Raw genomic sequence first — 57,671 nt, forward strand, 5'->3', positions numbered from 1 at the left:
ATGATATCCTCCTTCACTGCACTTGACGCTCGAGATTCCACCGCGGCAAGGGCGGGGTCCATACCATTGGCCCCCGACTTGCAAGGATTGGCTTTGGCAGTATGCTCGGATCGCCTGCGCTCATATGTCCGGCCTATTTTCGGGTCTTGCGAGCACCGGCCAAGATGGGCTTCGCGGACAGTGAGATCCAAACACGAGAGCGGCATTTTCTGCCGGTAAACCGAGCGGAGCATTTCACTGACCGGCTTGCGCCGAACGTACCACCTCTTCCTGTCCTGCAAGTTCCGCCCCGAGCGTCAGACCTGCGGTGCTGACGCCAAACTTGGCATTTCGTTCATGCCTATATTCTCGAAGTACGACGACGCTATCGCGAACGCGGTCAGCCCATTCCTGACGCTGGGTGGCGTGAAAGGAAAGTCCAACAAGGTCCGGCAAACGGGGCGCTCGGCAGGCGATTCCGTAATATCGCGGCGTGGCGGGGCCGATGGACAAGGAGTAAATGTGTTCGCCAACAATGCAGATCCTGCTCAGCACGTTTCCGTAACTGCGCAAGGTCTGTTCCGCATGACTATGCCGGTCGCGGGGGTACCCTTTCGACCGCGCCTGGCTTACAAAGCCCTCGTTAAGATGGGGCTCGCGCTGCTGCCCGACGACGAGGCAAAGCACTACACCAAGCTTCGTGCCTGGCTGCTCGATGTGGACGACAAGGTCGATTTTCCCAATCTTGGCATGGGCATGTCATTCGCTTCCGTCGGTAACGCACCGCCGATTGTCGTAGGCGCACTGCTTCGTCGGACAAATCCAGGCTCTGACTCATATGTGGAACGGCCCGGGCTGCAAGAGATTTCTCTGGTTGAACAAGGGATGACGGTGCGGTCATATGTTCGGCCTGTAAACGCGGCGCCTGGCCGCTGGCCACGATGATATCCGCGGAAGCAATCGCCCAATCAATTTCTCGCGCTCGAAGCGCAGTGAGTCAGGCGGTCTGATCGCTACCGGGAATGTGGTCATTCGGGGTTCATCCAGATTGCACCTTGCCTCCTCGGCAGCTTTCTTCTTCCGCCGGAGAGCTCTTAAGATTAGGTTTTCAGCATTGCAGCCGGCGCCTGATAGATGCCGCCTCTGACCAGCAAGGCCCAGATGGTGCGCGCGATCTTATTGGCGAGCGCCACCGAGACGACCTTGACCGGCCGTCTTTGCAGCATGGTCCGAATCCAGAGCGGGACTTTCAAGCCTCGTTTAGCCAGCTTGATGATCGAGGTCGCACCAACGATCAAGAGCGTCCGTAGTTGCCGATTTCCACGCTTTGATATCGCCCCGAGCTTTTCTTTCCCGCCGCTCGACCGTGCCCTCGGTGTTAACCCCGTCCAAGCCGCAAAATCTCGTGCAGTCGCAAAACCGCGAGCATCCGAGACCGATGTCCGAACGGTAGCGGCGATGAGAGGACCGACGCCCGGAATGCTCATCAGGCGCCTGGCATCGGGGTCCTTTCTGACGGCAACCAAAATCTCTCTGTCGAGCTTCTCTATGCGGGTTGTAAGAAGCTCAATCTGTTCAGCGAACTGGATCAGGGCAAAGCGGGCGGCGCCGGGGATCCTATTGTCTTTTTCGTCCCGGAGAAGCACCAGGAGTTTTGCGATGCTTGCCATGCCTGTGCCGGCGATAATGCCCAATTCGGCCATATGAGCACGCAGGGCATTTGCAGTCTGGCTGCGCTGCCTCATCAGCATCTCTCGCGTTCGCAAAATCATGCTGGCTGCTTGTTGTTCGGCAGTCTTCACCGGTACGAATCGCATTGTCGGGCGGGTGACCGCCTCACAAATGGCTTCAGCATCCGCCACGTCGGTCTTGTTTCGTTTGACGTAAGGCTTCACGTAGGCTGGCGGCATCATGCGGACAGCGTGGCCCAGCGCCGCGATCTCGCGTGCCCAGTGATGGGCACTCGCACAGGCCTCCATACCTACCAAGCAAGTTGGAAGGCTCCGAAAGAAGGGCAGAACCTGCGATCGCCGCAATGTGCGACGAACCAAGACTTTCCCGCTTTCGGCGATGCCGTGAACTTGAAAGATTGACTTGGCCAAATCCAAACCCACCGTGATAATTTTCTCCATGGAACGGTCCTTCCTTTGTGGCGACTCTCTACGCGACCACGTTAGGCACTTTTGATGCCGGTTCGAAGGGCCGTTCCACACCATCACTTTTGATGCAGTTCGAGGGATCTCTGGCGCATTGATTGGAGGAGAATCAGCGCCATGCAGCAAGCACTCCACCGCTCCAGTCTGGTGCCGCGTGGGTTTGTTGTAGAGAGTGCGTGCTACGAGGGTGACAAGGCCGTCATCACGGTCCGGGCGTCCGGAAGTGTCGGCTTGTGTCCATCATGCGGGACAGTTTCGCGGCGTATCCATAGCCGGTATCGGCGCCGCGTGACCGATCTGCCGCGCTCGGGGCGGATCGTCCAGCTCCTGGTAATCGCACGCCGCTTCCGCTGCGATGCCGTCCTATGCGGGCGCCAAATCTTCACCGAGCGCTTCGCCGAAGGGGTACTGGCGCCATCGGCGCGACGCACGGCAAGGTTGGACTCTATCGTCCATCACCTCGGTCTGGCGCTTGGCGGTCGACCGGCGGCAGGCTTCGCAAAACGGCTGATGCTGCCAGTGAGTAAAAAACGCTGCTGCACGTGGTCCGACGCCGTAGTCGTCCGCCGGCCGCCCCGCTCAGGATTGTCGGCATTGATGATTCGGCTTGGCGGCGCAATCACCGATACGCCAGCAACATCTGTAACCTGAAACGGCGCCGGGTCGTCAGCCTGCTGCCGGATCGGGAGCGTGCGACCGCCCAAGCCTGGCTCGCTGCGCATCCCACGATAGCGATCGTCGCCCGCGATCGTGGCGGAGGGTATGGCGAAGCGGCAGCCAAAGCCTTGCCGCACGCGGTACAGGTCGCGGATCGTTGGCATCTGATGGAGAACGCCAGCCGAAGAGGAACGAATCGCGGAAAGCTCGTCGTGGATTGATCCACGGGGGCAGGTGATGAAGACGCCGGATGACGTGGCGGAGATGTTGCGCCTGAGGGCGTGCGGGTGGGGTCTGAATCCTGGGTGACGTAGATGGCATTCAATCTTCCGTCGGCCTAGACCAAGCCGGCCCCGAGGGTAATTAGCCGTCAGTTCTTTAAAGCTCTGAACACCGCAGCTCGGGGAGCACACAGGACATTCACCGCTCCGCTGTCGCCGCCGCTAGCATCCTTGCCGGTTAAGACTCGACGGCGTTCTCAACGTCGAACCAAGCATCGGGCCAAGGCGCGTCAGCTTCTCGTAAGCTAGCGCCCCCAATAAGAGATCGCTACAATTGATAGCGCGCAAAGTCGCGCAACGAGTGGCAACAGTTTTGGAGAGCAACATGGTGCTGTGGAGTCCCCGGCTCCTCCGATCAAGGTGGAGAGCTGGCTGCGCGGAGAGCTCCTCACGAGCTTCCAGCCCGGGAAGGTGTACCGGCGGCGAGTGGCAACTAATTTGACGATCTGACGGTTTACACGAAGAATGCTAAACGACTCCTCCGTCATCAAAATGCACGTGCGCACAGCCATGGGGGCGGCCGGACCAAGGCGGCTATCGCCATGCGTCTGAAGACAGGTGAAGATGAATGTTGTCAATCGGCGCTTTTGATTGCAGCTTGTGGTCAAGCTGCCGTTCTTTCTCTCCAGGGACACGCCGGTAGCGATTGCTCCGTCGGAGCTGGTCGGGGTTGCGGAACGATGTGCTTTTCAAAGCCAGGCGGCCCTGTTCAGCGCGAGCTCCGCCCTGCTCAGAACCGTCGGGTAGAGTGATCCTTTGTGCGGCTCTTCCGACTACTAAAGTGCATGTTTTCCGTTCACGGAAAGGCCCCAATGGGCAAGGCCGAATTCCATTCGACAACGTGATTCGCCTCTATCCATGCCTTACCACTCGCTTGTCCCCCCCGAGCTTTCGATTGTCCAGATCCTTTCCGAGGCCGATAAAGTGATCCTCCTGGCTCGGCCGAAGTCAGCTGTCTCAAGCTGTCCCTGTTGTGGCTGTCAGACCGGCCGCGTGCACAGCCATTACGTGCGCCGCTTAGCTGATCTGCCGTGGCAGGATCGGTTTGTTGAGATCCGTCTTCACGCACGGCGTTTTCGATGCGCTAACTGGCAATGCGCACGACAGATTTTTACAGAGCGGTTGCCGCAAATGGCGCGACCGAAAGCGAGGCGAACCTTGCGTCTCTGCGACAGGCAATTGGCGATCGGATTCGCGATCGGCGGGAAGCCGGGTGCAAACCTTTCTCGCAAACTTGGTATGCCTGCCAGCGGCGACACACTGCTACGGATGATCCGCGCGGTCGAGTTCAAGCCGCCAGAGCCGCTGCGCGTGATCGGCATTGATGACTGGGCCTGGCGCAAGCGCCAACGCTACGGAACCATCATCTGCGACCTTGAACGCAACCGCGTCATCGATCTCTTGCCGGACCGAAACGCCAATACGGTCGCACGTTGGCTAAAACACCGGCCAGGCATCGAAGTGATTGCCCGCGATCGTGCCGGCGTTTATTCCGAGGGTGCCCGTCGTGGCGCTCCCGACGCAATGCAAGTCGCTGACCGTTTTCATCTTCTTCAAAACCTGAGCGACGCGCTGCATTCGGCAATTAGCCGTCATCGCAACGCCCTCGGTGTCGCTGTAAAGGCCATGACTGCCGAGGTGGTCCATGGAGATAAAACTAAGCCCGAATCGCGGCCCAAAGAGGCTCCCACAAAACTTGATCAGCTGCGTCGCAAGCGGCGGAGTGATCGCCGTTCACATTATGCCAAAATCCTCGACTTGCGCGCCAACAGCTTGTCGCCGCGCGAGATCGCGCCGAAGATCGGAATGAGCGTGAGGACGGTCGAGCGCTGGCTTGCCGCGGGTGGTGAGCCGGAGCACCGGAGGCCGCGCGCCCACTCAGTCCTCGTTGGTCCTTTTAAAGATTATCTAGAAAAGCGCTGGGACGAAGGTGAACGCCGCGCGTCGCAACTATGGGCCGAAATCAGGCTCAAGGGTTTTGAAGGCAGCAAAGCGACCATCTACCGATGGACTGCTGTGCGAAAGCTACATGCCACGTCAAATCTGCAGTGGCGAGCGCCCTCCCGCCGTGATTGTGCACGGCTCCTAATGGGAGAGCTTACATTGCTCGATGAGCAAACGAAGCGGTTCCTTCACCATCTTCAGGAGGTTGCGCCGGAGCTTTCGGACGCCGCCAGGCTTGCCCGACGATTCGTGGCAGTTATACGGGGACAAGATGATGCGAGTCTCCAGCAATGGATTGAGGATGCTTCAAACAGCGAACTGGCTGCCCTGGCAGGAGGTATTGCCAGGGACATTTCGGCTGTTCGGGCAGCGATCAAGCAACCCTGGAGTACCAGCCCCGTGGAAGGACATATCAACCGCCTCAAGACAATCAAGCGCCAGATGTACGGTCGTTCGGGATTTGCACTGCTCAGAAATAGAGTGCTGGCAACGGACTGACAATGCACAGTCGCCTAGGTGTTTTGTCCCAGATTTTGATGGTGCATCCTTATCGCACGACTGCAAATCCTGGACTTCCCAGCCAGAACGATTCAAACTCAATCCGCTCCAGAAAATGCCGGGACTAAACACCTAGGACGACACTCCAAGAGGAGAGCTGCACCAAATATGCGGAAGATCCACACCTGGATGATGCGTACGTCGGCCCCGTTCTCCAGCAGATGGGGCGCGAATGGCCGAACGTATGCACTGTCACCGACTTGCTCAAGCCGGCCGCAGCACAGGCTGAGCGACAGGCGGCGTGCAGCACATTTGGGACGAGCGGACGCTCGTCGTCGCGACCGGGAAATAGCCATGATTTTCCGCAGATTCCTCAAAAGCTGCGGCGATACGTAACGGTCTGTGCCGCCCTTGCCGTGCTCGCCCGGATCAACATCCGTTGGCTGCCAATGTCGACAACCTTCAAGAGGACCACTCCCGATACGCGCAAGCCTGCGGCATAGACAGCGGTCAACGCGGTACGGCTCTTAAGGCTCGGGTATAGCGCGACAATCTGGATGAGAAGTGCGCGATATTTCGCCGCGAAGGTCACGCCGCCTTTGCCGTCAGGGACCGGCACGAACTTGGTGCCGAGAACGTCTTTGACATCTGCCTTCGGTGCCGCCCGTACCAGGATTTCCTTCGCGAGCAGCAGCGTGCCGGCGTAGAAGTTGCGCACGGCCGAAAGCGCCCGCTTCGCGTCGTTGTGCTCATAGTCCTCGATCCCGAGCTGAATGGACTGAATGGCATTGTCAAATAGCGTAATCATGGCCAAGCGGCCCCTTACATCGTCACGAACTCAATATTGCAAGCAATGGGCGCGGCTACGGGACTTGAACCCATATCCCCCTGCCTCTAGGTTGGTGTTGCGAAGACCCCTAGATCGAAAGCAGGCGCTCTATCCTTTGAGAGGCCGATGCCGCCTCCAGCTTCTTGCGCTTGAGGCGTGCCTGCTCGGCGGCCTTGGTGAACTCCGGCTCGATGGACTTGAGCTTTTTCACCAGCCCGTCGAGTGAGAAGGCGTTACTGGTCTGTAGCTTCTTGCCGAGGTATCGCGCAACGCGCTTCAGGTATCCCTTCTTTTCAAGCTGCGTCAGAACCCGCTGGACCTGCCGGGGGCTTTTGCCGATGCGGGTGGCGATGGTCTCTTTTGCCAAGAACGGATAATCGTCCGCGTCCCACCAGTGCATGAGAAGCTGCGCCGTGATATTGAACTGCAGCGGCGACAGCTTGAGCTTTGCCTGCGCGCGCAGCAGCAGGTTCGGCATCTGCACGCTACCTCCCCTTGCCCAAAGGCCTCGAACTAGGCATAGAAACTGGCATCATCTCGCGCCACCGATAGGCACGGCGTGAGGTGCTGGTACGGTTGGAAAGGGGGAGGTCAGTCCGTCCCAGCACGCCTACGAGCCTCTCTACTTTTCCTGATTAGCTTACTTTTGTAAGTTAACACCTCAGCGGGCGAAATCAGGTTTTCCTCGAGAATTTGCCGTCGAAAAACCACGAAGACTGATCATTGATCGCGGGATGCTTTCGCGGTGCCTGCTGCCCTTTTTACTTGGTCCGGTTCTTTTCGGCCGCGATGCGGACCTTAGGCCAATCCTCTCCGAACGTAACGAACGAGAGCGACTGCTCCTTCGTCAACTCCTCCACAGGGAGGATCAGATTTTCGCGGGTGTTTCGCCCAACGATGAACCCCGACAATGCTCCGGATTTCGATATGACCGGGGCGCCGACACTTTGCTTGTTCGCAAATGGACGGCCACGAGAGGTGGCGAGGCCGCAATACGGGAGGAGGAGATCCTCTTCCTTCCCATCTTTGATCCGCACCTTGAAGAGCTCCCCGGTCAAGCGGCCGAGCTTGTTGTTTTTGGCTCTGGTCAACTGATTACGACGAGAACCCGAGGCGGTCGGAAGAACTTCTTCCGCATTGACGCGTCTAACCCGGAAATTCGGCCGATCCCACAGATTGTTGCGGAAGTCACGGACCGTAACCATCTTCTCCGACGACTGGACGGGATCGTTAAAAAGCGGAGATGCCTCGAGCTGGACCGCCTGGAAACCGATGTCGGGAGACTTGGCACCCAGCACTTCAACGACCGGTACGAAGTGCCCCATCCGTACGTTAGAACGCCCCGACCCACGGACCAACTCGCAAAGGCCGGAATGAACCTTGCCGAGCCGGGAATGCGGCGTCATGAGTGCGAATACCGCCGGTCCTTTTCGGACCAAAGCGGACAGCATCATCTTGGCGTCCCTCTTGCCGTCGATCCGAACCTTCACCAGCGTGCCTATCCGCAAGGCATTCGAGCTCACGCTCGATGGTTCGCGCAGACCCCTCAGCTCAGTCTTCATAATCGATGCCTCTCGTAGTGTCGGGCTCGCCCAGCTCCACCAGAACAGGCCCAACCATCAACGGAAATAGATCGAAGCTTTCGGCTCGTTTAGTATCAGCTGGAGGTAAATTTACTTTGATGGGCTCGCCCTCAATGTTCATCCGCGTGAGGCGAACGTTCGAGAAATCCAGATCGTAAGCCCGGGAAATCGAATCGAGCGAACGCTCGAGCGAATCCACGAGCACTTTCATGCTGATGGCCGCCTTCCCTACTCCTTTACGCGTCCACCCGTATTTCGCGGAGTCGTACCCGGGCAGTATGGCCGCATCGAGATGCTCGAAGGACAGCTCCCCAAGACGGGCCAGATCGGCGTCATCGAGGATACGTACCGCAGCCGGCGGGGCACCGTGCCGCACCATCACTTTCGCGAACCGCGTCGTCGGCGGCTCTATGCATTCGGAACCGCCGGCGTCCGGCACCATGGTCGCGCGGTTATCGACGGTCCGGAGGCTGCCCTTCACGTGGGTCACGCAAGCGGACGGACCATTGCTGAAATGGGAAAGGAGAAGCTTGTTGATGGGCGCGGCCGAAAAAGAATAGGCACTATTGCTCTCGTGCAATAGCGTGACGGCAGGCGCCGGACTGCGCTTTATGAAAGGCCTGATCTCCTCCGCATCTTCGTCTTCGAGATGTACTGCCGAGTAGAACGGGCATAGATCGTGGCTGTCCTTTGTCCCGGGGACGACGCGCGCCCGCCGCTCGTCTTCGATCGCCTTGACATCCGCCTTCATCGGCTTTTTCGATAGCCGGGCCGCCAGAATGTGCGCCGCCTTCGTCACGTCCTTGCCGAGTATCGGGGAAAGCGCGTCGATGAGGCCGCCGTCGCCCGATCCGCTAACCATGATCTCCCCACCGCTCTCGATGATCGACGAGGGCGACCAGTAGGGAGGAGTCTGCAGATTCCCGAACTGCCTTTCGGCTGCGAAGCCCGTGGCGAGGACGCAGATATCGGCCTTCAATACCGTCCTCTTGGCGTCCGCGAGCGTGATCTCGATCGGAGTCGCTGTACGATCGATATGGTCCACTTCCGCGTGAATGAATGCGACGTGCTTGGCGAATCCCTCTTCCCATTCCTTCTTCATGGCCTCGACGACTTCGGTGACCGGCGCCTGTGCCCAGTTCATGAACGGCAATTCGGTGGCAGGTGTTGGTTCCTGGAATGGCCAGAAGATAATGTTAGGATGGAGCTCGCGATGCGTCGCGTTCCGGTAGTGGCTGAAGTCGACTATCTCCTTGTCAACGATGGTGACGCCGGCTCCCAGGCTGCGGAAGGCGGCTGCGATGGTTCTGCCGGCCACGCCTGCCCCGACGATGCACACGCTGCGATGACCGGGGGCAAGATGTCGATCGGTAATCTCCGCCGCCAGCGCAAGCGCCCGTAACTGCTGCGAATAGAAGTTTTGCTGCGGCAGATACGGATTAAAGACGAAGAGATGGTCGGTAAGTCTGCACGCCTCGTAAACGTGCGCGCTGCGTTCTGGGTCGATCGGCATGCTTCTTCGATGGTGGCAGTCGTACCGCCGCCCAGGCAAGCGACGATCGATGAAATGAAGTTTTGCAATAGCTAGACAATGACTATCACGGCACAGGTGCATGCCGCGTCCGCAGGAATAGCGAAGGCCGTCTCCGTCCCCGAAGACACGCGCCCACCCCCGTTCGATTGGCCCGTGACAAGATAGCAACAACTGCCAGTTGCGTAAAGCGGTTTGTTAGTTTCGAGAGCTAAAACAAGGCCGAAGCAATACACACGACGGATAGGGTGCGTGGAGTAAATGTCTCCTCGCATCTCGCCTTATTTCCAATGGCCGAGCGGGCGCGCGCCGCGCGACTTGATGTAGTCGAGTGACCTCGTTGAAGCGGGCCTCGAATGCGCGCAAAACCATGGGACCCAGCGGCGCGCGGCCGCCATCTCGACGCTGATCTTGTCGGAGAACTATTTAGAGCTTTGTGGCCGATAGGATGGTCTCGGCCTCGTTGCCGTCGAACCCCTTGTCGGGCTGCTGGGGCGACTTGCGGACCCGGACCTTGACGCCGGCGGCCGGATTTTCGGCGAGATCTCGCTGATCATCGCCGTACTGCAGGATCGCGCGGGTGCCCGCCGTCCTATCAGACGGACGTTGTATATCGATGGTTGTCCGGAAGAGACGGAAAAACCCTTTCAGATCAAAAGGGCAGCTGATTTTCGGAGTTTTCGAGGGTTCTGGCGGAGAGGAAGGTGATTCTAATCTCCATCGTGCTCGTGGCGAGAACGCCTCTTACACCAACTATACCAACGGCACTAAGGGGCTGACCGCCGACCAAGGACGTGCGGTAATGGAAACGATGCGAGTTGAAAATTGCGAGGAAGACCCAATGATCGCTTCCTTGGACTGAAAGAAGACCAACTGCAATTCGCGCGTTGGACCTCTTCAATGTGATCGTGGTCGAGTAGCTCAGCCATTTGGCTTTCGCCCTCACAGATCCGGGCAGGCGGATTTCCCGCACCCGGCTCTTCCCGAGTAACCCGCGTCATATCCGCGCCTGCGCCCAAGTGCGAGTGATGCGTGGAACGGGCAGATGGAAGCGAGCCGTCAGAGTCTCGAACTCCGACCAGCCCATGCGCCGACTTTTCTGGCTGCGCCGTCTCAGACAGCGCATCCACGTCCGACGCACTTCGCGGTAGAAGCCGTTGAGCGCTGGATAATTGTGCGGCCTGCCGTAGTAGCCGTAGTGTCCACGCAGAACAGCGGCGAACCACTTGTGCTGCGTGGCCAGTGACTCGTGCATGAGCCGCCAGGCGTCCTGGCGCAACGCCGTCAGCTTGCGCGTCAGGCGTTTCCCTTCCGTCTTGTGCTTCACGATGAACCGGCCGTCCCGGGTCCGCCCGCAGTAGTGGGTGAAGCCGAGGAAGGCGAGGGTCTCGGGTCGCCGCTCGCCGCGCCGCTGACGCGAGAGGGCCGCGAACCGGCCGAACTCGATCAGCCGCGTCTTGCCCTCATGAAGCATCAGGCCAAAGCTGGCCAGCCGCACCTTGAGGGCCAAGAGCATCTCCTGCGCATCCGCCTTGCTCTCGAAGCCCATGACGAAGTCGTCGGCATAGCGCACGGTCACAACGCGACCCTGTGCATGGCGACGGCGCCATTGGTGGACCCAGAGATCGAGGACGTAGTGCAGGAAGATGTTGGCGAGGAGCGGGCTGATGCCCGCCCCTTGCGGCGTGCCCCTGTCCGTTTCTTGCTTCTCGCCGCTCTCCAGAACGCCGGCCCTCAGCCACAGCCCGATGAGCCGCAAGATGCGAGGATCGGCGATCCTGTACGCCACCATCCGCAACAGCCACTCGTGGTCGACCGAGTCGAAGAAGCTGCGTATGTCGGCATCGAGCACCCAGTTCACACGCTGGCTCATGATCGCCGTATGCAGGGCATCAAGCGCCATATGAGGATTCCGCCCCGGCCGGAAGCCGTAGGAGAAGCCGAGGAAGTCGGCCTCATAGACGGCGCTCAACATCTCGGCCACGGCGCTTTGGACAATCTTGTCCTCTAGCGCCGGCACACCGAGAGGTCGCTTACCGCCATCGGCTTTTGGGATGTAGACTCGCCGCACCGGCTGTGGCCGGTAGCGACCAGTGTGGACCCGTCCGCAGAGGTCGCGGATGTTATCCGTGAGCCCCTCTTCGTACTTCGCCACCGTTACCCCATCGATCCCCGCGCTGGCCTGTCGCTTTTGTCGTCGAAACGCCCGAAGCAGAGCGTCCTCGTCGATGTGGTGCAACAAGGCTGTGAACCGGGTTTGGGCAGCCTGCTTGGCCGCCGCGTTCACCCGATCGAGGTTCGGCGGCAAGGCAACCCGTCTCTGTGTCCGGACCCTGGCCTTCTCGCGCGGGCTCCCCTCGGGCTGGCCCCTTCCCTCCATACGTCTCGTTTCCTTCGACGACTTCACAGGTACTATGGACCAGTCCGAATCCCGACCTCAGCTCGGACCGCGGCTCTGGCAGTGCCTTGCCGCTGTCCCCCACTGGAGACCAATCCAATGGACCCGGTCGGGCCTCTCATGTTCCGATGATTGCCTTCCATGCGTGATGCGGCCATCGACCCCGACGGAGCGGCATCGTCTCGCATAACGACAATGCTCATGCTGCCTTCGTGACTAGGGAACACACTCGGCCTCCGCGAACATCCACCTTTCGAGGCTCATTCCCGCACCCCGCATGGCTCCTGTCTACACTTCAGACCTCGCGTTGCCGCGACGCCCGCAAGACTCGGTCCCGGCTTGCCTGCTGCGGCTTTGGCCGGATGGGACTTGCACCCACAAGCAATCATCAGCTTGGCATGACGTACTCCCATTGCGTGGTGTAGCAGGCGGCGGGTCACCGCGTTCACCGGCCAGGGCCGGGCAGGTCAGCTGGCAATAGCCGGAAGGCTGACGGTGGGATCATCGCTCAAGGGCGCGATGGTTTCCAGCGTCATGTAGCGGGCACGCTGGACGGCCCATTCATCGTTCTGTTCGAGCAGGATCGCGCCGATGAGGCGGACGATGGCGTCTTCGTTGGGGAAGATGCCGATGACCTCGGTGCGCCGCTTGATCTCACCATTGAGGCGTTCGATCGGATTGGTCGAGTGTAGCTTGGTCCGGTGCTGCGGCGGGAACGTCATGTAGGCGAGCACGTCGGTCTCGGCCTCGTCCAGGAAGCCCGCGAGCTTGGGCAGCTTCGGGCGGAGCTGGTCGGCGACCTTGCGCCATTGCGCCTGGGCTGCCTCCGCATCGTCCTGGGCAAATGCGGTGGCGATGAAGGCGGAGACGACGCGCCGCCCGCTCCTGCCAGCATGCGCCAGCGCGTTGCGCATGAAGTGCACCCGGGGGTCGTTGAAAAAGCTGCAATTGGCTGATTCCGTTTTGGTCGGCGATTCGCGATCGGCGGAGCAAACGAGATGCTGGGGCGCAAGGAGCGGGATCAGTTGGAGCTCTTCATCACTGGCACGCTCAGACAGCTCGTCCCAGATGAGCACGTGCTGGCGCGGGTCGATCGTGTACTTGACCTGTCCTGGCTCAGGGAAGAGGTCTCCGACTGCTATTGCATGAACGACGGTCGGCCAGGCATCGATCCGGAGGCCGCGGTCCGCCTGATGCTCGCGGGTCTGCTGACCGGCATCGTACACGATCGCAAGCTGGTCCGGGAGGCTCAGGTTAACATCGCCATTCGCTGGTTTGCTGGTTATGGCCTGCATGAGCAGCTACCGCACCATTCCAGCCTGACGCGCATCCGCCAGCGCTGGGGCGAAGAGCGATTCCGTAGGATCTTTAAACGCACGGTCGAGGCCTGTCTGAACGCCAAGATCGCAACAGCCGAAGTGGTTCACATCGATGCGTCGCTAATCCGCGCCAATGTGAGTTGGGACAGCCTCACCGAGCAGCATGTGGTGGATGTGCTGAGCGAAAATCAAAGCGAAGATGAAAGCGAGGATGAGAGAAAGGGCCGGCAAAAGCGGGAAGTACAAAAAGGTCTGCACGACTGATCCCGATGCGACAATGGCTACGAATGCCAGAAACCGGCGGCTGGAACCCGCTTACAAGCAGCACACAGCCGTCGATGACAAGGTCGGTGTCATTCTGGATGTCGCGGTCACGACTGGACAAACGAACGAAGGAGAGATGATCGAGCCGCAAGTCGATGAGGTTGAAGCGATTACAGGCATCGACATCAAGGTGGTCACGGCCGATGCGGGCTATGCCTACGCTAAAGTCTACGGCGCGCTCGAGCGGCGCGGCATTGATGCCCTCATTCCAGCTAAAGCTGAACCAATCAAGAGTCGCGTACCGCTCAGACGCTTCCGGTACGATGCCAAGAACGACATCTTGAAGTGCCCGCGAGGGCGTATCTTGCGTCCCGCGCGGCCCATCAAGCACGGCCGTTTCTTTTACTCGAAGGCGAAGGATTGCGCCCGATGTCCACTCAAGGGCGATTGCCTATCCAAAGGGCGGGTTAACAAAGCGGTCGTTGTCGGTGACCATTATCCGGCACTGCTGCGCGCCCGCCGCCGTCGCGAGCGATGGAGTAAGCAGGATCGACATCTCTATCAACGCCATCGCTGGCGCTCAGAGGGCTTCCACGGCGAAGCCAAAACTTGGCATGGGCTGGCGCGCGCCGTACGGCGCGGTCTACCGAATATGAAGATCCAGGCCTACCTGACGGCCGCCGCCATCAACCTCAAGCGGCTGGCAACCGCTCTCATTGTGCTTATTCTGCCTCGGATTGTCCTTCAAAATGCGTTTGCGGCTTCAGATCGGCCGTAGCGCGAGCCTTGACGCGAGGGCCAGGATAAGACCGGTCGCTGCATCGCGCGAAATCCATTGGCCACTTCTTCAACGACCCCACGCGGCAGCGCTGCCAGGAGGCATTGAGCACCTTGGCTACGGTGGCCTTGATGCCCTCATGGGCGTCGGAGACGACCAGCTTGACGCCACGCAGGCCGCGGCGGGCGAGTTTGCGAAGGAACGCGGTCCAGAACGTCTCGGCCTCGGATGGGCCGATGTCCATGCCGAGAACCTCGCGCCGACCGTCGCTGTTGACGCCGACCGCGACGATCACCGCGACAGAGACGATGCGGCCGTTCTGACGCACCTTCACATACGTGGCGTCGATCCACAGATATGGCCAGTCGCCCTCGATCGGCCGGGCGAGAAAGGCCTTCACCTTCTCGTCGATCTCTCCGCACAGCCGGCTCACCTGGCTCTTGGAGATGCCGCTCATTCCCATCGCCTGGACGAGATCGTCCACCGAACGGGTCGAGACGCCCTGCACATAGGCTTCCTGCACCACGGCGGTCAGAGCCTTCTCGGCCATGCGGCGCGGCTCCAGAAAGCCCGGAAAGTAGGAGCCCTTGCGCAGCTTGGGGATGCGCAACTCGACCGCCCCGGCGCGGGTCTCCCAGATCCGGTCGCGGTAGCCGTTGCGCTGGGCCAGACGTTCGGGGTTCTTCTCGCCGTAGGCGGCCCCGGTCTGGCCTTCGACTTCCAGCTCCATCAGCCGCTGGGCTGCAAAGCCGATCATCTCACGCAACAGATCGGCATCAGGGATCTTCTCCACGAGCGTGCGCAGGTTCATCATGTCGTCGGTCATCGGTGGTTCCTCGGTTGCGTTGGCGTGTCGCAACCCGATCCTACCGGAGAACTGCCGGTGACCACCGCAAAGCCGCCCGCCCGCTACGGCGCTATTTGAGGGCGCGCGTCCGGGCGGCTTTGCTCTACCGAACTACACCACTACTGGGGACACGACCATTCCGCATTCCGCGTGCCGCGCCGACCATTTGCCGATAGTACAGAGCCTCACTCGTCCCGCGCGAATTCGATCCCACTGTTGTTGTAGCCGCCATCGAGCGAAAAAAACCTTTGTAGTGTGGCCACCACGGTTCAGGTCGAGCGGCTGACGCAGTAGCTGCGGCTGAAGCGTCATTTGCGCACAAAACATGCGAGTCACGCGCGAAAATCGCCGCCAACCAGCGCGAGGAAACGCGTATTCGAGCCGAAGGCTTGCGCGATTAGACGGCGTTCGCGCAAGCTTGGGGTTCTCGGTGAGTGAGCGATCTACTCATCCCGATGCTTCCTTCAGTCGCCCTTTGGGGCGTTTCCTCCCTGACTTGGCCGTGCGGAACGTCCGCACGGCCCATTTTCGAACCAAAGAATGGTGGAGCGGGCCGACTAACAGACACCGGCGTTAAGCGCACGAAGCCAGGCCCGGCGTTGAAATTTGCGGCATGACCTGCGGCTTCTGCAGGCGATCTGCGCCTTCTCGCTCTCGCAGATCTGGGCGATCCGACGCAATCGCAATTCAATGATGTCAACGATGAGGTTGCGTAGAGGTATGGGAAAGGTAGTAAGTTTCCCTGGCCATTATTTCAGCCGGGATTTCAGCTTCAAGGTTTGCGAGCGATGCGACGGCATCTCCGATGGTTTGACAACTCACTGCCCCGGCGTGAGCTTGCCGCCGCTCGTCGGCTGCAATGTCGCCGCCGGCCTGCTCAACTATGACGAACGGTGCGGCGGTTGGCACTGGCGCGTGCCACGGCTTTCGCACAAGCCAGTGTAATGATTGCTTCCGCGCTGAATCTGCGAGTAGAGAGCACGCGTCCGCAAAGCGAGTACCGGTCCGCGTGCAACGGAGGGCGGAAGATTAAGTGCGCTCCACTGAACCGTCGTGGGGACTGTGGAAGCTATTGCGCATTCTCGCCTCCTGTCGGCGTAACGTGGATTATTCCCTTGCATTACCGCACTTGAACGCCGCACGCCCGCCGCCCATGGGCGACGCTGCTACCAAGTCTTGCGGCATGTCGGATAAGAAGGCACCCGCAGAGGGGCAGTGATAGCGACGCCGGAATGAAATGACGGCGGGACCCGACCCGGATCGCAAATTCGTTCTTAAGCAGGCGATGCACTCCAATCGCGTAACCGGAAGTGAGCAGTTCGCGGGCGCGTATTGCGCTCAATGGCTCGAGGTCCCGCCGTTGCGAATCCCACCATTGCGTTAGCAGCCGGAACGAATGACGGGAAACAAAGATTCATCGTTATCAGGAGCTAGCTTCATGCTGATAGCGAGTGAAAGAAGGTCGGCGATACGGACACTCCACGGATGGGCGACCTGCTGTCGCGCTTCGCGGCACATCTACTGCGCTCCAGGGAATATTCAATAGCTAGCGTGGTTCGAAATGCTTGAAACCTGGTGCAGGAAGTATCAAGCCCATCACTGATGACAACGAGTCGATCTAGCAGTCGATGACAGGATTGACGCGCCGAACTGGCATATGATCGGATCACAGATTTTTACCACCGAGCCCCTCTCTCATGCACACGACTTGTGGTCTTACTTCAACGGCTAGTCTACCAGCGCAATGGAGAAGAGCGGCGCGCCGGTTTTGTACCAAAGGAAGCTGTCTCGCTCCTCAATGGGGCGCGAAGTGGATTTCGATCCTGACCGCAACCGGATGGGCGGGCCGGCATTGCGCGAAATGTTGTTTACTCAAGAGTACTTTCGCCGGCTGGCTCGGGAATGTGAGCTCGCCGCGCGCTTTTTCGCGCCGCTTGACGGCGACGCCTCAAAGTACGCCCCTGAGGAATCCGAGCAGGAGCGTTGCCGGAAACTCTGCGTCCGCAACGGCTCCCACCTCTCCAGATCGGCGAGGATAACCAGGTCACGTGGCCCAAGGAGGAAGAGCTTATCACCTTTGAACAATACCGCCTGGTCCTCATGCCCAAGACCAAGGATCACTTGCAGTCGGTCCACATCGACCTGACGGCCAACTATCTCGACGAACGCAGCGCCTTGATGGGCGTCTCTCCTTCTCAGCTGCACCGGCTCGATGCCGGAGGCAATCTCGATCACCGGCTGGTAGCGCTTGGCGGAAGCGCTGAAATATATCACGCCCGAACGCCGCCGCTGAAATAACTGCACGTCGCTCGGGCCGTGCGGCGTCGAGATGTTGAATTTGTGCTCGATGTGCTCGCGGTTGATGAAGCCGAACACGCGCAACGTTTCCGAATCCGCTCCTGGCGCTGCTGCACAAACCAGCTGTAGCCAAGCGCGCCCTCTTGATCATTGCGCACCTCGATTACGTCGGGGTCAGCTTGTGGCGGTCGCCGTTCCAGATCGTTATCGCTTCCTCGGGCGCGCCGACCGCCTTGGTCGAGACCTTCATGCCGTAGGGTTCGCTCGCAACGAAGGCGCCTGCTCGCATCCTCCTGGATCAGGACCGGGTAGCGCTTGGCAATCAAGCACCTCCGGATCGGACGCCTCCGATTTCGTGTTGCTCTCACTGGTATTCGGATCAACTGCCATTCTGTAATCTGCCTCGAGCAGCTCTACCAGGCGCTCGATGCGAGCGATCCGGAATGGATGGGCCGGCTTGGTCATCAGGGCAGGCCCCTCGGATCGAATGCAGAATCCAATGATGAAGATCACGAGTGTGCAAGGAGTGGCGTTCATGCGCCGGGCTGTTGGTCCTCTGCCGAATGCCAGTCCGCGCCGTGGAGGCGGATCATCTCGCGACGGGACCGCTCGATGAAGACGCGCTCAACGCAAAGGCCGGCGGTGACTGAAGCCGCCAGCGCAAGGCCGCAGGCGATATAATCATTCATGAAATTCCAAAACATGTTGCTGCCTGCGACGCCGACAAAAGTAAGTGCCATGACGGTATTGCGAATTGCCTTAACCACGTTGTCCCCCAGCCGGTCGGCGAGGCACTTTAGCATTGCAACCAAGGCACTTAGCAGCGTTTGATGGTTGTGATCCGCCGTCTTTCTGCTCAATCAGCTTGGGTCCGGCCGTGTTGTCGCGCCCCGTGGAATCCGATCGATACCGTATCTCGCTCTGTGCCATGAAACGTGGTGACGATTTGGCAGACAGCCTTCGCCAGCCGATAGGACGCAGCATCCGCTTTGCAGAAGTTTCTGCGGCCAGCGCAGCCGAGCAGAACAAATAGCACTGCATCTCTGGACCATAGAACGAGGCGTTCTCGGCGTCGGCAGCAATTCGTGCGGGCTCAATCCGTTCCAAAGCCCACGCACGAAAGCGCTTCGCATTTCGCCAATCATTCGCAGAATTTCGGCATCATGAGGCCTACATCAGAGAACTTCTGCTTAATTGCCCAATACTATCATTACTCCCGTTGGGCAACGAAGCGAGCGAACGAATGGCCCGTTTCTACTTTAATCTGGCAGGCAAGCAGAATGTCGACGACCCCGGCGGGTTAGCATTCGAAGACGAGCTGCAAGCCTTCCGTGCGGCAGAATGCCTAGCAAAAGATCTGGCGAGTGCTCAACCTCTGCTGCGGGGTACAACCTGCGTGGTCGTTACACGCAAGGACCGAGGTGAGGCCTATTACGTAAGCGTGTGACTGCGCTCCCGAATCAAAGGTCTCGGCCACTACTGACGTATCATCTGCCGGGAGCAGTCGCCCCGAGTTGTGGGACTACCGAGCCGATTGAGGGAGGGCTCGTTTTCCCTAGTTAGACTTGCCTGCAACGCCACCGTCAGGCACGATTTCGAAGAACCGCGATTGCACCATCTCCATCAAGACCTATATCGGCGCGGTCGAAGCGGCGCACGATGATGGCTGATTGGGCCGCGTTCTGCGATGGCAAGCGGGCTGCGGACGGCGTGGTCGTGCCGATGTCTCGCGCGATTGCGTAACGAACATCTTTCTGACTTTCGTATCGTGGAGAACCTGTTTCCCACCAAGTAGAACTAGATGCCGTAATGGGCCCTGCTCCGAGCAAGGGGTCATGATGGTGGCTGTCCCCCGATAGATGATGAAACGGGGTCACGACTTGAGTCGGCCCCAAGCATCTAGAGACGGAGGACAGCCGTGGAGAACTATGCCGGAATCGACGTGTCATTGGAACTGTCGAGCGTGTGCGTTGTGGATGCTCCGGCTCCGCATACTCGGCTCACACACCGACGACTGGAGCGGGATCCCCGCGATGACCAAGCAGAGCGAGCATAGATCAGCATGGCCTATCTGCAGAAGCAGCTCGCTAGGCAGCGAAAGGCCCTTGGTGAGCACGACCACTGGCGCGATCGCGGCGACAGACTCGAGCCGGCATTGCTTGGACCTAGCGTCGACTGAAAACCCCGACACTGACGAAGACAAGATCATGCCCGTACAAATGAACGCCGAGCTTTTCTGCAAGCTGCAGGAACTGTCCCGCCATAACGCGGTCGCCCGCGCGCTTGTCTTCTTGTGGGAAACCGGCACCCTGACCTACGAGGACTGGGCGACAAAGGCGATCTCTCTTCTCATTGATCAGAACGAAACGCTCTCGGCGATCGCCGTGGATGCGGAGAAGCGCGCCTGCCGCCTGCCCAAAACTCCGCCCGTAGCCTCACCCACACGTTGAGAGAGATCGTCCCGTGTCCGACACCCCCAAGACCGGAACACCGCACCCCGCGCCCGCGCTGCGGCTTGTCAGCGGCGCGAAACAGGAGCCGCTGCGCTGCCCCGCCGCCGGCCGCGATGCCGAAAACGAGAAGGCGCTTTGCTTCTACTTCAACCGGCGCGTGACCGATGACGAGATGCGGCAACTTCACGCGGTCATACGGCAGGCGGCAGCCTACTCGCCGATCATCGACGGCCAGCCCAGCAAGCAAACGACCGGAGTCTCAGAGCAGGAGGCGGCGTCAGTGCTGCGGCGCTACCTGCTCATGCGCGAAATTGACGGTCACTGAGAAAGTTCCTCTTTTGCATCCGCGCCCCCGACAACGCCAAATCCACAAGGGCAGTGGTGGTCCTACCGTCTCATCGACGGACGAAAATGCTGGTACGCGGGCGAGCCCATGCTTTCGAACTATTTGCTGGAATTAGAAGACTTCGACACTTTTGAAGAGCGATGGCGTGCCAGGATCTCCAGTCCGCAGAAGGCGAGCGACTGCCCGATATTCTTGACTAAGCGATCCCGCATCGCGCTCATGGCGGCGAGGACTTTTGACCGGCCGGTCGCGGGCGTACACCGGTTACGGCACGCAGTCACGCGCCCCCGAGCGCCTCCGAAAAACGCACCTCCGCAACTCGTGCGCAGCGGCCGTCAAATGGTAGACTACGATTCTGCCCGAAACCGCGTTGACTCGACTGGGCCTCCCGCGATACAGGCCCAACTCACCTACCCTGCGGCGACGCTCGGCTTCGCCATCTGCGGCATGCAACTTGGGCAAATAATGAAACCGCTTCTCACCTGTGTGGCGGCCATGGGCCGCCTTATCGCCATTGTCTCACAGCGTATCCGGCGTTTTGAGCTCGTGGCGGATCAGCTCTTCCTTTAGCTGTCGTTCTGCTTCCAAATAGAACTCTTGATCCCTCTCCTTTGGCATTCCGGCTTGCTGCCACAGATGACATGCTCGGCGCTCGATGTCCTTTTGGGTTGGAGGACCTGCCATGTGCGTTACTCCCGATGAGACCAACCCTGAGGCTGGCCACCCTCTCTAAAATTTGTCCGTCACTAAATCTCCTCGGTGGTTAGTTCGTTCAATCTTCCCCGGAACACATCCGCCTGATCATTGCTGTTGGGCTCCGGGGCATCTCCGCTCCGTACGGAAGGGTTACAAGCTGATCCTACTGTCTCGTGCCGTTCACTTCATCGCTGAAGTAACTGCCTAGCGCGCCCAATTTGGCGATGGTCCGGGCTCGCTTAATTCGTTCCAAATCCGGGGTGAAGCAAAAGTCGAGGGCATTGCAGATTTACAACCCGCACAGCCATTCGAGATACTAAGCTAGTCCATTGAGACGACCAAACATATTTCATTCTTAGTTGAGTACGATCAGGGGGCGAAAGGTGTTTGATGTCTATCGCAATGACAAGCGCGACTTGCTCGTTCTAGGTACAGGCTCTGCCGTACACGTGCTTTACTCTGCACATAAGTGGCGCAAGAGCAGAAAACGAGTTCTCAAGGTCAGCGGCGAAATCAAGTCAGCCGTTCAGGCACGCCTTGTTGACCGGTCGTGATCATTCGCGTCGGCGACGATGGCGCCGATCCCGGTAGAACACGCCGACCAGGCCGGCAATAAGGCTTGTATAGAGGACGTGGGGGACAATGGAGGGCAAATACTGCTTACTCGCTCACCGCTGTGAGCGCCCTGCGGGCGGCCAATCGGCTCCTTCGTTCGGGCGACGATCAGAAGGCGGCGAACGATTATCTGCTGACCTGCGCTTCCTCGGAGACGACAAGGATTGAAGCAACGCAATCCACCGGGAGCAACAAGCCGCCGCCTCGGCCCATCAGACGCGTTTTCACGGTGATGATCAGCGCTTGCGAGGCCGGTTCGTGGAAAATTTTCGCGATTGGGTGGGCTCCTGCAAAAAGACTATCTTTTCAGCCTCCACCGCATTCTGCGGTACCGGCCGAAGAAGGCCTCCCTTGTGGTCTCCCATATCTCCCCAAGCGACGAAGGCAGCGGCTCAAACAGGCGGCGTCTCAGCAATTCCTCGGCGTATATTCAGATCAGGACAACCGCATCTAGCGTCGTGCGCCACGATTCGTCGGCCGACCGCCGGATTTCACTGATCAATGAAGCCGTCTCGTTTGCGGCAACCGCTGGCATCTGACGGAGCGGATGCTCGAGCGGAGAACTGCACCGCTAAATATGAACACGGGCATCGGACTTTCGTCGCCGTCAGGCGCAAGTTTTCCTACTCCGCCTTGCTTGGCAAAAATTCGCTCGCCTACGACCGCTATCGCAGGAATGCGCTAACTCCCGATGTGGAGCACCGCGACAGCAGAAAACTCTCATTTTCATTGACCGCTGCAGCGGTCAACATGATTGGACCCACAATTGCTCAGATCGAGACTTCCATGAGCACTTTAGAGGCAAAGGTCGAGTGTGAACCTTCTGTGATTTCTATCGTCGCACGGCCAAGGCTGACGAAAGCTGGGCTGAAGGACGATCTGAACCTGATCACCACGCCGACGAAAATTGAAATCAGGGAGGGGTCTCTGCCGGCGCGATCGACGCTCCGAATAACAGAAGCAGGCACCGCAAGTGATCACAGCCCAGCTATCGCGCTGGGCGACATTTTACGTTAACGTTTGCCGGTCGGTCCATATGCGTACTCGAATCCGATCGCCCCGGAGGCAGAAGGCGATCATCCGACCGCTTGATCCTTCCCACCCTCAGGGTTGGGATAATCCGGACAATGAGGAAGTTTGGCTTGAGCTGGCGCGCGCCATCGGACGGCAGATTGCACGAGACGAAAACGACGGTCTGGACCAGCCGAAAGGAGGAAGGGCATGATGACGGGCCCAACAAAAAAGAGGGCCGTGTTATACGCCCGCTATTCGAGCGACATGCAAAAGGCGACCTCGATTGACGGTCAGCTATTGCTCTGCCGGAAGATCGCAGCACGCAACGACCTAGATGTCATCGGTGCATTTGTTGATGCCGCGAAGTCTGGCCTAACCGAAAATGCGAGGGACGGCTATCAGCAGTTGCTCAATGGCGTGCGAAACCATGATTTTGATGTTGTGATCGTTGAGCATTTCGATCGCCTGTCGCGCGATCCCGCAACCATCCAGCGTCTCAAGCAAGTTTTCGAGTTCAATGGCGTTGAGCTGATGGATCAGAAAGGCGTTTACGCGACTGCCACCGACATCAGCATCGCAAGTCTCTACAACACGATTTATAAGCCGCAGCTCGCCGACAAGGTTCGGCGTGGCCATGATAATGCTGTCGCTAGTGGAAGAATTCCTGGCTCATACGCTTACGGTTACCGGCCAAGGCCGGGCGCGCCCGGTGAGCGCGTGATCGATGAGAACGAAGCGAAGATCGTGGTCCGCATCTTCACCGAATATGTATCGGGGCGTTCAACCCGACATATTGCGGCCGATCTCACGCGCCAAGGCTTGCCCTCGCCTGGGGCCACCCGTCACAAGAACAAGGCTGGTCGCACGACCTGGAATCATCAGTGCATAACTGGCGGTCGCCACGGTCGCGGCATTATCGGCAACGAGCTGTATATCGGCGAAATACATTGGAATGTTCGATCAACAATTCTGAACCCGGAAACGCAGAAGAAACAGAAACGCCGCAATCCGGAAGACCGGCACATCATTGTCAAGAAGCCCGAGCTGAGGATTGTTCCGCAAGTGCTTTGGGACAGGGCGCAGAAGGTTCGCAGCGGCCGCGCCATCCATATGTTCGGACCGACGGGCAAGCCGCGGCGCCGTCCTGTGATCCCGCGCAATAATGAGCACCCACTTGCTGGGGTCCTCCGGTGTGGCGTCTGCAACGGGAATATGCGAATCGCTCAATCCTCCAGGAATGGCGCTCCGCGCGCCGCATGCGCCAACGCTCATCAACGAGGCACGTGTGAGCACACCCGGAGCTTTGACATGGACGTGCTACTTGAGGATGTCTCGAGCAAAATGGAATTAAAATTGCTTTCGCCCAAAGCGATGGAAGAGGCGATGCGTGCTTGGAAGGAGGAGCGCAAGAACGATCGGAAAAAGAACAGCGAACACGCAAATTTAGAGCGTAGACTCCGTACGTTGACCACTGAGATCCAACGCTTGTCATATGCCATCGCAAACAGCCGTCGCAAGCCGGATGAGTTGCTCAAGCGGATCGATGAGTGCGATGTGGAACGGGAAACCGTTAAGGAGCGCTTGCGGCTTCTGGGTAGTGGCAGCGAAAACGTGTTCCCGTTCGACCATCCAAAGTTCGGTGACCGATATCGTTCGGAGGCCAAGAGACTGGTCACCGCGCTGAAGATTAATCCGAAAGCCATCGAAACTCGCGTCGCCTTTCGCAACTTGATCGACAGCATCGTGGTGCGTCCGGTTCGCAAGCGGATGCCCTACGAATATACTCCGTACCTGAACAGCGCTTCCCTTTCTAGCATGAATCTTTTCCCCGAAGATCGACGCAAGACGAGAGAGATCAGCGCGTTCGTCTACTATGATAACGTCAAGTCAGAGAAATCCAGTTTGACGATATCGCACCAGCGCGAGGGTTTGATTTTCTTTGGTCGCTGGCGACAACAAGCATCAATCGCTATGCTCGCAACAAAGAGAAAGAGGTCAAATGGCAAAGCAGACAAAGAAGGCTATCAAGAAGCGAGCACCGCTCAAGGCAATTGTCCGCGAATTGCCCGCGGACGATCCTCGCAACATCTACCATCCGATGCACAAGGAAAAGTGGCTTGAATTGGCGCGCGCGCTCGGGAGAATGGAAGCCCGCCACGAATTCAATCGCTTGCTCGAAGCACGGAGACGGGCAGCGCAAAAGGATTAGCTAGTTCACTTTGCGTCGAGACACAGTGTTTCTTTTGGCCGACTTCGATTTGGCGGCTCCCCGACCGGCCTGTTCTTTTAGGGATTGTTGAATATCCTCGTCCGCCATCACTCGTCCAATCGCACCGGCCATATTCAGCCACGCCTCTCGGAAATGAGGCTGCGTGAAAATGTTACGCGGGTCGTCGTCCGCGAGAGGGCGCATGTGCGCTTGTATTGGTTGCCTAGTGTACTTACCCGTTGGCATCGGCGTGCTCCTAAAGTGCACGTCAACGATAATCGATGACATAATTGTTTTTCAAGAACATCATCGGATATCCGCTATTTTGACGAAATATCAGCGGGTTAGTACAGATCCCGCATGTCTCCAGAACAGTGCCGGGCAGCGCGGGCGTGGTTGAATTGGTCCCAAGAAGAATTGGCGGCCAAGGCTCAGGTGTCGAGCAGCACGCTGCGGGATTTCGAAGCCGGGCGTCGGGTTCCGATCGCCAACAACCTTTCGGCGATACGCGGCACTTTAGAGGCGGAAGGGATTCAGCTTTTGTTTTCCCAAGATGATGGGCAACCATGGGGCGTGGCTAGAAGGCGCGCTATTTGACATACATGCCTCTTTTTTGGTCTGATCGACCAATTGACCGGGCGGGGGCAAAATGGCTGAAGAGGGCGCGTCGTTTCGTGGCGCAAGACCATCCATAATTGAGAGTTTCAAGATCGAGGGATTGTACGGGTATCGGACAATTTCAATTGCTTCCGAATACTCAGCGACAATCCTCATCGCAAAAAACGGCTCCGGCAAAACCACGATTTTGGCCGCGCTGGACGCTTTTCTCCGCTGCCAGTTCTCACGCCTTCGCGAACTCAAGTTTCTTCGTATTTCTTGCAAGCTACGCGAGGTTGATCGCGAGATCGAGATATCGCGAGACGATCTAGTAGCTTATTTAGGAAATGACGAAATGGAGGCTGCCGCTCGTCGATTAGAAATCGAGCCGGGCGCACTGTTTGCCTTCATCGAAGAGTACGCGACGAACGAACGCAAGCTCAGTTACGACGATGAGATTGGTCAAAAGATACAGACGAAATTTGCCACTCGGGCGGAGGCTCAGCGCTTCTGCACGAAGCTTCGCGAAAGCCTGGAGTCTAGAGCACCGTCAATTGACTCTGCATCTGCTCTAATCAAGTCGGCACTCAAAGGAATGGAGATCGTTTATCTCCCTACCTACCGGCGCATTGAACTTTCAATTAGTCCGACAGCCAGACAAGATCGCTTTGGCAGAAGGCAGAAGCCAGTGCTGCCACACGTCAAGTCGGGCTTATATTCGACCGATATCCAGTTCGGTCTATCGGATATTTTGGATCGTCTGTCTGAGTTGAACCAACGGATCGTCTTCGATTCAAACTTGGGCTATAGAGAAATAAGCGCAAGCATCATCAATGAACTCATCGATGGGAGCTTCGATCGGGTCGCTGCCCTACCCGAAGAAATCCCGGACAAGGACGAGTTAGAGCTGTTCTTTTCGCGACTCCGCGAAGGCCGACACGGCTACGGTCCATACATGGACCAAATTTCCATTCCGAACATTGACAAGATTTATACAGGACGCGACATCTCCGACGAAAGAAACAAGTTTCTTCGCTACTTTCTCGCGAAGCTCAATACGGTCATCAAAAAGACGCTGGATGTCGAAACGCTAGTTCGTGACTTCATAGGAAGTTGCAACAAATATCTGTCCTCGGTTGATCCAAGCACATCATTGCCGGGTGAACTACCGCCCTCCCTGCAAGACGTTGACGCAAAGGAAATGCGGCTCGATCGGCGAGCGCTAACAGTCTCCGTGCAGAGCTTAAGTGCCGGACGGTCTATTCCGCTCGATTCTTTATCATCGGGCGAAAAGCAAATGATTTCTCTCTTTGCGAAACTCTTCCTTTATCCAGACAACAAGATTGTTCTGATTGACGAACCGGAATTGTCGCTGTCGCTCGAATGGCAGAGGCAGATACTTGTAGATGTGATCAATACGCCTCTTTGCAGCCAGATCGTTGCGATTACTCACTCTCCTTTCATATTTGACAATGAATTGGACCCGTTCGCGCGCTCTTTGATCTCGTCCATCGACGCCAGAGACGGCGCCATTCCTGATGATGCCGGAGAAGAGGCGTGACTGACGTGCCGCCCCAAAGACTCTCTCAAGAAGACTATCTCGAAAAGATGAAGACCGCCCGCAAGAGCCCGGCGGTTTTGAAGAGCAGACTAGTTCTGCTCCGCGGACAATTGCCCAACTGTATAATCTTTGCCTTCGAAGGCGACAACGACAAGCCAGTATACTATCAGTGGGTCAAGCGGATACGGCCGGACTTGTCGTATGAGCCATTTGTTTGCGGTGGCAAGAAACAGGTGTTTCAGTTGCGCGACTTGCTAGCGCGCGACTTGGGCGGCCTAGCAAACAGGGTGTATTATTTCGTCGATCGCGATTTTGATGACTTCGCAGGGTTTCAACCTAACCAGTTTACCTTCATGACCGAACGCTATTCGGTAGAGAATTACTTGGTAACTGCTCAAGTCCTCGATGAGCTTTTGAAGGATGAATTTCACTGTCATGCCGAACCAGCGCTACGCAACCAGGTCATTGCTAATTTTGCAGAACGCCTGGACGAATTTTTGACTGCAACAAAGGAAATAAACCGACGATTATTTGTGGCTCGAAAGCTTAAGCTTCAGTTGCTCAAGAATTTGCCCGACCGAATTAATAACGTCGCCACCGTTGATCTTTCCAAGGTCTCGGGAGCGAAACCCGCAGAAGAGATTGTCGTTTTAGCGGAGGAACCAAGCCAAGCGGATGTAGAACAGCTATCCGCTGAATTTGAAGAGCTTATCCCTTTTGAACGATACCGAGGGAAATTCAGCTATCTTTTCTTTATGAAATGGCTGGAACTGCTCTGCCTTGACCGCAAGGAGCAAAACTCAATTTGTTTTGCTCAAATTGGGCAACCGCGCGTCGTACCCATTCAAGGAATGACTCTAGGAATGCTGGCTTCAAAATCGGATCATCCGGCTGGGCTCCAAGAATTTGTAGCAGCTGTGAACTAACGCGCCAGATCATCACTAGATACCGCGCCCTTTTCCATGGCAACGCGCAGCGACCGAGGTATACGCTGAGCCTTTCCGTTGCTTACAAACGCGACACGCACGCGCGCTCGGACCAGCACCTCAGCATCGCGCTTGCATTCCTGTAGCAATGTGATGGACGCGCCTTTTACTTGTTCCGCCTTCGTGACGACTTCGAGGACGTCGTCCATGAACGCGGGCTTGAAGAAGTCGAGAACCATGGAGCGGACCACAAATGCGAAGCCGCATGCTGCCCCACTTTCATCCTCGAATAACGCCCGCTGATCAGTTCCCAACAAACGCAAAAAGTTGTTCTGCCTCTTTCCATGAAGCGGAGATAGCTTGCGTGATACACAGCCTTGCTGAAGTCGGTATCTTCATAGAAGACCCGGATCCACATGTGGTGTCCGCCATCGCGAAGTTCGCCATCAAGGAAGCCGCTCATATCAAAACTTCCCTAATGAGGTGCGCTTCGCTTCTGAAAGTCGGCATTGACTTTTTTATGTTTTGGCAAAACGGAGGCAGGAAAACGAACTCTGACTTGACGATATCGCAACAGAAGGCGAACGCAATGATTTCATTGGGTCGCTGGAGCGTTAAAGCGTGAACGAAAGGCAGATTTATCTGTGCTCTTCCATAGCAAGCCTCAGAGCCTTTGGGATGCGCTGCGCTTTTCCGCCTGAGATAAACGCGACCCGTACACGCGCCGAGACCAGGAGATCCCCCCCGCGCCTGCACTCCTGCAGCAAGGCAATTGACGCGCCTCTCACCTCTTGCGGGACCGTGACAATGTCAAGCAGGTCGTCCAAGACTGCAGGTTTTAGAAAATCGATTGTCATCGAACGGACAACGAAGGCGAAGCCCGGGGGATCGTTCCGCGTTTCCTCGAGCAGCGCTTGCTGATTGGTTCCGAGCAGGCGCAAGTAATTCGTTCTGCCACGTTCCATGAAACGCAAAAAAATTCGCGTGATAAACAATCTGGCCGGAATCGGTATCCTCAAAATACACGCGGACCTGCATGTAATGCCGTCCGTCTCGAATTTCGCCGTCAAGAGAGACTGTCACAGCGCGGTTTCCTCTTATTGCGCGTACAGGGATCCATTGTCTTGCACAGAGGCGGTTTTCTGAGCAATCGCTAAGATCTTAAGGCTCCTGCTGCCGGAAGCTGAGGCAACCGCCTGAATGCGGCAGGCGTCGCGCTGCTGCCATCAACTTCGGATGAATATGTCGGAGATCAATCCTCAACGCGTACCCGGCTTGAGGACGACGTTCATGAATGCGCCTCCGGCTCATGAATCTAGGCGAGCCAGTCTTTCGCCGCAATCGCTGAACGAAAAATTGCCGAGGCCGGCGAGGCCGTAGATGGCGTTGCCCTTGGCGATGGCCTCGTGCTCGCTGCTGGCGAGCACGAGGGTTGCTGCCTCGCAAATCGCCTCCGCGTCCGCGGCGTAGGATTGCTCTATCTGAACGGCCGAGATATCCGGAAGCTACCGCTCTCTCAGCGCAAAGCTGAACTCAAGAAGATCCTAAGCGGCACCGACATCCAGTTCGGCGAAAGCTTCGAGATAGACGGCCGCGAGATGTTCGCGCACGCCTGCAAGCTCGGCCTCGAGGGCGTCGTTTCTAAGGTCCGGAGCAGCGCCTACCCCCTCGGCTACGGTTTGGTTCTGCACCAGCATTACAGGAACCTCGCGGCGCAGGTGTCCTGCTTTTGCTGCCTCCGCTGCTCGCTGAAGTACGGGATGTGCTTTGGCGCGGAGCACGGTCGCGACGGCTGCGTCGATTTCTTCCTTCGTCGCTCCAACCATTTTGCCCTGAACAGCAGCGGTCGCCGCTACGTCATCGCTCGACGAGGGTAGGTCAATCAACGCCAGCACAGCATGAACAAGCGTCCCAAAACGCCGCCCGCCGGGGCGATCGGCTCCGTCCCGCGCAACCACATGCACCTCTAGCTTCCGCAGTTAGACTATCCGTAGACATTCTTGCTCCACTCGCTCGCCAGGCACTTCGTCCCAGGTCGCCGCGTCAGAGAACCTATACACCTTGGTTTGCGCCAAAAAGTTCTCGGAAAAGGTATCCCGGGCGAACCTCGGCACGACGAGCGACAAAGCCCCTCCATGCCGAACTATCGCCCAAACGTCGTCTGCCTTGGAATGGAAGGCCTCCTGCGGATGCGAATGGACCTGAGCCGCAACCATAAGCCTTTCCGAACGGAGCTTTGCGCGCAGCATGTCCATTCCCTCTACGGGGATCTGGAAACGGTTGGCCCTAGCGAGTTGAAGAGGCCGATAGCAGTCGACGACGCTCGTAGCCTCGCGACCGGGACGACCCAACCATAAAACAACGCACTCGCTGTTCTGCTCTCCGGCGGCCCGCAGAAACGATAAAGTCGCTTGAACGACTTGGCTCGAACAATGGATCATCAGCCTGTTCCCTTGAGCCAAGCATTCCATATCTGAGTCATGATGCCCCCGATTGTGTAACTCGAGCTTCCGCGACAACCGTCCCAGTAATCCGTCACGTGACTGGGGTGCGTGTGGTATTCACGAGATCCACGCATGCAGACGAAGGGCAAGTTCGTGACATGGTGAGGCCCGGCGTGGAAGACTCCCGTCGGGTTAGGCAGCAAAACCCGCAGCGGCTCACCGGATGGCGTCTCTAGGCGAATGGAAGGCGGAATTTCGTTCCAATTGTCGCACGTCAATGTCAGCCGCAGGGGCGTCCTGCCGCTGGCGTTGAACGAGCAGTTGATGACCGGGAAGTCGACGCGATGCACCGTCCATCCCCGCCGCGCGCAAAGTGCGGGGCCGAGATGTTTCGTTTCCTCCTCGAACAGCGCTTGTACGGCGGCAGGATGCATTAGCCACCGCCCCCTTCGCTCGGACCCCAGTCGATCTCAGCCTTACCGCTAAGGCCGTTTTCGAGGTAGCTCTTCGAGGGATCAAGCGTCCGCTTCCCCCCGGGCGTGATCACGCTCGCAATCCAGCCAGTGACGTCCTTGATGCTCAGCTCCTTCTTCGCCTTGTCCAACTCATGCTGGATGGGCTGGTTTTCAGGAACCGAATTGAACCCTTCGGCGGGATAGAAGCCGGCCGTAGTCGAGATCGAGACCTCGATGTGATGCTTCTTGGCTTTCTCGATCTCCTCCTCTGCCTGGGCCAATTCGCTGCGTGCCTTAGCCATTTCCTTTTCGGCCTCGGCGTAAAGAGCCTCCGCCCGCTCAAGGTCCGCGCGGGCTTTGGCGAGATCGTGCTCAGCCTTTTCCAAATCGTCGCTCATGATCCTCCTCCATGCCGGGAAATCATCTTGGATCACCATATAATACATATTTTTTATGTAGTCAATGGCCATTTTTAATGTAGAAAAAGTTGACTTTATAGCCGAACAGTACATAATGCGGCCGACAACGAAGCAAATTCTTAGGTTTGGCCATGGATCGCCGGCAAATGACGCTCATCTTGAGCGACAAGGAGATGGAAGTTCTCGACGAACTTTCGCAGCGGCGCGGCATGTCAAAGACCGCCCTGTTGCGCCAGGCTCTCCGCCTGTATCAATCGGTCACCGAGCGGATCGAACGCGGCGAGAAGGTCTTCGTGGAGCATCCGACCACGAAGGATAAGGCCGAGCTCGTCGTGCTATGAAAAAGCTTCTCGGCGCCGCGGTACTATTGAATCGGCACACGGGCGAAATCGAGCCTGCACAGATATTCTCAGGATGCGACGACGTTAACCGTCGACATTACGAAGAGATGTGGAAGCCGGAGTTGGTGCGACGCAGAGCCGATTTCACGAACTGGGACGAAACCGCAGCGGGCAACGCACAGGACTCGCACTGGGAGTGGGATGAGATTATGACATCGAGCCTCTCCTATGAGAGCTTTGTCATCGAATGTGGTGGCGTGACGCAAGGCTTGATGAACGTCAACGTTGCGACCAAGTTTGCGAAGCTCCCGCCGCACACCGGACGTGAGCTCGCTTATATCGACCGTATTGCGACTGCGCCCTGGAACAGGCACAAATTCACCGAGACGCCCAAATACAAGGGTGTAGGTCGCGCGCTCTTCGCCACCAGCGTCAGCTTAAGCTTCGATCTCGAGTTTTGCGGCAGGGTAGCGCCCTGGCGTGCAGCACGAACAGGCCGCCGGGAGCACGGCGGTTGTTGGTGACGATGGAGGCTTTGACACCGAACTCGTAGGGCGCGGCGGCCTTGCCCTTGCCGATGCACTCGACCTCCGGAGCATGGAAGGAATAAAGCTTCCAGCCGCGCTGGCGCTGCTGCTGCGAGCGGATCTGCGAGGCCCGGCTGAGCGGGAGGGCGAAGGCGTTCTCGAGTACGGCCTGACCTTCGATCTTGCGGCGGATATCGCGGATGATCCGGCCCAGCCGGCTGCGCAGGATGCGCAACTGCCGCTGATGCCGCTTGAATTGCTTGGCATGAGCGTAGCGTCCCGCCATCATCGCCGCGGTCTTGGCAATGCGAAGATAGGACTGCCGTAGCTTGACCCCGTGCTTCCTTGCCAGGCGGTTGAGCCCCTTGATTGCCGCGTGCAGCAGCTTGGCATCGGTCGGGAAGGTGATGGCCTTCGGCTGCACGGTGGTATCGACCGTGACCCGCTTGAGGTCCTGGCTGCGCAACGCGCCGGCCTCGTGCGCCACCCGCAGGCTCTCGGCCAGCAACAGCTCCAGCTTGTCGCCAAGCCGCTTGCGCCAGTGGCTCAGGTCCGAGCGCTCATGCGGGAACGCGTGCTGAAAGAACTCTTCACCGGTGAAGTACTGGAAATACGGGTCGTGGACCCAGCGCTCGCACACCCCCTCATCGGACAGGCCGTATATGTGCTTGAGCAGCAGCAGCCCGATCATGAAGCGGGTCGCGATGCCCGGCCGACCGTTCTCGCTGTAGAGCGGCGCGATCTCGCCGTCGATCCAGTCCCAGTCGACCTTGCCGGCGAGCTGAACCAGCTCGTGCTTCATGTTGATGATCTGGTCCAGCCTGGCCCGGAACAGATCGCCCGATCCCGTCGCTTTGGGCTTCTTCGGTCGCATCGCCACCTCCGATGCGAGGACGGAATCATGACTGGCGATTCGATGGAATCCTCAAAACGAAATTGCAGGGTTCCGATGCCCGAAGCATCAAAACCCTGCAATCCCAAAACAGGCCACAACGAATATTGCGATCCCAGCTCAATCGCTTACCCGAGGCGTCCACTCATCGCGATGCTTTATCACGTCAACTGCGCGAAGCTTTCTACCAAAGCCACCCCGAATTTGGGTCTCTTCGTGATGTTGGAGACAAAGGACAGCCAGGTTGTTCGGGTCGTGATTGGAGGGATCTTCGTCAATGTAATGAATCTGGACAGCTTTGCCCGGTTCATTGCAAACGCAACATCCAGATAAAGGGACGTGCGTTTGGCGAAAACTCGAAGCGCAGTCAGCGGCTCGGCACGATCAAGAAGGGTGCTCCCTGTGACAAGGTCCTGCTGGTTCTGCTCGACAGCGGTACGCTTGAGCCCCGCGAGATGTGGGAAGCTCCGATGGCCAAGGTCGAGGAGAGACTGGCTGTCCCGGGCTCAAGGGCTCGCGAGCGCGGTGCGCTGGGCGTAAGCGAGTTCAAGCGCCTCGCCAATCGTATCTGGCCTCAAGCCAGCGATTGATCCAGGTAATTCTACTCGCTGCTGGCTCCGCTGGTCCGGGCATCGCCCAATCAGTGACAGCACCCTTAACGTAGCGCTGCGCGTCTTGGATACGACCAGATCGAATTGACCATTCATAGCCTGCGATCCACCGCGTCAACGCTCTCGAACGAAAGAGGCAGGTGACAAGCGGATGCGATCGAACGTCAACTGTAAGCGCTAATTAAGCGCTTACCGTCAACTTGCGCATCAGGACGCGAATGAAATCCGCGACGCCTATACCCATGCCGCCGAATTTCTGGCAGGAGCGCCGTGCGGATGATGCGGTTGTGGGCGGACGAGTTCGACCGGCTGAGGGAGCACGGTCGTCTCATCAAAATGAGTGCCTGAAGAGCGCGTTCAAATTGGGTTGCTCCATTAAGTCGCACGTCCATTAGTTCGACATGTTGGCGTCAAGAAGCGCTAGAAGAGAGCGAACCACTACTAGTCGCCGACGTCCGATCGTTGTCGTGACGATGCGCCCAGCTCCTATCAACTCGTAAAGCTTCGTGCGTCCCAAGCCGGTTACTTCGCATGCATCGCCAATCGTGCAGGTGAGCCGCTGGGCGAACGGCATCGTGCTAGGTTCTGCGGCTTTCGGAGCGGATAGACTGACTTGTGACTGTTGTCCGCGACTTTTCTCTCGTCGACTGTATCTCACGTGGCCCTCCTATTCGCGCAAAGCTCGACAGAAGGGTTGATTGTGCGATGAGCAACGTCAATGCGAGCAATCCGAGGGCGCTCGCGTACGACAGCGCACGTCAGCGGCGGTTTGAATATTCCCGGACACAAAGGGGCGACGAGGAAATTTTTCGAGAATGCGCCAGCCACAGCGAGGCATTGCGCCGAGGCCCGTTTGCTAAATGTCGGCAGCAAATTCCCAAGCGTCCGCCGCTGTCCACCAGCGTCTTATTCAACCATTATTCGACGAACGTGGCTGATGGCGACCTAAGTGCCTGAGTTTGCTGGCGCTCCCTAGGGGAATCGAACCCCTGTTTCAGCCTTGAGAGAGCATCGGTGTCAACGCTCCTTACAAGTTGCGGGCGGATCCGGGACGGTGCGGGTGCGACTCCGTCCATTTTTCCTTCACACTGACCGCAACCCACAGGCCGGACTAAGCGGCATCTGGACAACGTGCCAGGCGCGCAAATTTCGCTTGCGCTCAAGCGAGCGAAATTCACCAGTGCTCTCGTGGTAGCTATCTGGTAGCTACAACAATCCGCAAGCCTTCGAGGATTTCAGTAAGTTGTTGATTTTGCTGGTACAGTTGGGTGGGCTCGAACCACCGACCTCCTGTTCCACAGACAGGCGCTCTAACCAACTGAGCTACAACTGCATCCTTGCGAGCCGCGCCTCGGGGCTGCCTGAAAAGGCCTGCTGCCTAAGGGGGGCTGGACGGGCCGGAAACTAGGTGCAACGGGGGTTTTTGGCAAGGCCGCAAGAGCCGTTATTTGCCGCTCTTTAGGGCGATAAATGCTTCAGAGTCCGGCCGGCCGTCGGTGATTCACCTCTCCCCGCAGGAGACAGGACAATCGCACATGGAAGCGGCTTCCCTGCGGCGCATCCTTCGAGACGCCCGCCGATGGCGGGCCCTCAGGATGACGGCGGAGTGCGTGGCAGCAGTATCAGGGGAAAGGTGAAGAAAAACCCGGGCCTTTTGGGGGCCCGGGTTTCTTGTTTGGTCGATCCGCCGTTTTTTTTGTCAGGCCGCGGGGTAGAACTTCGAGGCGGAGGCCTTGATCGGCTCGGCGGTCGCGCTGGCGGTGCGCTGGGCGATCTCGAACAACTCCTTGGCCTGGGCCTGGAAGGTCTCAAGCTGGGTCTTGGCGTGGCCGGACCAGAGCTGGAAGACGTCGGTCGGCGACTTGGTGCCGAGCAGCTCCTGGGTGAAGTCCAGATGGGCCGTGGCGTTGGCCTTGGCGAATTCCATCAGCTTGGCGGTGTACTCGTTCGCACCCTTCTGGGCGGAGGCGAACACGGCCTCGATGGTGCCGTTGTGGGTCTCAGCCGCGTCCTTGAACTTGGCGTAGTTTTCGCGGGCCTGCGAAACGCCCTTTTCGGCGAATGCACGCACCTGCTCGGGAACCTCGAACGGGATGATCGAGGCAGAAAACGGATCAGTCGCACCTGTCATGTTGGTCCCTCACGCTAAAGTAAAATGAAGTGAGCCTTCTGGCGCGCCCGCCGGGCCAACCGGGGCCGTTTCTTCTTTGAATGGCGGGTACGAAAGACTGGAAACGCAGAACATCGAGATCCTCTCGTCCAGCGTCAGCATTGTTGCTCACTAACATGTCAACATTGTGCAACGCAATGTGATCCGGGGGTGCGCTGCGAAAAATTTAATCCAGAGGGTGAGGTTCCTGCGGTGGGGAACCGGTGGTTGAGGTACGCCCGTCAACGGGTTGAGGTATGTCCGTCATTCCGGGGCGCGACGAAGTCGGGAGCTCGGAATGACGGGAGGGGGCTAATGCCGCGCCTCGGTCGCGTCCATCGCAGTGCGGCTGACAGGCCGGCCGCTCGCAAATCCTGCGGATGCAACGGAGAGGCGCCTTGCGGGTCCGGCCACATTAAGGTTATCGCGGCTTTAGGGTGCCCCCGTTAAGGTCCGGGCGTGGACCTGCCCGCGCCGGCGGGCGATAGTAACCCTTTCTTAAGGCTGCCATTCCCGGCAGACCTGACGTGAAGCGTGGCGCGAAGAGTTGAAGCCGGTCGGATGACGAATTCGGATTTCCAGTTACGGGGCGTCGGCGATCCCCGGCTGTCCGTGCATGCCACCTCCCCCCTGCCGGCCTGGCTGTGGTCGCTCGACGGCTGCCGCGTGCTGTGGGCCAATGCGGTCGGCGCCAAATTCTTCGGCGCGGCCAATGCGGCTGCGCTGGCGCAAAAAACCTTCGGCCCCGCCGACAGCCATCGCCGCCAGATCGTCCGCCTCGCCCACCGGCTGCCGGGCGGCGGAGCTGTGAGGCTGGAGCGGTTGCGCGGCTTCGGCGCCGGGCTCGGCACGCTGATGACCTGCGCCTGCGCGCGGCTCGAGTTTTCCGATGGCTCATCCGGCGTGCTGGTCAGCGCAATGCAGGGTGCTTGCCGCAGCATGCCGCTGGTCGAGCGGCTGCATCGTCTGGTCGACGGCGCGCGGACGCCGATGGCGGCGTTCGCACCTGACGGCCTGTTCGCCGGCGCCAGCGAGGCGGCGCGCTCCCTGCTCGGCTTTCGCGATCTCGGCGAAGCCGGCCTCGACCAGGCGCGCAACGAGGCGCTGGCGAAGGGCCGCGCCGAGCTGCCTGTCGGCATCGGCAAGATGGTGCTGCAACGGGTCGGCGTCGGCGCCGATGTCGGGCTCATCGCGCTGATCGAGCCGGCAATGGCGCAAGCCGAGCCTGCGGCGGAGCGCGCGCCGCCTCCCGCGGCTGAGCCTGCGCCGCCAGTGCACGGGCTCGATGCCGGGATCGCGATGTTCGATCCGTTTGCCGAACCGGATGAGACGGAGGTGACGGCCGCGGATGAGGCGACGGAGATCGTCTCGATCCAGGACGCCGCGAAGGAGGCCGAGGCGGCTGCTCCGGAAACCCTTGCGCAGACGGTCGATGCCACGCCGGAAACAGTGGTTGAAAACCCGCCTGAAGCCATCGTGCCGCCGCAAGCCGCGCCGATCACGAGCCACATGGTCGAGCCCACAGGACACGCGGAGACGCGGTCAGGACATGCGGAGACACCGCGCCAGCATCCGCTGCGCTTCCTGTGGCAGATAGATGCGCAAGGCCGCTTCGTGCTCGGCTCGGATGAATTCATCCGCCTGATCGGCGCGCTCACCGCCTCCCGCTTCGGCCGGCCCTGGCGCGAGCTATCAGAGGAATTTGCGCTCGACCCCGACGGCCGCGTCGCGCAGGCGCTCGCCAGCCACGACACCTGGGCCGGCATCACCGTGAACTGGCCGGCCGACGGCGGCGAACATCTGCCGGTCGAGCTGGCCGGGCTTCCCGTCTACGACCGCGCGCGCAACTTTGCCGGCTTCAAGGGCTTTGGCGTGTGCCGCGATCTCGATGCGCTCAATCGGCTCGATGCGCTGCGGCGCTTTGAGCTGTTCGCCGCGCAGGGCCTGTCGGCCGATATGGTCGAGCCTCAGTCTCAGCCTGGTTCTCAGCCTCGGCCTGAACCGGAGCACAAGGCGGAGGCCAAACCGGAGGCAGAGCCTCCGCGGAGCGAGCCGCCGCCCGAGCCTGAGCCGCCAACTGCAACTGAGCCCGAACCGCCCGCACCGATCACCGAAGCGAATTCACACCCAACCGAACCGGAAACGCCAGTGGAAACGCCTCCGAATGTCGTGCCGTTCCGCGCACCAGGTGACCTGAGGTCACAAGGTGACCAGAGGTCACAGGGTGACCAGAGATCGCCGACGCTGACGCCGGTCGAGAACAGCGCGTTCAACGAGCTGGCGCGGCAATTGTCCGAGCGGCTCGAACGCGAGCGCGAGCAGATGGCTTCTGATAGCGCCGAGCCGCCGGCGGACGCGATCGCGCCCGACGCGGCGACACCACCCGAGCCCTTGATCTCCGAGCCGCCGATCTCGGAGCTGGAGACGCCGCCGGCCGCGGCCGAATGGCTGAGCGAGCCCGCACCGCCCGCTTACGGCCACAGCGCGCGCGACCGCGCGCTGCTGGATCTCATTCCCACAGGGATCCTGATCTACCGGCTCGATCGCCTGCTCTACGCCAATGCCGCGTTCCTCGACCGCATCGGCTATGCCAGCCTCGGCGCGCTGGAAGATGCCGGGGGGCTCGATGCGCTCTATGTCGAGCCGGGCGTTTCCGCCGCCAGCAGCACCTCGCAATCAGGCACGCCGGTGACGATCAGCGCGACGGTCGCCCATGGCGCGCAGAAGCTCGCCACGACCGAAGCGCATCTGCACACCATCGACTGGGACGGCGCCAGCGCGCATGCGCTGATCTGCGCGCTGCCCAATCCTGAACCTGTCGTGACAACTCCCGTCGCCACGCCCGTCATCGTGGCGCCGGTGGCCGCGCCACAAGTGGCCGCCGAGACCGAGGTCGACGAGCCCGTCCTGTTCGCGCCCGAGCCTGACGTCGGCGATGCCGATGCGGAAGATCTCGCCGCGATCCTCGACACCACGGCCGAGGGCATCGTGATGTTCGATGCCGACGGCAACATCCACGCCTGCAACCGCAGCGCCGAGGCGCTGTTCGGCTATGACGGCGAGGCGCTGATGCAGCAGAAACTGCTGGCGCTGTTCGCGCCCGAGAGCCAGCAGATCGTGCTCGATTATCTCGACAGCCTGAAGAGCCAGAACATCGCGAGCCTGCTCGATCACGGCCGCGAGGTGCTGGGCCGCGAGAAGAAGGGCGGCGTGCTGCCGCTCGCCATGATCATGGGCCGCACCCGGCCTGATGGACCGAACTTCTTCGCCGTGTTCCGCGACCTGTCGCAGGCCAAGAAGGGCGAGAGCGAGCTGACGCAGGCGCGACGCCTGGTCGATGGCGCGGCCAACGCGAAAGCCGACATGCTGGCGCGGATCAGCCACGAGATCCGCACCCCGCTCAACGCCATCATCGGCTTTGCCGAGGTGATGATCTCGGAACGATTTGGCTCGCTGGGCAACGAACGTTACGGCGAATACATGAAGGACATCCGCGCCTCCGGCGAGCGCGTCATCACCATCATCGACGATCTCCTGGAGCTGTCGCGGATCGAGACCGGCAAGCTCGATCTCAGCTTTGCCGACCTCAACCTCAACGACCTCGTCGAGGCCTGCGTCACCGTGATGCAGCCGCAGGCCAATCGCGAGCGCATCATCATCCGCACCTCGCTTGGCCATGCGCTGCCGCAGGTGGCGGCGGATCCGCGCGCGCTGCGGCAGGTGACGATGAACCTGATCTCGAACTCGATCCGGCTCGCCAGCGCCGGCGGCCAGGTGATCGTCTCCACCGCGCTCAACGACCGCGGCGAGGTGGCGCTGCGCATCCGCGACACCGGCCATGGCCTCAGCGACAAGGAAGTCGCCGCCGCGATGGAGCCGTTCCGCACGCCGCCGCCCGGCGATGCCGCGGACAATTCCGCGCTGAGCCTGTCGCTGACCAAGGCTCTGGTTGAAGCCAACCACGCCCGGTTCAACATCAAGAGCGCGGGCCAGGGCACGCTGATCGAGGTGATCTTCGCACCGGTGACGGCACGGGCTTAAGCGACGGCTTACCGCTTCGCCGGCTCACCGCTCTTGTTGCCGGGCAGGCCCTTGATGTTCGACGAATCCTGCTGCTGCACGGTGGAGTTCTGCGAGGCCGCGCCGACCGTTCCCTTCTGCGCGGGAGGACCGTTCTTGTTGCCGGGAGCTCCCGCGATTCCGGTGCCTGAATTCTGCGCGCTGGGCGATGTGGCAGCATCACTGGTGTTGTTGGTGCGGTCACCGGGCATCCTTGCCGCCGCGCCGGGCTTGTCCTGGTCTCCGACATAGCCCGAGGCGCCGGAATTTTGCGTCTTGATGCCCTTGTCGGCCTCGTTCTGCCCGTTCTGGTTCTGCGCGATCGCCGGCGCTGCCATGAGCGGGACCGCCAGAAGGAATGCTGCCATTATTGTCCGCATGAGCGTTCTCCTCGACCTGCCCCGTCGCGGGCTTAACGCGTGGGGCGCGAAAGATTTCCGATCGCTTGCGAATAAGCCTGGGCAGATGCGCGTTACGCCGCGCGCACCGTATCGAGGAACTTGCAGACCTCGAATTTGAGGCGGTTGCTGTCGCCGGACAGCGATTTCGCCGCCGACAGCACCTGCGCCGATGCCGAGCCGGTTTCGACCGCGCCCTGCCTGACGTTGCTGATATTGGCGCTGACCTGCGTGGTGCCGGCCGCCGCGCTCTGGACGTTGCGCGAGATCTCGCCGGTTGCGGCGCCCTGCTGCTCGACCGCGGCCGCGATGGTCGACGAAATCTCGGACAGACGCGCGATGGTGCCGCCGATGGTCTTGATCGCACCGACCGAGTCCTCGGTCGCGGACTGGATGCTCGAAATCTGCTGGCCGATGTCGCCGGTCGCTTTCGCCGTCTGCTCGGCCAGCGCCTTCACCTCCGAGGCCACCACGGCAAAGCCGCGTCCCGCTTCACCGGCGCGCGCGGCCTCGATGGTGGCGTTCAGCGCGAGCAGGTTGGTCTGGCCTGCGATCGCATTGATGAGTTCGACGACGTCGCCGATGCGCGCGGCCGCCTTGGACAATTCGCTGACGCGATCGTTGGTCTGACCGGCCTGGCTGACGGCCTCGCCCGCCATGCGCTCGGAGGCCTGCACCTGACGGCTGATCTCGTGGACGGAGGCGGTGAGCTCCTCCGTGGCCGCGGCTACCGACTGCACGTTGGTCGCAGCCTCTTCCGAGGCCGCCTCGACCAGCGTCGCAAGCTCGGTCGACCGGCTCGCGGTGGAGGTGAGCGAGGTCGCGGAGACCTCGAGCTCGGTGGCGGCCGACGACACCGCCTCGACGATGCGGCCGACAGCGGCTTCGAAATGATCCGCCATCCTGATCATGTCGGCGCGGCGGCGTTCGGCAGCGAGCTTGTCCTGCCGGCTCTTCTCCTCCGCCTCCTCGCGCGCCTTCTGCTCGGCGTTGATCTTGAAAGTCTCGACGGCCCGCGCGATCTCGCCGATCTCGTCGGGACGGCCGAGGCCGGGCAACACGATGGCGAAATTGCCGTTGGCGAGCTCGATCATCGCGGTGCGCATCGCCGACAGCGGCTTTGCAACCGAACGGCCGATGAAGACACCGAGGCCGAGCACGCAAGCTGCGATCAGTGCGATCGCAATGGCGATCCAGAACTGGATGCTCTCGCGCTCCGCCTCGTTCTGCTTGTCGGCTTCGATGCGGATGATGTCGACCGATTTCGAGACCTGCTCGATGACGGGCTCGACGGTCGCAAACGCCTCCGACGTCGCCTTCAATTCGCCCGCGAGCTTGAGCGCGGTCTCCATCCAGGCGGAGAAGTCGCGCTGATAGTCCGAAAGCTTGTGCCGCAGCTCGGCCTTGGCGGCATCGGGAATCCCGCCCGCATCGAGGCCGGCGAGGAATTCGGATGCGCGCTTCTGCATCTCGCCGCCATATTTGGCGTCGCGACGCAGCATGAAATCCTTCTCGTGCCGGCGCATCATCAGCATGATCACCTTGAGCGAGGCATCGTGGAGCTGATCGACCTTGCCTTCGATCTCGTGGACGGAGCCGCGCAGGCGGCCTTCGAGGCCTGAATTCTCATCCAGCCCGAGGCGCTGCCGCTCCTCGACCACCGCGGCGAAGTGCGCCTGATAGGTCCTCAGCGACGCGTTCATCGCGTCGACCTTCTGCGCCAGCTCGGGCTTGCCGAGCGCTGCGATCTTGCCGCGCAGCGTCTCGATGTCCGGCGCGACCTGCCGCGAGATCTCGACCTGGCGCTGCGCCCGCGCGGGGTCGCTGCGCAGCAGGAAATCCTTCTCGGCGCGGCGCGCCTCCAATAGCTCGACCGCGATCCTGCTGTTCAGCTCGAACACCGCGCGCGCTTTCTCGGCGGCGGCGCGCGAGATTCCCATCGCGCGCTCGCCGTAGAGATGAATGCCGCCGATCAGGACGACGCCGACGAGGCCGATGACGCCGATCGCAGTGATCTTGTGAGTAAGCCGCAGAGAGAAAAGCCGCATCGTGATCGCAAGGCCAGTGATGACAGATGCGGTTCATGAGGCCGTAATGCGTGAAAAGTTCCGTTAATTTGCGAGCACGTAGGATTACGTGCTTTGTGACACAATGCACGCAAGAGTGCACCGAATGCGTCTTGGCTGCACAACGAAAAGGCACGGCGCTGGCGACGCCGTGCCTTTCACGTCTCTGCGGGTCAGGTCAGCTGTAGATCTCGAACAGGCCGGCGCCGCCCTGGCCGCCGCCGATGCACATGGTGACCACGCCCCATTTGGCCTTGCGGCGGGCGCCTTCCTGTAGCAGATGGCCGGTGAGACGGGCGCCGGTCATGCCGAAGGGATGGCCGATCGCAATCGAGCCGCCGTTGACGTTGTACTTCTCGGGGTCGATGCCGAGCTTGTCGCGCGAATAGAGGCACTGGCTGGCGAAGGCCTCGTTGAGCTCCCAGAGATCGATGTCGTCGATCTTCAGGCCGTGACGCTTGAGCAGCTTCGGCACGGCGAAGATCGGGCCGATGCCCATCTCGTCAGGCTCGCAGCCCGCGGCGGCCCAGGCGACGAAGCGGCCAAGCGGCTTGAGGCCGCGCTTCTCGGCGTCCTTGGCTTCCATCAGCACCACGGCGGCGGCGCCGTCGGAGAGCTGGCTGGCATTGCCGGCCGTGACGTATTTGCCGGGACCCTTCACCGGCTCGAGCTTGGCAAGACCTTCGAGCGTGGTCTCGGGCCGGTTGCACTCGTCGCGGTCGACGACGTAGTCGACGATGCTCTCGGCCTTGGTGGCCTTGTCGACCACCTTCATCCTGGTCTTCATCGGGACGATCTCGTCCTTGAACTTGCCGGCCTGCTGCGCGGCGGCCATGCGGCGCTGCGATTCCAGCGAATATTCGTCCTGGTATTCGCGGCTGACCTTGTAGCGCTCGGCAACGATGTCGGCGGTGTCGATCATCGCCATGAAGATGTCGGGTGCGGTCTTGAGCAATTCCGGATCGATCGACTCCTTCGGCGTGCCGCCACCGGGGATCGAGATGCTCTCGACGCCGCCGGCGACGATGCAATCGGCGCCGTCGGAGCGGATCGAGTTCGCGGCCATCGCGATGGTCTGCAGCCCCGAAGAGCAGAAGCGGTTCACCGAGACGCCGGCGGTGCTCTTCGGCAAGCCGGCGAGCAGCGCGGCCTGGCGGCCGATGTTCGGCGCGCCATGGGCGCAATTGCCGAGATAGCAGTCCTCGACATAATCCTTCTCGACGCCGGCGCGATCGACCGCGTGATGGATGGCGTGGGCCGCGAGCGACATTGGCGGCGTGATGTTGAACCCGCCGCGGCCGGATTTGGCGAGGCCCGTGCGCGCATAGGAAACGATGACGGCTTCACGCATTGTTTTCTCCCTTCTTTCGAACGACTGATACGGAGCGTCCTGACCGCCATTGGTACACAAAGTTTGCGGAGAGCGGGAGAAAAAGCGGGTCGATCAATCAACAAAAAACGCCGCCCCTTACGAGATGGGCGGCGTTGTTCCGCGTGTCGGAATATATGATGGCCGTCATTCCGTAGGGCGCGCCACTCCTCCATCTGATCGTCATGGCCATGACGACGGTGAGAGCCTAACCCCTCACCCGGATCGCATCTTGCGATGCGATCCGACCTCTCCCTTCGGGAGAGGTGAAGGATCAGAACCTCAGCGCCTTGACCTGCTTGACCTGCGGCAGCGCCTGCACCTTGGCGAGCACGTCGGCCGGCACCGCGCCGTCGACCTCGATCAGCGCGATGGCATCGGAGCCCGGCGCGACGCGGCCGAGATGGAAGGTCGCGATGTTGATCTTGGCGTCACCCAGCAGGCTCGCGAAGCTGCCGATGAAGCCCGGCTTGTCTTCGTTGGTGACGTAGATCATCGACTTGCCGAACTCGGCGTCGACGCGGATGCCCTTGACGTCGACGAGGCGCGGCTTGCCGTCATGATAGACGGTGCCGGAGACCGAACGCTCCTGGCGCTCGGTCGCGACCGTCACGGTGATCAGGCTCTCGTAGTCGCTCTGGGCGGCGCGGACGATCTCGTCGACCACCATGCCGCGCTCCTTGGCGACGACAGGCGCGGACACCACGTTGACCTCGCCCAGCATCGGGCGCAGCAGGCCCGACAGCACCGCCGAGGTGATCGCCTTGATCTTCATCTCGGCGACGTGGCCCTCATAGGTGATCTCGACCTTGAGGATGCCTGATTCGGTGAGCTGGCCGGCGAACGAGCCGAGCTTCTCGGCCAGCGCAATGAAGGGCTTGAGCTTCGGCGCCTCTTCCGCGGTGATCGACGGGAAGTTCACCGCGTTCGAGATCGCACCGGTGAGGAGGTAGTCCGACATCTGCTCGGCGACCTGCAGCGCGACGTTCTCCTGGGCTTCCGTGGTGGAGGCGCCGAGATGCGGCGTGCAGATCACGTTGGGATGGCCGAACAGCACGTTCGAGGTCGCGGGCTCCTCGACGAACACGTCGAAGGCGGCGCCGGCGATATGCTTGGCATTGAGCGCATCGACCACGGCCTGCTCGTCGACGAGGCCGCCGCGGGCGCAGTTGATCAGGCGCACGCCCTTCTTCATCTTGGCGATCGCTGAAGCGTCGATGATGTTCTTGGTCTTCTCGGTCAACGGCGTGTGCAGCGTGATGAAGTCGGCGCGCTTCAGGAGGTCATCGAGCTCGACCTTCTCGACGCCGATGTCCTTGGCGCGCTCCGGCGACAGGAACGGATCGAACGCGATCACCTTCATGCGCAGGCCGAGGGCGCGGTCGGCGACGATCGAGCCGATGTTGCCGCAACCGACCACGCCGAGCACCTTGCCGGTGATCTCGACGCCCATGAAGCGGTTCTTCTCCCACTTGCCGGCCTGGGTCGAGGCGTCGGCCTGCGGGATCTCGCGGGCCAGCGCCAGCATGAGCGTGATCGCATGCTCGGCGGTCGTGATCGAATTGCCGAACGGCGTGTTCATCACGATGATCCCCTTGGCCGTGGCGGCCGGGATCTCGACATTGTCGACGCCGATGCCCGCGCGGCCGATCACCTTGAGCCTGGTCGCCTTCTCCAGGATCTTGGCGGTCGCCTTGGTCGCGGAGCGGATCGCGAGCCCGTCGTAATTGCCGATGATCTCGGCGAGCTTGTCCTTGTCCTTGCCAAGGTTGGGCTGGAAGTCGACCTCGACGCCGCGGTCTTTGAAGATCTGCACGGCAGCGGGCGAGAGCGCGTCGGAAATGAGAACTTTGGGCTTGGTCATGGGAATGATCCGTTGGTGCGAGCTGCAGTTACGGAACGTCATCCGCGGGCAAAAGCGGAAAGCGCGTCTTCGCGCTTGAGACCCGCGGATCCATCTCTCTTGATGGATGGATGGCCGGGTCAAGCCCGGCCATGACGAGGATTTGGTTTGGCTTACGCCGCCTTGGCGAGCGTGGCCTTGGTCTCGGCAAAGGCCCAATCGATCCACTGCGTCAGCAGCTCGACGTCCCTCGCCTCGACGGTGGCGCCGCACCAGATGCGCAGGCCGGCCGGTGCATCGCGGTAATAGGCGAAGTCGTAACCGGCGCCTTCCTTCTCGACCAGCGCAACCAGCTTCTTGGAGAACTCCGCCTGGGCGTCGTCCGAGAGCGAGGTGATCGCAGGGTCGGTGAACTTCAGGCACACCGAGGTGTTGGAGCGGATCGAAGCGTCCTTGGCCAGGAAGTCGATCCACGGCGTCTTCGCCTTCCAGTCGGCCAGAACCTTGGTGTTGGCGTCGGCGCGCGCGATCAGCGCCTTGAGGCCGCCGATCGACTTGGCCCAGTTCAGCGCGTCGAGATAATCCTCGACGCAGAGCATCGACGGCGTGTTGATGGTTTCGCCGACGAAGATGCCTTCGTTGAGCTTGCCGCCCTTGGTCATGCGGAAGATTTTCGGCAGCGGCCAGGCCGGCTTGTAGGTCTCGAGCCGCTCCACCGCGCGGGGCGAGAGGATCAGCATGCCATGCGCGGCTTCGCCGCCGAGCGCCTTCTGCCAGGAGAAGGTGACGACATCGAGTTTTGCAAAATCGAGCGGTTGCGCGAAGGCGGCAGACGTCGCGTCGCAGATTGTGAGACCTTCACGGTCTGCCTTGATCCAGTCGGCGTTCGGCACGCGCACGCCTGACGTCGTGCCGTTCCAGGTGAAAATGACATCGCTCTTGGGATCGACCTTGGAGAGATCCGGAATCTCACCGTACCCAGCGTTGAGCTTGGTGACGTCCTTGAGCTTCAATTCCTTGACGATGTCGCTGACCCAGCCCTCGCCGAAGGATTCCCAGGCGAGCGTGGTGACGGGCCGGGCCCCGAGCAGCGACCACAGTGCCATCTCGACCGCGCCGGTATCGGACGCCGGCACGATGCCGATGCGATAATCTGCCGGCACTTCAAGCACTTCGCGCGTCAGATCGATCGCGAGCTTGAGCTTGGTCTTGCCGACCTTCGCACGATGCGACCGGCCGAGCGCTGCGTCTTTGAGATTTTGGGCGTTCCAGCCGGGGCGCTTGGCGCAGGGGCCGGAGGAGAAATGCGGCACGGTCGGCCGCGAAGCGGGCTTCGCTACAGTCATGATCTACCCTTCCAGATAGTAAGCCTCCCGTTGGGGGGAGGTGTCCCGCCGCGGCTGATACGGGAAACAGGAAGATCAGTCAAGAAACTTCCGGTGGCTCACGGCGGAGTGCAGGCAATTGCGGCGCGATATCGGGGGATTCGACCACGGCGAGCGCGTTCAGCAAGTCCGTGGCCTCGCTGATCAATTGCGCGGCGCGGCGGCGGCTGCTGACCTTCAAAATGCATTTGTCGTTGGCCTGCACAACGTAGTCGTTGCCGACCTTGATCATGGAATAGCTTGTCATTGAAATCCCCGAACCGACCGAGCCCGGTACTGACGCTCCGTAGCACCGTTCGTTCCTCGATCCACGCGAACGACCAAGGGTAGTTTATCAGCTGTTAAGATGAACGAACGCGCGATCCGATTTCGCTGATGGCGCAACGGCCATTGCGAGCTGCATCAAAAACGCACAGTCATGCCGACATGACTCGCCGAAAATCCAAGCCGCTTGTAGAAGCGCTGCGCATCGACGCGGCTCGAATGCGTGAGCAGTTCGACCAGACTGCAGCCGCGCGCCTTGGCTTCGGTAACAGCCCATTGCACCAGCTTTTCGCCGATGCCGCGGCCGCGGCAATCAGAGGCAACGCGAACATCTTCGAGCAAACCGCGGATGCCGCCTTGCGAGCTGATGCCGGGCAGAAGTGCAAGTTGCAGGCAGCCGACCACCCTGCCCTCGCTCTCGGCGACCACGAGCTGAAGATTGGGACTGCGTTCGACCCGTTCGAACGCTTCGTAATAGACCTCAGGCAGCGGGTCCTCCAACCGCTCGCGGGCACGGCCGAGCTGGTCATCGGCGAGCATCGCGATCATTGCCGCGACGTCCTCGCGTCGCGCAGGGCGGATGGAAACGGATCTTTCATTCATCGAAAAGCACTCCAGGCTCAGCGCGCAGACGGCAGGCCGAGAAACGCCTCGGCCTCGCCGACCCAGCGGCGGATGGCGGCATAGCGGCCGAGATCGAAGCCGCCTTCATGCGCAACGCGCGTATAGGCGAGCAGCGAGACATCCGCGAGCGAGACCGCATCGCCGGCAAAGAAGCGGCTGGCGGCAAGATGCGCCTCCATGCGGTCCAGCGCCGCATAGCCGCGCTTGACCTTGTCAGGATCGAGCTCGGAGGCTGACTTGCCGAGATAGACCATCTGGAAACGACACACCGCGATGTAGGGCTCGTGGCTGTACTGCTCCCAGAACAGCCATTCGTCCATCTTGGCAGCGGCAAAAGCGTCGCGCGGAATGAGTGCGCTGTCGCGGGCGAGATAGCGGATGATCGCGTTGGACTGCGCCAGGGTGCGGCCGTCGTCGAAGGCGACGGTCGGCACCTGGCCGGCGCCGTTCATGGCCAAAAATTGCGGCGTGCGCGTCTCGCCCTTGCGCGTGTCGATCTCGATCCAGCGATAGGGCAATGCGAGATGATCGCACACCCATTTCACCTTCAGACAATTGCCGGAATTGCTGTCGCCGTAAATCTGCATTGCCGCCGCCTCATCAGGGGCGACAGAGCATCAGGCTACGGCGAGCCTGTCAACCGCGACGAGCGAAGCCGTGTCAGAACTTGTAGCCGAGCCCGACGCGCGCATTGTTCAGCGTCACAGAGGTGTTCATGACCGGCGAGAATTTCACGTATTCGTATTCGACGCGCGCGAACAGGCCGTCCCAGATGCAATACTCGACGCCGAGACCGGCAACAAAGCCCACCGCGAAGGCGTTGGTTCTATGCTGGGTCTGCGTCTGCGACTGCGCGGGAACGGGGTTCGGTCCGTTCACGAGGATCGTCGTGACGCCACCGACCGTCGTCGTCATCACCTGGGTCAACGTCACGTCGCTTGTCACGGTACGCGATACGTCCATGCGGCCGACAGCAGCGCCAGCGAACGCGTATGGCATGAAATCGCCGCCATCCCAGCCCACGCGGCCGCGGAGCGCAATCATGTCCTTGACCTGTGCCGCGGCGGTGCCGGTCAACTTTACGTTCCAATGATCGGTCACGTTGTCGGGGTGAATGTCACCGGCAGGATTGATGATATCGAGTTGATTGGAACCGCTGGTCTGCGTGTAGAGGTTGTTGAAGTAGCTGTAGGTGCCCTCGAGGCCGAGAATGGCATCGTACCATTGCCAATTGCGGCCGACGAAGGCGCCAAAGTTCGTGCCTTGCGTGTTGGTCTTGTTCATGAGCGACCAACTCGCCGTCGGCTGCTGCAGCACGCTGTTGCGGAAGATGAAATTGGTCAGGCCGACCACGCTTTGGCTGAAATCGGTCGCGTCGGCCGTGTAGCCGCCGCTGACGCCGACATAGGCGCCGTCCCAATTGTGGTGCGTGTTGGACAGACCGTCGGTGAAGCCGCCGCGCAGGACGGGCAGATCGGGCATGTCGGCCGCGTGTGCGGCGGACACAGATCCGAACACCGCCGCCACCAACCAAAGCCTACGCATTGCAACGCTCCATCGGACTCGAACTCTTCAGCGTGATCATGGCTCGTTAACCTTAATCAATGGTTGCGTCCGAGGTTTTCGGCGCCGCTCGCCATGAAAAAAATGCAAAGCAAAACGGCGCGGGATGATCCCGCGCCGTTAAGAGACGTTAAGCGATGAGGCTTGCGATCAGCCCTTGGTCACGAGCGGCGGCGGCGGCGCGTAGGCCGGCGGCGTGTTGAGCTCCCAGCGTACGCCGAGCTTCAGGTCGTTCGACGTGATGTTCTTGACCTGCCAGACATAGGGGCTGAGCGGCGCATTGAAATTATGCGAGTTTGCCGTGACGCCGTCACCCAGGCTCACGTAGCTGTAGGCCAGTTCGAGCGTGGTGGACGGATTGATCTTGTAGGCGAGACCCGCATGCGCTGCCCACGCCAAATTCCATTTCGAGCCTGAACCAGCGAGGTTGACACCGTTTGTGGGCGTGTTGGTGTCCACGAGATTGTCGATGGTCACGCGAGCCGCACCGACACCGGCGCCGATGAACGGAGTGACACACCACCATGTACCGAGGTCGACGTAAGCGTTCGCCATCACCAGCCATTCGGACTTGGTTCCGGTGTAGGTATCGACTCCCGGCGTGACGACGCCGGCGTTCGTGAACGTATAGGAATCGGTGGCCAGGAAATTCGTCTTGCCGCGATATTGCCCGATGACGTCGGCCCTGAACCAGTTATTGACCCGATAGCCGACGCCGACATCGAAGATCCCGCCGGTGTTGACCGTCGAGGTCTGCTGGAAGGAAACCACCGGCGCGTAGAGCGCCGCGTTGGTGTTATGCAGATCCTTGAACTGCTGATTGCTGAAGCCGATATCGCCACGCAAATACCAGCCGCCGAAATCGGCGGGCGGGGCGGGCGGCGCGTACATGGGGGGCGGAGCCGCGATCGGCATATCGGCGGCAAAAGCCATCGATGAAATCAGTGATGCCGCACCCGCGGCAAGGAGAGACTTAACGCAACGCATTGGCTTCGTCCTTATGGCCGGTGAGGCAAAATGCAGATGCCCCACGTTCTGGAAACTCGCGGAACGGACGATGGCAGCAAATGCTTAAGCGCCACTTAACCCTAATTTTTAAGGTTGATTTTTTCTGAGCGGCCACGCGGATGCGGCGCAAGCGATGCGAAAATGCGGCAGCAATTGCTAACGATGTATGAAGCCGCAACGCAGAGAAAGAAGGTTTGTTAACGCCTGTGCTGCGGCAGCCTGGGCAGGAACACCGCGAGCAGCCCGATCGCCGGCAGATAGGCGCAGACCTGGTAGACGAACGCGATGGAGGTGTGGTCGGCGAGCTTGCCGAGCACGGCGGCGCCCAGGCCGCCGATGCCGAAGGCAACGCCGAAGAACACGCCGGAGATCATGCCGAAGCGATGCGGCACCAGTTCCTGCGCGAACACGATGATCGACGATGTCGTCGAGGAGATGATGAGGCCGATGATGACCGACAGCACCGCGCTCGCGTAAAGCCCGGCATGGGGCAGCGCCAGCGTGAACGGCAGCGCGCCCAGGATCGAGATCCAGATCACGATCTTGCGGCCGAAGCGATCGCCCAAGGGACCGCCGAAGAACGCGCCGACAGCGTTCGCGGCGAGGAAGACGAACAGATAGATCTGCGCCGCCTGCGTCGACACGCCAAAGCGGTCGATCAGGTAGAAGATGTAATAGCTCGACAGGCTCGAGACGTAGAGCTGCTTCGAGAACAGCAGCGCCACCAGCACCAGCAGCGCGACGGCGACACGGCGCCGGCTCGGTCCGCCGGGTTGCGCATGCGCGGGCGCGGCTTTCCTCGCGGTGATCTGCGGCGCGTACCAGCGGCCGATGCGCCAGAGGATGAGAATCGCGAGGAACGCGATCGAGGAGAACCAGGCGATGCTGCCCTGCCCGAACGGCACGACGATGAGCGCGGCCAGCACGGGCCCCATCGAGGTGCCGAAACTGCCGCCGAGCTGAAACACCGATTGCGCAAAGCCGTAGCGCCCGCCCGAGGCGAGCCGCGCGATGCGCGCCGATTCCGGGTGAAACACCGCCGAGCCGAGGCCGACCAGCGCAGCGGCAACGAGGATGACGAGATAGCGCTGCGCGACGCTGAGCAGCAAGAGGCCGAAGAAGGTCGAGGCCATGCCGATCGACAGCGAATAGGGCTGCGCCTTCTTGTCGGTGTAATGGCCGACCACCGGCTGCAGCAGCGAGGCGGTGAACTGGAACGCCAGCGTGATCATGCCGATCTGCGCGAAGTCGAGCGCGTAGGTGTCCTTCAGGATCGGATACACCGAGGCGATCAGCGATTGCATGGTGTCGTTGAGGAAGTGCGAGAAGCTGATGCCGGCGAGCACGATATAGGCCGGTCCTGCGGCTTTGGCGGGCGCGACATCGCTCACGACGACGGGCTCGGTCAGCGTTTCCTCTGAGACGACGACAGGCTTGTTCACTGGAGCATCCCGGCAGGCGCGGCGAGCCGCCGCGGTCTCACAGGTACGATGGGAGCGGCGGCCGAACCATTGCCAATCGCAAATGGCTGGGATGCGCGAGCCTCCCCGCAAGTCCGATATCGTAGGATGGGCAAAGGCGCCCTTGCGCCGTGCCCACGATCTTTCTGAAACGGCCATAGACGCGTGGGCACGCTCCGCTTTGCCCACCCTACGACATTGTGGTTGCGGCTACGCGGCGGCCTGGCCCAGCGCGGTGACGATGGTGTCGACGATGTCCTCGACCAGGATGCGGTCCTCGCCCTCGCCCATGACGCGGATCACCGGCTCGGTGCCGGAGGAGCGGATCAAGAGGCGGCCGTGGCCGTTGAGGCGCTTCTCGCCGTCGGAGATCGCCGACTTCACGTCGGAATCGTCGAGCGGCTTGCCGCCCTTGTGGCGGACGTTCTTGAGGATCTGCGGCAGCGGATCGAAGCGATGGCAGACCTCGGAGACCGGGCGGCGCAGCTTCTGTACCACCGCCAGCACCTGCAGCGCGGCGACAAAGCCGTCGCCGGTGGTGGCGTAGTCGGACAGGATGATGTGGCCGGACTGCTCGCCGCCGAGATTGTAGCCGCCGCTCAGCATCTGCTCGAGCACGTAGCGGTCGCCGACCGGCGTGCGCACGAGATCGAGCCCCTGCCCCTTCAGGAAACGCTCGAGGCCGAGATTGGACATCACGGTGGCAACGATGCCCGGACGCGACAGGCGACCGTCTTCCTTCCAGCTCTGTGCGATCACCGCCAGCAGCTGGTCGCCGTCGACGACGTGGCCGCGCTCGTCGACCAGGATGACGCGATCGGCGTCGCCGTCGAGCGCAATGCCAATGTCGGCGCGCATCTCGCGCACCTTCTTCGACAGCGCCTCCGGCGAGGTCGAGCCGCAATCCTTGTTGATGTTGAAACCATCGGGCTCGACGCCGATCGGCACCACGTCGGCGCCCAATTCCCACAGCGCTTCCGGCACCACCTTGTAGGCGGCGCCGTTGGCGCAGTCGATCACGACGCGCAGGCCCTCGAGCGAGAGATCGCGCGGCAACGTGCGCTTGGCGAATTCGATGTAGCGATCATGCACGCCGTCGATACGGCGGGCACGGCCGAGGCTCGCGCTCTGCGCCAGCCGCTTCTCGATCGGCTCGTCGAGCAGCTGCTCGATCTGCTTCTCGACGTCGTCGGAAAGCTTGAAACCCTGCGGGCCGAACAGCTTGATGCCGTTGTCCTCGAACAGATTGTGCGAGGCCGAGATCATGACGCCGAGATCGGCGCGCATCGACTTGGTCAGCATCGCCACCGCCGGCGTCGGCATCGGGCCGACCAGCAGCACGTCCATGCCGACCGAGGTGAAGCCCGCGACCATGGCGTATTCGATCATGTAACCTGATAGCCGCGTGTCCTTGCCGATCACGACCCGGTGGCGGTGGTCACCGCGCTGAAACGCAAGGCCGGCGGCCTGGCCGACCTTGAGCGCGAGCTCCGGCGTGATCAGTCCGTTGGCGCGGCCCCGGATCCCGTCCGTCCCGAAATATTTGCGGCTCATCATCGTCCCCCAACGCAACAACCAGGGATCCCCACGACAACCTCCGGGTGCCCGAACAGGCCCCGCATCCCTGATTTGCTGGGGACTTTATAATGCTGGAGGGCTAAATTGGCTTCAAAAAATATGATGAATCATTACGGAACCGGGAACTGGGCTATCCGGTAACCGGCTGTTAACATTATATTTCCGCTTTTGTCGCCGGAATGAGCCGGAACCGGCCTCACCCCTTCCGCTTCACATGACCATCCTCGCGGCTCGGCGCCGGCTGGGTGACGTTGACGGGATCGGAGCCCGGGAAGGTCTCCTCGAGGCCCTCTTCGAGCGCGTCGTCGAGGGCCTGCTTCTCCTTGATCTCTTCCGGCGAAGGCCCCGTGTGCGGCTTGGTCATCATGGTCCCTCTCGCAAACGATTTGGCTGCGCATCCAACCATGCTAGATGACCCCTCAATCTTCCGATGCAAGACTTCCAAGACAAGATGGGCCGGGAACGTTCATGAAGCACATCACCTGTATCGACGATCTTCGCGCGCTGCATAAGCGCCGCGTGCCGAAGGCATTCTTCGACTATTGCGACCGCGGCTCCTATGCCGAGGAAACGCTGCGGGCCAATCGTGAGGACATGCAAGCCATCAAGTTCCGCCAACGTATCCTGGTCGACGTCTCCAAGCGCGACACCTCGACGACTATTTTGGGCGAGCCCTCGACCATGCCGCTGATCCTGGCACCGGTCGGGCTGCTCGGCATGCAGCATGGCGACGGCGAGATCCACGCCTGCCGCGCGGCGCAGGCCGCCGGCATCCCGTTCACGCAATCGACCATGTCGATCTGCTCGATCGAGGACATCGCGGCCGCCGTGGACAAGCCGTTCTGGTTCCAGCTCTACGTGATGAAGGACCGCGGCTTCATCAAGGAGCTGATCCAGCGCGCGATCGCCGCCAGGTGCAGCGCGCTGGTTCTCACGGTCGACCTGCAGGTGATCGGCCAGCGCCATGCCGACATCAAGAACGGCATGACGATCCCGCCGGAATGGACGCTGTCGAAATTCCTGGATTTCGCCACCAAGCCGGCCTGGGTCTCGGGCGTGCTGCAGGGCAAGCGCCGCACCTTCGGCAACATCGCAGGCCACGTGAAGAACACCGAGGACCTCAACCGCCTCGCCGAATGGACGGCCTCGCAGTTCGACACGTCCTTGAACTGGAAAGACGTCGATTGGATCCGGAGCATCTGGCCGGGCAAGCTCATCATCAAGGGCATTCTGGACGTCGAGGACGCCGAGGAAGCGGCCAAGACCGGCGCGCAGGCGCTGGTGGTGTCGAACCATGGCGGCCGTCAGCTCGACGGCGCGCCGTCCTCGATCGAGGTGCTGCCGGAGATCGCGGACGCGGTCGGTGACAAGATGGAGATCATGTTCGACGGCGGCATCCGCTCCGGCCAGGACGTGATGCGCGCGCTCGCGCTCGGCGCCAAGTCGTGCATGATCGGCCGCGCCTATGCCTATGGCCTGGGCGCCGGCGGCCAGGCCGGCGTCGCCAAGGCGATCGACATCATCCAGAAAGAGCTGCTGACCACGATGGGCCTGTGCGGCGTCAACAGGATCGACGAGATCGACGATCACGTGATTGCGGTATAGCCGCAAGGGCGGTGCCGTAGGGTGGGCAAAGCGAAGCGTGCCCACCAACTCTGCATGATGGATAAAGGTGGTGGGCACGGCGCAAGTGCGCCTTTGCCCACCCTACGATCCTAAGATCTGCTCGACGACTGTGGCCAAGACCTCCGCCGTCGTCCCGGACAAGCGCGCGCAATCCGGCACCCATAGCCACAGGCGGGTGTGGTTATGGGGACCGGAGTTTTCAATCTTCGCCAAACTTCACTCGGTGGTTATGGGTCCCCGCCCCCGTGCGCAATTGCGCACTGGGCCGGGACGACACCGAGAGTGTTGCGGCAGCTTGCTTCACTTCACATCGGCGGGGTCAGGCCGTCTCGGCCGACGCTGACGCGGTCAGTCTCGAACGAACCATCGGGCAGTTGCTTCATGAAGGCGATGACCTGGGCGCCGGCCTTCAGTTCCGATTTGTCGCCGGGAACGAAGGTCACCACAGGCGTCATATCGGAGACGAAAACTTTCTTCTCGCCGTCCTTGTACTTCACCAGCAGCGTATGACCGTCATTGCCGACCACGCTCTCCGACACCGTGGCGTTGGTCATGCTGGAATTGGGCTTGAGATCATAGGGCCGCGAGCCCTCGCCGGTGCCGCGCATGCTCTCCGGAAACACATGCACCTCGACGGCATTGTTGCCGCCATCAGGGCCCGGCACGGTGGTGGCGCCGACGAAGGAGCCGACCTTGATGTCGGCGAGCGAGATCCTGGTGACACCGACGACGCGCGCGTCCGGGGCGATATGCAGCTTGACCTCCTCGCCGCTGCGCGACTTGACCTGCAGCGTGTCACCATCTGCGTTCTCGATCGTGCCGCGCACGCGGGTCGGCACCGGCGCCTTTTGCGCGACGGCGGCAAAGGTGGAAGCAACCACCATCGCGGCAGCGATGAGCGGGCGCGTGAAACTGTCACGTTGGATCGTCATTGATGTCTCCGATTGTCCCCACGGGGTAGAACGCCGGAGACAGCGCACTATTCTCTCAAGTCTTTGTGAGATCGGCCTCGACCAAGGCACGGAGCTCGGCGGTCACCTCGGGCCGCCGGCCGAACCACAGCTCGAAGCCGCGCACCGCCTGGTGCAGCAGCATGCCGAGCCCATCGGCGGTCCGGAGCCCGCGGGCGCGGGCCGCCGCGAGCAGCGGCGTCACCAATGGAACATAGACGAGGTCGGCGACGACGGCGGCTTCCGGCAGACGCGCCACATCGACCTCGAGCGCGCCCTGGCCATGCATGCCGAGCGAGGTCGTGTTCACGAGAAGTTTTGCACGCGGCAGCACGTCATTGATGCCGTCCCAGGTCAGCGGATGCACGTTCGGCCCGAACTGCGCCGCAAGTGCCTCGGCGTTCGCCAGGGTGCGGTTGGCAAGATGGACATTGGTGAAGCCGCGGTCGAGCAGGCCAAATACCACCGCGCGCGAGGCGCCGCCCGCCCCCAGCACCAGCGCTTCACCGGCCTTGCCCCAGCCGGGCGCGCTGGCGTCGAGATTGCCGAGAAAGCCCTCGACGTCGGTATTGGTCGAGCGCAGCTCTCCATCTTCGAACCACAGCGTGTTGGCAGCGCCCACGGCCCTGGCGCGCGCGTCGGGGGTCGATAGCTCCATCACGCCGACCTTGTGCGGAATGGTGACATTTGCCCCGACAAAGCCGCGCAGCGACAGCCGCAGCACGAAATCGCGCAAATCATCCGGCGGAACGGCCTCGATGACATAGCCACCTGCGATGCCGAGCGTGCGCAGCCAGTAATGATGGATCAGCGGCGAGCGCGAATGCGCGGCCGGCCATCCGATCAGGCAGGCTGCGGGCGGTTTGGGCGTGGTCATCCTTCCCCCCGGTCGTGTTCGAGGGCGATCCATTTCGCGTCCGGCCGGTCCTGTCAAGCGCGCCGGCGTCACAGTGCCGATCAGGCCGCCGGCTCACGGTCTCGTCGGCGACGGGGGCAGCTGCATCTCGCGCGCCCCCGATATCGGCAACCGCACGCGCGATCGTCTCCCGAGAAAGACTTTGGATTGCTTCTAAACTCGCAATGACGTGGAGAGGGCGTGGCTCACATAAAGTGCCGCCCTCGTAGAGACAGTCCCTCACGCCTCCCTCTGCCCCTGAGAACGGGGAGAGAGGGAGCGAGAGAGTGGGGCGTCCCTAACCGATCACGCCGCGTGCTGATGCGCGGCGATGATCTGGTCGGCGGCGCGGCCGGTGACTTCGGCCATGTGGTCGAACTGGCGCGTGAAGCTGCCGGCACCGGCGGTGGCCGAACGCAGCTCGACGATCAGCTCGCCGATCTCGGCTTCCGGCATCATGGCGCGAACGCAGTCCCAGCCGCTCCAGCCCTCGCGGGTGTCGAAGCCGAGGATCTGGCCGCGCCGCGCCGACAGGATCGCGTTGATCTTGGCGGTGGCATCGGTCGGACAGACGATCTCGACCATGTGGATCGGCTCCAGCAGGACCGACTGGCATTGCGGCAGGCCTTCGTTGAGCCCGATCCGCGCCGCCGTGCGGAAGGCGAGGTCGGAGGAATCGACGCTGTGATAGGAGCCGTCCGTCAGCGTCACCTCTACATCGGTGACGGGGAAGCCGAGCGGGCCGCGGGCGAGCCCGTCGACAACGCCTTCTTCCACCGCGCCGATATAGTTGCGCGGCACCGCACCGCCGACGACTTTCTCGGCGAACCTGAAACCTTCGCCGCGCGGCAGCGGCCTGATGTCGAGCACGACATCGCCGAACTGGCCGTGACCGCCGGACTGCTTCTTGTGGCGGCCGCGCTGGACGATCGGCTTGCGGATGGTCTCCTGGTAACCGATCGCGGG

Annotated in this window: 48 protein-coding genes, 1 tRNA gene and 7 pseudogenes (1 of these 56 running past the window's edge); 20 read left to right on the plus strand and 36 right to left on the minus strand. The window is 60.7% G+C overall.

All coding sequences use genetic code 11. The annotated features are described in order from the left end of the window. Positions 1–336: 336 nt before the first annotated feature. Positions 337–924 carry a hypothetical protein gene (locus XH98_RS27845; RefSeq protein WP_271620533.1) on the plus strand — a complete coding sequence of 196 codons (588 nt, stop codon included), beginning with the start codon at positions 337–339 and terminating at the stop codon, positions 922–924. 155 nt (positions 925–1,079) lie between these two features. On the opposite strand, the gene XH98_RS27850 is transcribed toward XH98_RS27845, so the two are convergent. Then, positions 1,080–2,111, minus strand: a complete 1,032-nt coding sequence (locus XH98_RS27850; protein WP_271620534.1) for an IS110 family transposase — start codon at positions 2,109–2,111, stop codon at positions 1,080–1,082. A 141-nt stretch (positions 2,112–2,252) separates the two neighbouring features. Here XH98_RS27850 and XH98_RS27855 point away from each other — a divergent pair. Next, positions 2,253–2,977: pseudogene (locus tag XH98_RS27855) on the plus strand (ISL3 family transposase); the annotation flags it as partial. A gap of 954 nt (positions 2,978–3,931) precedes the next feature. Then, entirely contained in the window at positions 3,932–5,515 is a 1,584-nt protein-coding gene (locus tag XH98_RS27860) for an ISL3 family transposase (RefSeq protein ID WP_271620535.1), read from the plus strand. A 373-nt stretch (positions 5,516–5,888) separates the two neighbouring features. Here the strand turns inward: XH98_RS27860 and XH98_RS40950 are convergent, their stop codons facing one another. From XH98_RS40950 to XH98_RS27890, 6 genes and pseudogenes are all read right to left on the minus strand, one after another. Continuing rightward, a complete protein-coding gene (locus tag XH98_RS40950; RefSeq protein ID WP_333932746.1) occupies positions 5,889–6,329 on the minus strand; it encodes a hypothetical protein in 441 nt (146 codons plus the stop codon). Positions 6,330–6,432: 103 nt separating this feature from the next. Continuing rightward, positions 6,433–6,822 (minus strand): helix-turn-helix domain-containing protein, encoded by a 390-nt coding sequence (locus XH98_RS27870; protein WP_271620536.1) that lies wholly within the window; start codon positions 6,820–6,822, stop codon positions 6,433–6,435. Positions 6,823–7,105: 283 nt separating this feature from the next. Beyond that, positions 7,106–7,906: a hypothetical protein gene (locus XH98_RS27875; RefSeq protein WP_271620537.1), complete on the minus strand. Its 801-nt coding sequence runs from the start codon at positions 7,904–7,906 to the stop codon at positions 7,106–7,108. Then, positions 7,896–9,440: an FAD-dependent oxidoreductase gene (locus tag XH98_RS27880; protein ID WP_271620538.1), complete on the minus strand. Its 1,545-nt coding sequence runs from the start codon at positions 9,438–9,440 to the stop codon at positions 7,896–7,898. The genes XH98_RS27875 and XH98_RS27880 overlap by 11 nt, the downstream gene beginning before the upstream one ends. Before the next feature lie 1,015 nt (positions 9,441–10,455). Continuing rightward, positions 10,456–11,865 (minus strand): group II intron reverse transcriptase/maturase, encoded by a 1,410-nt coding sequence (ltrA, locus tag XH98_RS27885; RefSeq protein WP_333932747.1) that lies wholly within the window; start codon positions 11,863–11,865, stop codon positions 10,456–10,458. A 458-nt stretch (positions 11,866–12,323) separates the two neighbouring features. Then, a pseudogene (locus XH98_RS27890) lies at positions 12,324–12,782 on the minus strand (transposase); the annotation flags it as partial. Between the two features lie 72 nt (positions 12,783–12,854). Between XH98_RS27890 and XH98_RS27895 the strand changes: the two are divergent. Next, positions 12,855–14,217 (plus strand): annotated as a pseudogene (locus XH98_RS27895) (transposase). A gap of 79 nt (positions 14,218–14,296) precedes the next feature. On the opposite strand, the pseudogene XH98_RS27900 reads toward XH98_RS27895, so the two are convergent. From XH98_RS27900 to XH98_RS27915, 4 genes and pseudogenes are all read right to left on the minus strand, one after another. Beyond that, positions 14,297–15,043: pseudogene (locus tag XH98_RS27900) on the minus strand (IS256 family transposase); the annotation flags it as partial. A gap of 1,893 nt (positions 15,044–16,936) precedes the next feature. Next, the gene (locus XH98_RS27905) at positions 16,937–17,440 is read right to left on the minus strand and encodes a hypothetical protein (protein WP_271620540.1); all 504 of its coding nucleotides are present in this window, start codon (positions 17,438–17,440) and stop codon (positions 16,937–16,939) included. 85 nt (positions 17,441–17,525) lie between these two features. Next, positions 17,526–17,651, minus strand: coding sequence for a hypothetical protein (locus tag XH98_RS27910; protein ID WP_271620541.1), 126 nt, complete (start codon positions 17,649–17,651; stop codon positions 17,526–17,528). A gap of 244 nt (positions 17,652–17,895) precedes the next feature. Continuing rightward, a complete protein-coding gene (locus XH98_RS27915; protein WP_271620542.1) occupies positions 17,896–18,222 on the minus strand; it encodes a hypothetical protein in 327 nt (108 codons plus the stop codon). A gap of 383 nt (positions 18,223–18,605) precedes the next feature. Here XH98_RS27915 and XH98_RS27920 point away from each other — a divergent pair, with 383 nt between their 5' ends. The 3 genes from XH98_RS27920 (at position 18,606) to XH98_RS27930 (ending at position 20,140) form a co-directional block, all read left to right on the plus strand. Further along, complete coding sequence (locus XH98_RS27920; RefSeq protein ID WP_271620543.1) at positions 18,606–18,809, plus strand: DUF6894 family protein; 204 nt, start codon at positions 18,606–18,608, stop codon at positions 18,807–18,809. 661 nt (positions 18,810–19,470) lie between these two features. Beyond that, complete coding sequence (locus tag XH98_RS27925; protein ID WP_271620544.1) at positions 19,471–19,812, plus strand: hypothetical protein; 342 nt, start codon at positions 19,471–19,473, stop codon at positions 19,810–19,812. Between the two features lie 13 nt (positions 19,813–19,825). Further along, positions 19,826–20,140, plus strand: coding sequence for a hypothetical protein (locus tag XH98_RS27930; RefSeq protein ID WP_271620545.1), 315 nt, complete (start codon positions 19,826–19,828; stop codon positions 20,138–20,140). 540 nt (positions 20,141–20,680) lie between these two features. On the opposite strand, the gene XH98_RS27935 is transcribed toward XH98_RS27930, so the two are convergent. Further along, positions 20,681–20,845 carry a DUF2934 domain-containing protein gene (locus XH98_RS27935; RefSeq protein ID WP_271620546.1) on the minus strand — a complete coding sequence of 55 codons (165 nt, stop codon included), beginning with the start codon at positions 20,843–20,845 and terminating at the stop codon, positions 20,681–20,683. Between the two features lie 1,128 nt (positions 20,846–21,973). On the opposite strand from XH98_RS27935, the gene XH98_RS27940 reads away from it, so the two are divergent. The 5 genes from XH98_RS27940 to XH98_RS27960 all read left to right on the plus strand — a co-directional run bounded on the left by XH98_RS27940 (position 21,974) and on the right by XH98_RS27960 (position 27,779). Next, on the plus strand, positions 21,974–22,489 hold the full coding sequence (locus tag XH98_RS27940) for a hypothetical protein (protein WP_271620547.1): 516 nt from the start codon (positions 21,974–21,976) through the stop codon (positions 22,487–22,489). Positions 22,490–22,693: 204 nt separating this feature from the next. Next, a complete protein-coding gene (locus XH98_RS27945) occupies positions 22,694–24,607 on the plus strand; it encodes a recombinase family protein (RefSeq protein WP_271620548.1) in 1,914 nt (637 codons plus the stop codon). Positions 24,608–25,055: 448 nt separating this feature from the next. Next, positions 25,056–25,292, plus strand: coding sequence for a helix-turn-helix domain-containing protein (locus XH98_RS27950; RefSeq protein WP_271620549.1), 237 nt, complete (start codon positions 25,056–25,058; stop codon positions 25,290–25,292). Positions 25,293–25,344: 52 nt separating this feature from the next. Continuing rightward, a complete protein-coding gene (locus tag XH98_RS27955) occupies positions 25,345–26,853 on the plus strand; it encodes an AAA family ATPase (RefSeq protein WP_271620550.1) in 1,509 nt (502 codons plus the stop codon). After that, on the plus strand, positions 26,850–27,779 hold the full coding sequence (locus tag XH98_RS27960) for a DUF4435 domain-containing protein (RefSeq protein WP_271620551.1): 930 nt from the start codon (positions 26,850–26,852) through the stop codon (positions 27,777–27,779). The genes XH98_RS27955 and XH98_RS27960 overlap by 4 nt, the downstream gene beginning before the upstream one ends. Here the strand turns inward: XH98_RS27960 and XH98_RS27965 are convergent. Continuing rightward, positions 27,776–28,242: pseudogene (locus tag XH98_RS27965) on the minus strand (YbgC/FadM family acyl-CoA thioesterase). The gene XH98_RS27960 and the pseudogene XH98_RS27965 sit on opposite strands and share 4 nt — an antisense overlap. Here XH98_RS27965 and XH98_RS27970 point away from each other — a divergent pair. After that, a complete protein-coding gene (locus tag XH98_RS27970) occupies positions 28,144–28,404 on the plus strand; it encodes a hypothetical protein (RefSeq protein ID WP_271620647.1) in 261 nt (86 codons plus the stop codon). The pseudogene XH98_RS27965 and the gene XH98_RS27970 overlap by 99 nt on opposite strands. 13 nt (positions 28,405–28,417) lie before the next feature. On the opposite strand, the pseudogene ybgC reads toward XH98_RS27970, so the two are convergent. Next, positions 28,418–28,862, minus strand: a pseudogene (ybgC, locus tag XH98_RS27975) (tol-pal system-associated acyl-CoA thioesterase). Positions 28,863–29,251: 389 nt separating this feature from the next. Between ybgC and XH98_RS41240 the strand changes: the two are divergent. Then, entirely contained in the window at positions 29,252–29,656 is a 405-nt protein-coding gene (locus XH98_RS41240) for an ATP-dependent DNA ligase (protein WP_442868639.1), read from the plus strand. A gap of 563 nt (positions 29,657–30,219) precedes the next feature. Here XH98_RS41240 and XH98_RS41245 read toward each other — a convergent pair. Then, a complete protein-coding gene (locus XH98_RS41245; RefSeq protein ID WP_442868640.1) occupies positions 30,220–30,657 on the minus strand; it encodes a putative metal-binding protein in 438 nt (145 codons plus the stop codon). Next, positions 30,657–31,076 (minus strand): hypothetical protein, encoded by a 420-nt coding sequence (locus XH98_RS27985; RefSeq protein ID WP_271620552.1) that lies wholly within the window; start codon positions 31,074–31,076, stop codon positions 30,657–30,659. Before XH98_RS27985 ends, XH98_RS41245 begins: the two co-directional genes overlap by 1 nt. Positions 31,077–31,255: 179 nt before the next feature. Here XH98_RS27985 and XH98_RS27990 point away from each other — a divergent pair, with 179 nt between their 5' ends. Together XH98_RS27990 and XH98_RS27995 are read left to right on the plus strand one after the other, a co-directional pair. Then, entirely contained in the window at positions 31,256–31,438 is a 183-nt protein-coding gene (locus tag XH98_RS27990) for a ribbon-helix-helix domain-containing protein (protein WP_271620553.1), read from the plus strand. Then, positions 31,435–31,962, plus strand: a complete 528-nt coding sequence (locus XH98_RS27995) for a hypothetical protein (protein ID WP_271620554.1) — start codon at positions 31,435–31,437, stop codon at positions 31,960–31,962. Before XH98_RS27990 ends, XH98_RS27995 begins: the two co-directional genes overlap by 4 nt. On the opposite strand, the pseudogene XH98_RS28000 reads toward XH98_RS27995, so the two are convergent. Then, a pseudogene (locus XH98_RS28000) lies at positions 31,904–32,839 on the minus strand (IS5 family transposase); the annotation flags it as partial. The gene XH98_RS27995 and the pseudogene XH98_RS28000 overlap by 59 nt on opposite strands. 62 nt (positions 32,840–32,901) lie before the next feature. Here XH98_RS28000 and XH98_RS28005 point away from each other — a divergent pair. After that, the gene (locus XH98_RS28005) at positions 32,902–33,447 is read left to right on the plus strand and encodes a hypothetical protein (RefSeq protein WP_271620555.1); all 546 of its coding nucleotides are present in this window, start codon (positions 32,902–32,904) and stop codon (positions 33,445–33,447) included. Between the two features lie 412 nt (positions 33,448–33,859). Here XH98_RS28005 and XH98_RS41250 read toward each other — a convergent pair whose 3' ends face one another. After that, entirely contained in the window at positions 33,860–34,042 is a 183-nt protein-coding gene (locus XH98_RS41250) for a helix-turn-helix domain-containing protein (protein ID WP_442868641.1), read from the minus strand. A 131-nt stretch (positions 34,043–34,173) separates the two neighbouring features. Here XH98_RS41250 and XH98_RS28010 point away from each other — a divergent pair, with 131 nt between their 5' ends. Beyond that, positions 34,174–34,425 (plus strand): hypothetical protein, encoded by a 252-nt coding sequence (locus tag XH98_RS28010; protein WP_271620556.1) that lies wholly within the window; start codon positions 34,174–34,176, stop codon positions 34,423–34,425. Positions 34,426–34,724: 299 nt separating this feature from the next. On the opposite strand, the gene XH98_RS28015 is transcribed toward XH98_RS28010, so the two are convergent. Next, positions 34,725–34,801, minus strand: a tRNA-His gene (locus XH98_RS28015). 366 nt (positions 34,802–35,167) lie between these two features. Next, a complete protein-coding gene (locus XH98_RS28020) occupies positions 35,168–35,599 on the minus strand; it encodes a phasin (RefSeq protein WP_271600609.1) in 432 nt (143 codons plus the stop codon). A gap of 579 nt (positions 35,600–36,178) precedes the next feature. Between XH98_RS28020 and XH98_RS28025 the strand changes: the two genes are divergently transcribed. Then, positions 36,179–39,658, plus strand: coding sequence for a PAS domain-containing sensor histidine kinase (locus XH98_RS28025; RefSeq protein WP_271620557.1), 3,480 nt, complete (start codon positions 36,179–36,181; stop codon positions 39,656–39,658). Between the two features lie 8 nt (positions 39,659–39,666). Here XH98_RS28025 and XH98_RS28030 read toward each other — a convergent pair whose 3' ends face one another. From XH98_RS28030 to XH98_RS28090, 13 genes are all read right to left on the minus strand, one after another. Beyond that, the gene (locus tag XH98_RS28030; RefSeq protein ID WP_409363906.1) at positions 39,667–39,888 is read right to left on the minus strand and encodes a hypothetical protein; all 222 of its coding nucleotides are present in this window, start codon (positions 39,886–39,888) and stop codon (positions 39,667–39,669) included. Between the two features lie 260 nt (positions 39,889–40,148). Then, entirely contained in the window at positions 40,149–42,122 is a 1,974-nt protein-coding gene (locus XH98_RS28035) for a methyl-accepting chemotaxis protein (RefSeq protein ID WP_271620558.1), read from the minus strand. Between the two features lie 196 nt (positions 42,123–42,318). Further along, positions 42,319–43,491 carry a thiolase family protein gene (locus XH98_RS28040; protein ID WP_271600612.1) on the minus strand — a complete coding sequence of 391 codons (1,173 nt, stop codon included), beginning with the start codon at positions 43,489–43,491 and terminating at the stop codon, positions 42,319–42,321. A 292-nt stretch (positions 43,492–43,783) separates the two neighbouring features. Then, positions 43,784–45,373: a phosphoglycerate dehydrogenase gene (gene serA / locus XH98_RS28045; protein WP_057741507.1), complete on the minus strand. Its 1,590-nt coding sequence runs from the start codon at positions 45,371–45,373 to the stop codon at positions 43,784–43,786. 152 nt (positions 45,374–45,525) lie between these two features. Next, positions 45,526–46,698: a phosphoserine transaminase gene (locus XH98_RS28050; protein ID WP_271600613.1), complete on the minus strand. Its 1,173-nt coding sequence runs from the start codon at positions 46,696–46,698 to the stop codon at positions 45,526–45,528. 79 nt (positions 46,699–46,777) lie between these two features. Continuing rightward, positions 46,778–46,969, minus strand: a complete 192-nt coding sequence (locus XH98_RS28055) for a hypothetical protein (protein WP_271620559.1) — start codon at positions 46,967–46,969, stop codon at positions 46,778–46,780. Positions 46,970–47,139: 170 nt separating this feature from the next. Then, positions 47,140–47,604, minus strand: a complete 465-nt coding sequence (locus XH98_RS28060) for a GNAT family N-acetyltransferase (protein WP_057741516.1) — start codon at positions 47,602–47,604, stop codon at positions 47,140–47,142. A 17-nt stretch (positions 47,605–47,621) separates the two neighbouring features. Beyond that, positions 47,622–48,212, minus strand: coding sequence for a glutathione S-transferase family protein (locus XH98_RS28065; protein ID WP_271600615.1), 591 nt, complete (start codon positions 48,210–48,212; stop codon positions 47,622–47,624). 73 nt (positions 48,213–48,285) lie between these two features. After that, entirely contained in the window at positions 48,286–49,170 is an 885-nt protein-coding gene (locus tag XH98_RS28070; RefSeq protein ID WP_271600616.1) for an outer membrane protein, read from the minus strand. 168 nt (positions 49,171–49,338) lie between these two features. Further along, entirely contained in the window at positions 49,339–50,175 is an 837-nt protein-coding gene (locus XH98_RS28075; protein WP_083513888.1) for an outer membrane protein, read from the minus strand. 218 nt (positions 50,176–50,393) lie between these two features. Then, a complete protein-coding gene (locus XH98_RS28080) occupies positions 50,394–51,638 on the minus strand; it encodes an MFS transporter (RefSeq protein WP_271620560.1) in 1,245 nt (414 codons plus the stop codon). Between the two features lie 228 nt (positions 51,639–51,866). Further along, on the minus strand, positions 51,867–53,210 hold the full coding sequence (gene glmM, locus XH98_RS28085; protein WP_271600619.1) for a phosphoglucosamine mutase: 1,344 nt from the start codon (positions 53,208–53,210) through the stop codon (positions 51,867–51,869). A 220-nt stretch (positions 53,211–53,430) separates the two neighbouring features. Further along, the gene (locus tag XH98_RS28090; RefSeq protein WP_271600805.1) at positions 53,431–53,601 is read right to left on the minus strand and encodes a hypothetical protein; all 171 of its coding nucleotides are present in this window, start codon (positions 53,599–53,601) and stop codon (positions 53,431–53,433) included. A gap of 101 nt (positions 53,602–53,702) precedes the next feature. Here XH98_RS28090 and XH98_RS28095 point away from each other — a divergent pair, with 101 nt between their 5' ends. Then, the gene (locus XH98_RS28095) at positions 53,703–54,839 is read left to right on the plus strand and encodes an alpha-hydroxy acid oxidase (RefSeq protein WP_271600620.1); all 1,137 of its coding nucleotides are present in this window, start codon (positions 53,703–53,705) and stop codon (positions 54,837–54,839) included. Positions 54,840–55,165: 326 nt separating this feature from the next. Here XH98_RS28095 and XH98_RS28100 read toward each other — a convergent pair whose 3' ends face one another. The 3 genes from XH98_RS28100 to XH98_RS28110 all read right to left on the minus strand — a co-directional run. Then, positions 55,166–55,792, minus strand: a complete 627-nt coding sequence (locus XH98_RS28100) for a hypothetical protein (RefSeq protein ID WP_271620561.1) — start codon at positions 55,790–55,792, stop codon at positions 55,166–55,168. Between the two features lie 55 nt (positions 55,793–55,847). After that, on the minus strand, positions 55,848–56,687 hold the full coding sequence (locus XH98_RS28105) for a shikimate dehydrogenase (protein ID WP_271620562.1): 840 nt from the start codon (positions 56,685–56,687) through the stop codon (positions 55,848–55,850). 324 nt (positions 56,688–57,011) lie between these two features. Further along, on the minus strand, positions 57,012–57,671 hold the 3' portion of the coding sequence (locus XH98_RS28110) for an elongation factor G (protein ID WP_271620563.1). It continues 1,389 nt past the right edge of the window; 660 of the gene's 2,049 nt are visible here — the last part of the coding sequence; its start codon lies off the right edge, out of view — the gene reads right to left on this strand; its stop codon occupies positions 57,012–57,014.

Origin of the sequence: Bradyrhizobium sp. CCBAU 51745 (genome assembly GCF_028128715.1) — a bacterium.
GTDB classification, from domain to species: Bacteria; Pseudomonadota; Alphaproteobacteria; order Rhizobiales; family Xanthobacteraceae; genus Bradyrhizobium; species Bradyrhizobium manausense.

Coding starts and splice junctions, on each gene's coding strand:
- XH98_RS27845 (WP_271620533.1), top strand. CDS start 337: ATGCCTATATTCTCGAAGTACGACGACGCTATCGCGAACGCGGTCAGC.
- XH98_RS27850 (WP_271620534.1), bottom strand. CDS start 2,111: ATGGAGAAAATTATCACGGTGGGTTTGGATTTGGCCAAGTCAATCTTT.
- XH98_RS27860 (WP_271620535.1), top strand. CDS start 3,932: ATGCCTTACCACTCGCTTGTCCCCCCCGAGCTTTCGATTGTCCAGATC.
- XH98_RS27870 (WP_271620536.1), bottom strand. CDS start 6,822: ATGCCGAACCTGCTGCTGCGCGCGCAGGCAAAGCTCAAGCTGTCGCCG.
- XH98_RS27875 (WP_271620537.1), bottom strand. CDS start 7,906: ATGAAGACTGAGCTGAGGGGTCTGCGCGAACCATCGAGCGTGAGCTCG.
- XH98_RS27880 (WP_271620538.1), bottom strand. CDS start 9,440: ATGCCGATCGACCCAGAACGCAGCGCGCACGTTTACGAGGCGTGCAGA.
- XH98_RS27910 (WP_271620541.1), bottom strand. CDS start 17,651: ATGCGAGCAGGCGCCTTCGTTGCGAGCGAACCCTACGGCATGAAGGTC.
- XH98_RS27920 (WP_271620543.1), top strand. CDS start 18,606: ATGGCCCGTTTCTACTTTAATCTGGCAGGCAAGCAGAATGTCGACGAC.
- XH98_RS27935 (WP_271620546.1), bottom strand. CDS start 20,845: ATGGCAGGTCCTCCAACCCAAAAGGACATCGAGCGCCGAGCATGTCAT.
- XH98_RS27940 (WP_271620547.1), top strand. CDS start 21,974: ATGAAGCCGTCTCGTTTGCGGCAACCGCTGGCATCTGACGGAGCGGAT.
- XH98_RS27945 (WP_271620548.1), top strand. CDS start 22,694: ATGATGACGGGCCCAACAAAAAAGAGGGCCGTGTTATACGCCCGCTAT.
- XH98_RS27950 (WP_271620549.1), top strand. CDS start 25,056: ATGTCTCCAGAACAGTGCCGGGCAGCGCGGGCGTGGTTGAATTGGTCC.
- XH98_RS27955 (WP_271620550.1), top strand. CDS start 25,345: ATGGCTGAAGAGGGCGCGTCGTTTCGTGGCGCAAGACCATCCATAATT.
- XH98_RS41245 (WP_442868640.1), bottom strand. CDS start 30,657: ATGCATCCTGCCGCCGTACAAGCGCTGTTCGAGGAGGAAACGAAACAT.
- XH98_RS27985 (WP_271620552.1), bottom strand. CDS start 31,076: ATGAGCGACGATTTGGAAAAGGCTGAGCACGATCTCGCCAAAGCCCGC.
- XH98_RS27995 (WP_271620554.1), top strand. CDS start 31,435: ATGAAAAAGCTTCTCGGCGCCGCGGTACTATTGAATCGGCACACGGGC.
- XH98_RS41250 (WP_442868641.1), bottom strand. CDS start 34,042: ATGCCGTTCGCCCAGCGGCTCACCTGCACGATTGGCGATGCATGCGAA.
- XH98_RS28010 (WP_271620556.1), top strand. CDS start 34,174: ATGAGCAACGTCAATGCGAGCAATCCGAGGGCGCTCGCGTACGACAGC.
- XH98_RS28020 (WP_271600609.1), bottom strand. CDS start 35,599: ATGACAGGTGCGACTGATCCGTTTTCTGCCTCGATCATCCCGTTCGAG.
- XH98_RS28025 (WP_271620557.1), top strand. CDS start 36,179: ATGACGAATTCGGATTTCCAGTTACGGGGCGTCGGCGATCCCCGGCTG.
- XH98_RS28030 (WP_409363906.1), bottom strand. CDS start 39,888: ATGCCCGGTGACCGCACCAACAACACCAGTGATGCTGCCACATCGCCC.
- XH98_RS28035 (WP_271620558.1), bottom strand. CDS start 42,122: ATGCGGCTTTTCTCTCTGCGGCTTACTCACAAGATCACTGCGATCGGC.
- XH98_RS28040 (WP_271600612.1), bottom strand. CDS start 43,491: ATGCGTGAAGCCGTCATCGTTTCCTATGCGCGCACGGGCCTCGCCAAA.
- serA (WP_057741507.1), bottom strand. CDS start 45,373: ATGACCAAGCCCAAAGTTCTCATTTCCGACGCGCTCTCGCCCGCTGCC.
- XH98_RS28050 (WP_271600613.1), bottom strand. CDS start 46,698: ATGACTGTAGCGAAGCCCGCTTCGCGGCCGACCGTGCCGCATTTCTCC.
- XH98_RS28055 (WP_271620559.1), bottom strand. CDS start 46,969: ATGATCAAGGTCGGCAACGACTACGTTGTGCAGGCCAACGACAAATGC.
- XH98_RS28060 (WP_057741516.1), bottom strand. CDS start 47,604: ATGAATGAAAGATCCGTTTCCATCCGCCCTGCGCGACGCGAGGACGTC.
- XH98_RS28065 (WP_271600615.1), bottom strand. CDS start 48,212: ATGCAGATTTACGGCGACAGCAATTCCGGCAATTGTCTGAAGGTGAAA.
- XH98_RS28070 (WP_271600616.1), bottom strand. CDS start 49,170: ATGCGTAGGCTTTGGTTGGTGGCGGCGGTGTTCGGATCTGTGTCCGCC.
- XH98_RS28075 (WP_083513888.1), bottom strand. CDS start 50,175: ATGCGTTGCGTTAAGTCTCTCCTTGCCGCGGGTGCGGCATCACTGATT.
- glmM (WP_271600619.1), bottom strand. CDS start 53,210: ATGAGCCGCAAATATTTCGGGACGGACGGGATCCGGGGCCGCGCCAAC.
- XH98_RS28090 (WP_271600805.1), bottom strand. CDS start 53,601: ATGATGACCAAGCCGCACACGGGGCCTTCGCCGGAAGAGATCAAGGAG.
- XH98_RS28095 (WP_271600620.1), top strand. CDS start 53,703: ATGAAGCACATCACCTGTATCGACGATCTTCGCGCGCTGCATAAGCGC.
- XH98_RS28100 (WP_271620561.1), bottom strand. CDS start 55,792: ATGACGATCCAACGTGACAGTTTCACGCGCCCGCTCATCGCTGCCGCG.
- XH98_RS28105 (WP_271620562.1), bottom strand. CDS start 56,687: ATGACCACGCCCAAACCGCCCGCAGCCTGCCTGATCGGATGGCCGGCC.